This window comes from Achromobacter anxifer (assembly GCF_903652925.1).
GTDB lineage: Bacteria > Pseudomonadota > Gammaproteobacteria > Burkholderiales > Burkholderiaceae_B > Achromobacter > Achromobacter anxifer.
The window spans coordinates 55,838-110,735 of the sequence record NZ_CAHLAR010000011.1 but is presented as its reverse complement, the minus strand read 5'-3'; the positions used below and the strand labels follow the sequence as shown (position 1 = coordinate 110,735).

Below are 54,898 nucleotides of genomic sequence, written 5' to 3'. Positions count from 1 at the left end.
GGTCGAACACGAAGCGTTCGAAGTTCGAAGCGCGCGAGATGTCCATGGACGGGCTGGAGGTTGCGTAGGTCTGCTCGGCGGGACGCGGACGATAGACACCGGTGCGAAAGAACTCTTCCAGCACGTTGTTCTCGTTCGTGGCCAGCACCAGGCGGCGGATGGGCAGGCCCATGCTGCGCGCGATGTGTCCGGACAGGATGTTGCCGAAATTGCCCGAGGGCACGGCAAACGAGACCTGCTCGCCGGCCTTGCCGGTGGCGCGCAGCCAGCCGTGGAAGTAGTACACCACCTGGGCGGCGATGCGCGCCCAGTTGATGGAGTTGACCGCTCCCAGGCGATATTTGGTCTTGAACTCCAGGTCGCCGGCCAGGGCCTTGACGATGTCCTGGGCCTCGTCGAACACGCCGCGCACGGCGATGTTGTGGATGTTCTCGTCCTGCAGCGAATACATTTGCGCGCGCTGGAAGGCGCTCATGCGGCCATGGGGTGACAGCATGAACACCGCGACGCCCTGCTTGCCGCGCAGCGCGTATTCCGCCGCCGAACCCGTGTCGCCGGACGTGGCGCCCACGATGTTCAGGGTGGTGCCGCGCTTGGCCAGCACGTATTCAAAGACCTGGCCCAGGAATTGCATGGCCATGTCCTTGAAGGCCAGCGTCGGCCCTTCGGACAGGCCCAGCAGCGACAGGCCGCCGTCCAGCGGACGCAGCGGGACGATGTCCTCGCTGTTGAAGGTCTGCTGCGTATAGGCCGCGCGCGTCAGGCGGCGCAGGTCATCCTTCGGGATGTCGGTGGCGAACAGGGACAGCACTTCGAACGCCAGGTCCGCATACGGCAGGCCGCGCCAGGACTCCAGCGTTTCAGCCGAGACCTGGGGCAGCTGCTCCGGCACGGCCAGGCCGCCGTCCGGCGCCAGGCCTTCCAGCAGGATGTCCGAGAATTCCATCGCGGCCATGCCGCCGCGGGTAGATATGTATTTCATGTCGATGGTTCCGCTATGCGCTACGCCGTTGCTCCCGTATCCCGGCCGCCGCGGAGCCGGCTTTGCCAGTCCGTCAGCGGCGCCCCCTTTGAGGGGGAAGCGCCGCAGGCGCTTCGGGGGTGAGCCTTGCTCACGTGAGATTTTCCACTCGGAGGCGCGTCACCTTCGAACGCACGAACGGCAATGCCTCGATGCGCTCGATCGCCTGATTGACGTTGCCTTCGACCGCCTCGTGCGTCAGGAAGATGATGTCGGCGCCACCGATGTGCGACGGCTGCTGGATCATCGAACCGATGGAGATGGAGCGGTCGGCCAGGATGCGGGCGATGTCGGCCAGCACGCCCGGCTGGTCGTCCACGCGCAGGCGCAGGTAGTACGAGGTGCTGACCTGTTCGATCGGCAGGATCGGCGTGTCGGACATCGCGTCCGGCTGGAAGGCCAGGTGCGGCACGCGGTTGCCCGGGTCCGCGGTATGCAGGCGGGTCACGTCGACCAGGTCGGCCACCACGGCGGAGGCGGTGGGCTCTTCGCCCGCGCCCTGGCCGTAATACAGCGTCGGGCCGACAGCGTCGCCCTTGACCAGCACGGCGTTCATCGCGCCTTCGACATTGGCCAGCAGACGCTCCGCCGGCACCAGCGCGGGATGCACGCGCAGCTCGATGCCGTCGGGACGGCGCTTGGTCACACCCAGCAGTTTGATGCGGTAGCCCAGGCGCTCGGCATGCTCGATGTCCTCGGCGGCCAGCTGCGAAATGCCTTCGATGTAGGCGCGATCGAACTGGACCGGCACGCCGAAAGCCAGCGAAGCCAGCAGGGTCAGTTTGTGAGCGGCGTCCACGCCTTCCACGTCGAACGTGGGGTCGGCTTCGGCGTAGCCCAGGCGCTGCGCCTCGGCCAGCACGTCGGCGAACGGCAGGCCGCGCGAACGCATTTCCGACAGGATGAAGTTGGTGGTGCCGTTGATGATGCCGGCCACCCACTGGATGCGGTTGGCGGTCAGGCCTTCGCGGATCGCCTTGATGATGGGGATGCCGCCGGCGACGGCGGCCTCGAAGGTGACCATCACGCCGCGCTCGTGGGCCGCCGCGAAGATCTCGTTGCCGTGCTTGGCCAGCAGCGCCTTGTTGGCGGTCACGACGTGCTTGCCATTGGCAATGGCTTCCAGCACCAGCTCGCGCGCCAGCGTGTCGCCGCCGATCAGCTCGACGACGATGTCGATTTCCGGATCGCGCACCAGCGCGTGCACGTCAGTATCGACCTTGATCGCATCGCCAACGCGCGCGCGCGCCTTGGCCACGTCACGCACGGCGGCGCGGGTCACTTCAATGCGGCGGCCGGCGCGGCGCGCAATCTCTTCCGCGTTGCGCGACAGCACCGCCCAGGTGCCTCCGCCAACCACGCCCAGGCCGAGCAGGCCGACTTTCATGGGATTCATCGCGGCGCCTTCTGCGGGCGGGCGTTGAGGGGAATTCATTTTTGGTTCTCCATAACTGCTGAGCGAGAAACTCCACACTTGGCTGCACCACGCGGGGCCGCGCGGAGCCGGCTTCGCCGGTCCGCTGCGGCGCCCCCTTGAGGGGGAAGCGCGCAGCGCTGCGGGGGTGGTCCTACTTCAGCAATCCGTCCTTGCGGAACATGTCTTTGATGCCTCGCACCGCTTGCCGGGTGCGCTGCTCGTTTTCGATAAGAGCGAAGCGTACGTACTCGTCGCCATACTCGCCGAAGCCGATCCCGGGGGACACGGCCACCTTCGCATCCGACAGGACGCGCTTGGCAAATTCCAAAGAGCCCATCGCCCTGTAGGGTTCGGGGATCTGCGCCCAGATGTACATGGACGCCTTGGGAATTTCCACATTCCAACCTGCTTCATGCAAGCCGCGCACGAGCACGTCGCGACGGCTTTGGTACTGCGCCACGATCTCGTTCACGCAGTCCTGCGGGCCGTCCAGGGCGGCGATGGACGCCACCTGGATCGGCGTGAACGTGCCGTAGTCGTGATAGCTCTTGATGCGCGCGAGCGCGTTGACCAGCTCGCGGTTGCCGACCATGTAGCCGATGCGCCAGCCCGCCATGTTGTAGCTCTTGCTCATCGTGAAGAACTCGACGGCGACATCGCGCGCGCCGGGCACCTGCATGATGGACGGCGCCACGTAGCCGTCGAAGGTGATGTCGGCATAGGCCAGGTCGTGCACCACCAGGATGTCGTGTTCCTTCGCCAGCGCCACCACGCGTTCGAAGAACGACAGGTCCACGCACTGCGCGGTCGGGTTGCTGGGAAAGCCCAGCACCATCATCTTGGGCTTCGGGATGGACTCGCGCACGGCGCGCTCCAGTTCCTCGAAGAAGTCCACGCCCGGAGTCATGCGCACGGAACGGATGTTGGCGCCGGCGATGACGGCGCCATAGATGTGGATCGGATAGCTGGGGTTCGGCACCAGCACGGTGTCGCCGCGGTCCAGCGTGGCCAGCATCAAGTGGGCCAGGCCTTCCTTCGAGCCGATGGTGACGATGGCTTCGGAATCCGGATCGAACTCGACTGCGTAGCGGCGCTGGTACCAGTCACAGATCGCCTTGCGCAGACGCGGGATTCCCTTGGACACGGAATAGCCGTGCGTGGTCGGGCGCGTCGTGGCTTCCACCATCTTGTCGACGATGTGCTTGGGGGTCGCGCCGTCCGGGTTGCCCATGGACATGTCGATGATGTCTTCGCCACGCCTACGCGCCGCCATCTTGAGCTCGCCGGTAATGTTGAAAACGTACGGGGGCAAACGCTCAATGCGGGAGAACTTCCTCATGATGGGAATCCTTAGGGGCGAAAAAAGGGCAAAAAAAACCAGGGCGCGTATGCGCGAAGGGGAAATGGGTCTGAAACGCCGCGCCAGCATCAGATTGCAGCGCAGCAAAACCCTGTAATCTAGCGCAAGGAGGCCCAGGCGGCAAATGGGAAAAAAACGGGGCCGTTTTTGACTCTCGCGCCAGGAAAATCGCGCGGCTCGGGCCCCTGTTTCACGTCCGGACCGCCCCCAGGCAAAACATGCCTCCTCGCAGGGCAGAAAACGGGCGCGGCGGGTCCGGCGCGCAGGCCCTTCCCCTCTCGTGGATACCCTGCAACATGGCGTCATCCTGATGCGCTATTATCGGGCCATATAGCCGGAGTTTTTATTGAAGCTGCATACCGATCCTGCGACGGCCGCTCTGAATACCGTCACCGCCTATGGCGATGGCTATATCGAGGTCAACCAGGTACGTTTTTCCTCCTCGGTCGCATTCGGCCCCGAAGGCGAAGTTACCCACTGGCCCGTTGAGTCGCCGGCCGACATCACCCCCTCCCTCTTGCGCCAGGCTGCCGGATTATCCGAGCCCGTCCGCGACCCCTTGGCTTTTCTGGACGAACCCGAAGCCTCCCCCAGCCGCCCCGGGAACGCGCCGGAAGTGCTGCTGGTGGGCACGGGCGCGCGGCAGCAGTTCCTGCGACCCGACGTGCTGCGCCCCCTGCTGGCGGTCGGCATCGGCGTGGAAATCATGGATACCCATGCCGCCTCGCGCACCTACAACATCCTGATGGCGGAGGGCCGGCGCGTGGTCGTGGCCCTCATCCCCCCCAACGGAGAATCCAAGAAATGACGCCGACCATAGGCAAGCCCGCCCCGCTGTTCACCGCCGAAAGCACCATAGGTCCGATCAGCCTGGAGCAGTGCCAGGGCCGCGCCGTGATCCTGTATTTCTACCCCAAGGACAACACGCCTGGCTGCACCACCGAAAGCCAGGATTTCCGCGATCTGAACGCCGAATTCCTGGCGGCCAGCGCCGTGGTCATCGGCATCTCGCGCGATTCACTGAAGTCGCACGAGAACTTCAAGGCCAAGTACGAACTTCCGTTCCCTCTAATCTCCGACGCCGACGAAACCGTGTGCAATCTGTACGGCGTCATCAAGCAAAAGAACATGTACGGCAAGCAGGTGCGCGGCATCGAACGCAGCACCTTCCTGATCGATGCGTATGGCGTGCTGGTGCAGGAGTGGCGCGGGGTGAAGGTCCCGGGCCACGCCAAGGAAGTCCTGCAGGCAGCAAAAAGCATCGGTTAGCCGTAGGCACAGGTTTACCCGTCAGGCGCTATAGCCGGCCCACACTGGAGAGTGACAAATATGCCGCTTCCGAAGTTGCCCACCCGTCCCGCAGCCATCCTGACCTTCCCCTCGGGCGAATCCGCCCGGGCGCAGGCCCGTAGCACCAAGACCGCCGCTGCGCGGTCCAGCACCCAGGCAGTCCTCGCCGAGGACGACGACAACGAGTTGCTCGTCCAGCCCGAACTCGACGGCTTGGCCGCCCCGGCCCGCAAGGCGCAGATCCCGGCTCCTGCCCGCCAGGTGCCGCCGCCGCCCCCCGCAGCCCCTGCCCCGCGCGCCGAGACGCGCCGCGCCAAGGCCGCCCCGGCTCCAAGCAAACGCGCCAAGGCGCGCGCCCAGAACGAGCCGCGCAAGCTGTTCGTGCTGGACACCAATGTGCTGCTGCACGACCCCAGCTCGCTGTTCCGCTTCGAAGAGCACGACATCTTCCTGCCGATGATGACGCTCGAAGAGCTGGACCACCAGAAGAAAGGCATGTCTGAAGTGGCGCGCAACGCGCGCCAGGTCAGCCGCTCGCTGGATGCCCTGGTGCAGGACGCGACCCAGCTCGACGAAGGGCTGGAGCTGACCAAGCTGGGCAACAAGGACGCCACCGGCCGCCTGATGTTCCAGACGACCGCGATCCACAGCACCCTGCCCTCGGACCTGCCCATGGGCAAGGCCGACAACCAGATCCTGGGCGTGGTGCGCGCCCTGCAGGAAAAATACCCGCAACGCGAAGTCGTGCTGGTGTCCAAGGACATCAACATGCGCCTGAAGGCGCGCGCGCTGGGCATGGCCGCTGAAGACTACTTCAACGACCATGTCATGGAAGACTCGGACCTGATGTATTCGGGCGTGATGCAGCTGCCCGAGGACTTCTGGAACAAGCACGGCAAGGACGTCGAATCCTGGCAACAGGGCGGCACCACCTTCTACCGCATCCATGGCCCGCTATGCTCGCAGTTCGTGGTCAACCAGTTCGTCTACTTCGAAGGCCAGATGCCCCTGTACGCGCAGGTGCGCGAGGTCAGCGGCAAGATGGCGGTGCTGGCGACGCTGCGCGACTACACCCACGGCAAGAACAATGTCTGGGGCATCACGGCGCGCAACCGCGAGCAGAACTTCGCCATGAACCTGCTGATGAACCCGGAATGCGACTTCGTGTCGCTGCTGGGCCAGGCGGGCACCGGCAAGACGCTGCTGGCGCTGGCCGCGGGCATCACGCAGGTGTTGGAAACCAAGCGCTATACCGAGATCATCATGACCCGCGTCACGGTGCCCGTCGGCGAAGACATCGGTTTCCTGCCGGGCACGGAAGAAGAGAAGATGCTGCCCTGGATGGGCGCCCTGGAAGACAACCTGGACGTCCTCAACATGGGCGAAGGCGAAGGCAACGGGGACTGGGGGCGCGCCGCCACCATGGACCTGATCCGCTCGCGCATCAAGGTCAAATCCCTGAACTTCATGCGCGGCCGCACCTTCCTGAACAAGTACCTCATCATCGACGAAGCGCAGAACCTGACGCCCAAGCAGATGAAGACCCTGGTCACGCGCGCCGGTCCCGGCACCAAGGTGATCTGCCTGGGCAACATCGCCCAGATCGATACGCCCTACCTGACCGAAGGCAGTTCCGGCCTGACGTTCGTGGTCGACCGCTTCAAGGGCTGGCCGCACTCGGGACACGTGACGCTGCAGCGCGGCGAACGTTCGCGCCTGGCGGACTACGCCGGGGACGTGCTGTAACTCCTTGTCCCGTAATGAAAAAAGCCCCTTGATTGCTCAAGGGGCTTTTTTTTACCGCCGCGCCGACTGCGATTACTTGTCGGCGGCGTTGGTGATGGCGTTGCCAGCCTTGGACATGTCCTTGCCCATGCCCGCGACGGTATTGCAACCGGCGAGGACGAAGCCGAACACGACAAAGGCGGTCAGCACGATCTTGCTGCGCATGCTGGCGCTCCTGAAGTGGTGGGATGAAACCGGTGCGTACTTTAAACGATCTGGACGCGCAGTTCGCCCAGGCCTTCGACGCCGCCGGTGATCACGTCGCCTTGCAGCACGGCGCCCACGCCCTCAGGCGTGCCGGTGAAGATGATGTCGCCGGGTTGCAGCTCGAACAGGCCGGACAGGTAGGAGATGCTTTCCGGCACGTTCCACAGCATCTGCGAGATGTCGCTGGACTGCTTGCGCTGGCCGTTAACGTCCAGCCAGATGGCGCCCTTTTCCAGGGTGCCGACGACGCTGCGCGGGTGGATCGGACCCAGCGGCGCGGACAGGTCGAAGGCCTTGCCGATTTCCCAGGGACGGCCCTGCTTCTTCATTTCGCCTTGCAGGTCGCGGCGGGTCATGTCCAGGCCCAGCGCGTAACCCCACACGCAATCGTTGGCCTGTTCGACCGGAATGTCGCGGCCGCCCTTGCCCAGCACCACCACCAGTTCCATTTCATAGTGCAGATTGGAGGTCTTGGGCGGATACGGCATCTTGCCGGTTTCGCCGTCGGCCACGCTCAGCACCGCATCGGCGGGCTTGCAGAAGAAGAACGGATCCTCGCGGCCGGTGAAGCCCATTTCCTTGGCGTGTTCGGCGTAGTTGCGGCCGACGCAATACACGCGGCGCACCGGGAACAGCGCGGCGCTGCCGGCAACGGGAACCGCCACGGGCGGCTGAGGAGGCAATACGTAGTCCATGTTCAATCGACCTATGAAGAATGCGTGGCCGGAATCCGGCACAAGAAAACAGCCAGCCCTGCGAGGCTCCCGCCACCCGGAAAGGCAGCGAGGCCGCCTCTCCTGGAGGCGGGCCGGACGATGAAAAGTCATCCGCGAGTTTATCCCTTTCCGGAGAGCGCGGCGCGACCCCGAGCATTCAGCTGAAAGTAGGAATTTCCCCGTCGTACACCACCAGGCGCTCGATGAAGCCTGCCATGTAGGCCTTCATTTCCTGGTGCGCGGCAGAGACCTGGTAGCGGTCATGCGCCGGGCCGTCCGCGAACGCCGCCACCACGGCATGGGTCAGGCCATCCGAACGGCTGGCCACGTTGGGCCGGAAGGCATAGCCCGCCACCCCTTCGCATTCGGCCAGGATCCGCTGGCAATAGCCCTGGACGCGATCATGGAACCGCGCGTCGGCGGCGTCGGACAGTTGCAGCATTACGACATGCAAGAACATCAGGATTCCTTTTTCGAGCGGGTGAGCGCCAGCCAGGCCCGCGAGACCAGCCCCATGATGCCGTCACGGAACAGAAGCACGCAAAGCACGAAGATCGCGCCCTGGACGATGAGCACCCACGACCCCAGCGGCGCCAGGTAGTTCTGCAGCGACACGAAGGTGAAGGCGCCCGCCAGCGGACCGAACACGGTGCCGATGCCGCCCAGCAGCGCCATCAGCACCACTTCGCCGTTGGCGTGCCAGTGCACGTCCGTCAGCGAGGCCACGCCGAACACCAGCACCTTCAGGCCGCCGGCCAGCCCCGCCACCGAGGCCGACAGCGTGAAGGCCATCAGCTTGTAGCGCGAGGTGGAATACCCCAGCGAGCGAGCCCGCTGCTCGTTGTCGCGCACCGAGCGAATCACTTCGCCGAAGGGCGAATTCAGCACGCGCAGCACGAAGGCATAGCCCAGCGCGAACACCAGCAGCGTGAAGTAGTACATCGGCATCACGCCCTCCAGGTCGAAGACGCCGAACAGCTTGCCGCGCGGCACGCTCTGCAGGCCGTCCTCGCCGCCGGTGAAGCCAGCCTGGACCGCGATGAAGTAGACCAGCTGCGACAGCGCCAGCGTGATCATCGCGAAGTAGATTCCCTGGCGCCGGATGGCGATGGCGCCGAAGGCCAGGCCCAGCAAGCCGCCGGTCAGCACCCCGGCCAAGAGGCCGAGCTCGGGCGTGGCGCTCAACAGTTTCATCACGATGCCGGTCGCATAGGCGGCCGCGCCGAAGAACGCGGCGTGGCCGAAGGACAGCAGGCCCACGTAGCCGACCAGCAGGTTGAACGCCGCCGCGAACAGCGCGAAGCACAGCACCTTCATCAGGAAGGTCGGGTAGATGAACCAGGGCGCGACCAGCGCCGCCACGGCCAGCGCCGCCATCGCGATGCGCATGCCGCCGCGGCTCAGCTGCACCGGCTCGCGGGTCGCCTCGGCCGCCAGCACGTTCTGCACCTGCAGGGGCTTGCCGAACAGGCCGGCCGGCTTGCAAAGCAGCACCAGCACCATGATGATGAAGATCGCCAGGTTGGCGGCCTCGGGATAGAACACCTTGGTCAGGCCTTCGATGATGCCCAGCCCGAAGCCGCTGACGATGGCGCCCATGATCGAGCCCATGCCGCCGATAACCACCACCGCGAACACGATCACCACCAGGTTGGAACCCATCATCGGGCTGACCTGGTAGATGGGCGCTGCGATCACGCCCGCCACCGACGCCAATGCCACGCCCAGCGCATAGGTCAGCGTGATCAGCAGCGGCACGTTGATGCCGAAGGAGCGCACCACCGTGGGATTCTCGGTGGCGGCGCGCAACATCGCGCCCACGCGGGTCTTCTCGATCAGCACCCAGACCGCCAGGCACAGCACCAGAGACACCGCCACGGCCCAGCCGCGGTACCAGGGCAGGAACATGAAGCCCAGGTTGATGCCGCCGGTCAGCGCCTTGGGTATCGTGTAGGGCAGCCCCGACACGCCGTAGGCCTGCCGCAGCCCGCCTTCGATCAGCAGCGCGATGCCGAAGGTCAGCAGCAGGCCGTACAGGTGATCCATGCGGTAGGTGCGCGAGATCAGCAGGCGCTCGACCACGATGGCGAACACGGCCATGATGAGCGGCACCAGCACCAGCGCGGCCCAGTAGTTCACGCCCAGGTAGTTCAGCAGCATCCAGGCCAGGAACGCGCCCGCCGTGTACTGCGCGCCATGGGCGAAGTTGATGATGTTCAACAGGCCGAAGATCACCGCCAGGCCGATCGACAGCAAGGCGTAGAACGAGCCGTTGATCAGGCCGAGCAGGAGCTGACCGAATAGTGCCGTGGACGGCACGCCGAAAATTTCGAACACGTGGATTCTCCCCTCAGACGCCCAGGCGGCGCTTGATCCGCTCCGGATCGTTGCGCGCTTCTTCCGCCGACAGCTGGTCGACCACGCAGCCGTGCTCCATGACGTAGTGGCGGTCCGCCACCTTGGTCGCGAAACGGAAGTTCTGCTCGACCAGCACGATGGTGAAGCCCCGCTCCTTCAAGGTGCGGATGGCCTGCCCGATCTGCTGCACGATGACCGGCGCGAGGCCTTCGGTGGGCTCGTCCAGCAGGATAAGCTGGGCGCCGGTGCGCAGGATGCGCGCGATCGCCAGCATCTGCTGTTCGCCGCCCGACAGGTTCCCGCCGGAGCTGTCGCTGCGTTCGCGCAGGTTGGGAAACAGCGTGTAGATCTCTTCCAGCGACATGCCGCCATCGGCCAGGCGCGGCGGCAGCAGCAGGTTCTCGGTCACGTTCAGACTGCGGAACACGGCCCGCTCTTCCGGGCAATACACCACGCCCAGCCGGGGAATGCGGTGCGGCGCCATGCCCACCGTCTCCTGGCCGTTGAGGCGGATGGAGCCGCGGCGCTTGTCCAGGATGCCCATGATGGCGCGCAGCGTCGTGGTCTTGCCGGCGCCGTTGCGGCCCAGGATGGTGACGAGCTCGCCACGCTGCACTTCCAGGTCCACGCCGTGCAGCACGTGGGATTCGCCATACCAGGCGTTGAGGTCCTTGATAGCCAGCATCTCAGTGCGCCTCCTCGTCCGAGCCCATGTATGCCGTGATCACGCGCTCGTCGCTCGACACGGTGGCATAGTCGCCCTGGGCCAGCACCGCGCCGCGCGCCAGCACCGTGATGGTGTCGGACAGGTCCGCCACCACCGACAGGTTGTGCTCGACCATCAGGATGCTGCGGTTGGCCGACGCGCGCCGGATCAGCGCGGCGATGCGGGTCACGTCTTCCTGTCCCAGTCCGGCCATGGGTTCGTCCAGCAGCATGATTTCCGGCTCCAGCGCCAGGGTCATCGCGATTTCCAGCGCGCGCTTGCGGCCGTAGGGCAGCAGCGCGGCCGTGGTATCCGCCAGTCCGGTCAGGCCGACCGCGTCCAGCAGCTCCATGGCGCGCCCGTTCAGGCGGTCGACGCTGCTGCGGCTGCGCCAGAAGCGCCAGCCGTCGCCGTGCTGGCGCATCAGCGCCACGCGCATGTTCTGCAGCACCGTCAGGCCCAGGAACACGGCGGATATCTGGAACGAGCGGACGATGCCCAGCCGCGCGATCTGCTCGGGCGCCAGTGAAGTGATGTCGCGGCCGCGATAGTGGATGACGCCCGCATCGGGCGTGAGGAACTTGGTCAGCAGGTTGAAGCAGGTCGTTTTGCCTGCGCCGTTGGGGCCGATCAAGGCGTGGATGGAGCCTTCGCGCAAGGACAGGGACACGCCGTCGACGGCGTTGAAGCCGCCGAACCGCTTGATCAACCCCTGCGCGGACAGGACCGCTTGGGTGCTCATGGCAGCGCTCTCCTACATGCGGGCCAGCAGGCCGCCGTCGATCGCCAGGACGTTTCCGTTGACGAAGGAGGCGGCCGCCGAAGCCAGGTAGACCACCGCCGGAGCGATGTCTTCCGGCGCGGCCCAGCGGCCCGCCGGCACCGCCGAGGCCAGGAAGGACTGGAATTGCGGATTGTCCTGCAGCCCCTGCGTGAAATCGGTGCGCACGAAGCCGGGCGCAAGCGCGTTGCAGGTGATGCCGCTGGCGCCGTATTCCACCGCCAGCGCGCGGGCGAAGGCGGCGATCGCGCCCTTGGCGGTGGCATAGGCGGCGATGTTGGGCATGGTCGCCTGCCCCGCCACGGACGACATCAGCACGATGCGGCCGAAGCCGCGCTTGCCCATGCCGGGCAATACGGCGCGCGCGCAATGGAAGGCGCCATTGACGTGCACGTTCTGCAAGGCCTGCCATTCGGCGGAACTCATCTCCACCACCGGCTTGCGGTTCTGGTTGCCGGCATTGCTGACCAGCACGTCGATCGCCAAGCCGGCGCTTTCCAGCTGTGCCACGGCAGCGGCCACCGCCTGCTCATCCGCGACGTCGAAAGGCGCGCCGTGGGCCTTGATGCCCTCCGCCGCCAGCTTTTCGCAGGCGGCGCTGCAGGCCTCGCCGGACAGGTCATTGATTACCACCTGGGCGCCCGCCTGGCCCAATGCCCGCGCGATGGCATAGCCCAACCCCCTTGCGGCGCCAGTCACCAGCGCGACGCGCCCCGCCAGACCGAACGTGCGGTCCAGATAGTCGTGTTTCAAGCTTGTCTCCTTGGTTTTATATGCGCCGGATTTCTTGGTCCGGCCTGCGTCGCTGCATGCTTCCGTCCGGCGAAAACATGATTGACATAAATCTCAATATACGCGACTATTTTTAAACACTCAATAACAAGATTTTTTCTTTATCTCTCATAAAGAGTTCTGGTAGGAGACATCATGGCCCTGGAAACTCCCGGCTGCCCCGCAGCCAACGCCTTGCCGCCCCTGGCTTCGCGCTTCCTCAAGGTTGCCGAACTGCCCTGGAAGCCCACGCAAGTGGAAGGCATAGACATGAAGGTACTGATGCAGGACAAGGACACCGGGCTGCTCACCGCCCTGTTCCGCTGGCAGCCCGGCACCGAGCTGCCCTTGCATGAACACGTGGAGGTCGAGCAGACCTTCGTGCTGGAGGGCTCGATCGTCGATGCCGAGGGCGAGGTCTGCGCCGGCGACTACGTGTGGCGTCCGCGCGGCAACCGGCACGTGGCGCGCGCACCCAACGGCGCCCTGGTGCTCAGCTTTTTCCTGAAACCCAATATGTTCATCGACGCCTACGCCGGCCAGACGCTGGAATAAGCCGAATCCGCGCGACCGCCCGGCACAGGACGGCGCGCAAGCAATCTGCCCCCGAGGAGACATACCCATGAAGACCCGTTTGAAGAACAGCCTGGCCGCCTGCGTGCTCGGCGCCCTGTCCGTGTCCGCGCAGGCGCAAGTGTCGGACGACGTCGTGAAGATCGGCGTGCTGGGCGACCAGTCCGGCATGATGGCCGACCTGTCCGGCAAGTTCGGCGTGGAAGCCGTGAAGATGGCTGTCGAGGATTTCGGCGGCACCGTGCTCGGCAAGCCCATCGAGGTGATCTCGGCCGACCACCAGAACAAGGTCGACATCGGCGTGGCGACCGCGCGCCGCTGGTACGAGAACGACAAGGTGGACCTGATCCTGGACGTGCCCAACTCCGCCATCGCGCTGGCGGTGCAGGACCTGACCCGCCAGATGAAGCGCGTGGTGATCTTCACCAGCGCCGGCTCGGCCGACCTGACCGGCAAGGCCTGCTCGCCCAACGGCATGCACTGGACCTACGACACCTACGCCTACGCCACCGGCGTGGCCAGCGGCGTCACGGAAGACGGCGGCAAGAGCTGGTACTTCATCACCTCCGACTACGCCTTCGGCCATTCGCTCGAACGCGACGCCATGGCGGTCGTCAAGGCCAAGGGCGGACAGGTGGTCGGCAGCGTGCGCCATCCCATCGCCAGCGCCGACTTCTCCTCGTACCTGCTGCAGGCGCAGGCCTCCAAGGCCCAGGTGATCGGTTTGGCCAACGGCAGCGGCGACACCATCAACAGCATCAAGCAGGCCTTCGAATTCGGCATCATGGGCAGCAAGCAACGCGTGGCCGCCCTGTTCATGAGCATCGTGGACGTGCGCAGCGTGGGGCTGGAATACGCGCAGGGCCTGAACCTGGTGGAACCCTTCTACTGGGACCAGGACGACAAGGCGCGGCAATGGTCCGAACGCTACTTCAAGCGCACCGGCCGCATGCCGTCCATGGTCCAGGCCAGCAACTACAGCGCCACCATGCACTACCTGAACGCCGTCAAGGCGGCTGGCACCGACGCTTCCGAGCCGGTGCTGAAGAAGATGCATGAAACGCCCATCAATGACTTCATGACCGAGAACGGCCGCATCCGCGAAGATGGCCGCGTCATGCGCGACCTCTATCTGTTCCAGGTCAAGAAGCCCTCGGAATCCAAACGCGACTGGGACTACTACAACCTGGTCCGCAAGATTCCCGCCGAACAGGCCTTCCGTCCGCTGAAGGATGGCGGCTGCCCGCTGGTGAAGTCGTGATGGGCGGCGCGCTTGGACTGCTGGCCGGCAAGCGCGCCATTGTCACGGGGGGCGCCAACCCCCGCGGCATAGGCGCCGCCATCGTCGACCTCTTCATCGCGCAAGGCGCCACGGTGGCCGTGCTGGACCAGGCTTATCCAGAGGGGGCCGGCGCGGCGCTGGCCGCGGGCCGGGTCGACCTGCATTGCGACGTGTCGCGCGCCGCCTCCTGCGAGGCGGCAGTGGCGCGGGCGAAGGAAGCGCTCGGCGGCATCGACGTGCTGGTCAACAACGCCGGCATCGTCGCGGCCACCCGCATCTGGGACCTGCCCGAGGACGAGTTCCGGCGCATGGTCGAAGTGAACCTGACCGGCACCTACAACGTCACGCACGCGGCGTTGCCCGAATTGCTGCAAAGCCCGAAGCGCCCCGCCATCGTCAACCTGGGCTCCACCGCGGCCCTGCGCGGCGGCGGCCTGCTGGGCGGTTCGCACTACGCGGCCTCCAAGGGCGGCGTCGTCAGTTTCACCAAGGCGCTGGCCCGGGAACTGGGGCCTCGCGGGGTGCGCGCCAATTGCGTCGCCCCGGGCATCATCGAAACGGACATGACGCTGGGGAAATTCGGCGAAAATTGGGAACAAGAACTCAAACAGGGCATTCCGCTTCAGCGCTTCGGCTCGCCCGCCGAAGTCGCCCAGGCCATACTCTTCCTGGCCTCGGACCTGTCCTCCTATTCAACCGGCATCGTGGTCGACGTCAACGGCGGCTTCCACATTCACTAGGCGCGCCCTCCCGCAATGAGCACTCCAGACCGCATGCTGTCCATCCTCGACCTCTTTCGCGACGACACCACCGCCGCGTTCCAGGAAGACGTCATGGCGCATCTGGATTGCTCGCGCGCCACGGCCTACCGCTACCTGAAGTCGCTGACCGAGAGCGGGCTGCTGGCGCCCACCTCGGGCGGCGCGTATGTACTGGGCTCGCGCATCATCGAGCTGGACCGCCACTTGCGGCGCCACGATCCCTTGATGCGCGCGGCGCGCGACGTCATGCGCGCCACCGGCGACGAGCTCCATGCCAACCTGATGCTGTGCAACTACTACGGCGACAAGGTCATGTGCGTGGACCGCTACTGGACCGACGACTCCGTCGAATCCAGTTACGCGCGCGGCCGTCCGTACACCATGTTCCACGGCGCCACGGCCAAGCCCATCCTGGCGAACCTGCCGCCGTACCAGCTGCGCAACCTGATGCTGTGGCATGCGGCGGAAATCCGCGAGGCCGGGCTGGGTGAAGACTGGGACGAGTTCCGCGCCAACCTGAAGCGGCTGCGCGCGGCGGGCGTGTACGTGTCGCACGGCGAGGTCGATCCCGGGCTGATAGGCATAGGCTCGGCCATATTCAGTCCGGAACAGAAGGTGGTCGGCAGCCTGGTGTTCATCGCCGCCGCTGCCCGTACCTCGCCCGAGCGGCTGGAGATACTGCAGGCCCGCATCCAGGTCGCAGCCGCGCAGGTGTCGCACAACCTGCAGGCCCCGCAAAGCAACGGCGCGGCGGCGATCGGCATCATGCCGTCGCGGCCGCGCCGCATCAAAACACTTGCTAAATCGAAGGCCTGATCAAGCCTTGCTGTAGCGCTCGGCGCTGCGGACGATTTCCTCGTGCGCGGCGTCCAGGCCCTTCCAGCCCTTGACCTTGACCCACTTGCCCTTTTCCAGGTCCTTGTAGTGCTCGAAGAAGTGCTGGATGCGGGCGATGTCTTCCGCCGGCAGATCTTCGTAGGACTTGATGTTGCGGTACGGGGGGTACAGCTTTTCGATCGGCACGGCCAGCAGCTTGGCGTCGCCGCCCGACTCGTCGTCCATTTCCAGCACGCCGATGGCGCGGCAGCGCACGACCGCGCCGATCTGGATCGGGAACGGGGTCAGCACCAGCACGTCGGCGGGGTCGCCGTCTTCGGACAGGGTTTGCGGGATGTAGCCGTAGTTGCACGGGTAGTGCATGGCGGTCAGCATGAAGCGGTCAACGAAAATCGCGCCCGTGTCCTTGTCGACCTCGTACTTCACCGGGTCGGCGTTCATGGGGATTTCGATGATGACGTTGAAGTCTTCCGGCAGCTTCTTGCCAGGGGAGACGCGATCAAGACTCATGATTCAACCTTGTTGTGTGTCTGAAGGATTGTTCAAATCGAGCCGTCGTCCTTGAACGGCGGCTTGGTTGCCGGCACGGGCGCGGCGGCCGGCGCAGGCTTGGAGCCTGTCGCGGGCGTTGCCGGCGCATACGTGGGCACGGGGTCATCGAAAGCCGCCGCCGGAATCGGGGCGCTGTCGAAGTACTCGTCGATGTCGGAGGTGCCGCCGCCAGCCAGCGGCGCATCCTCGGGGGCCAGCGCGCGGTCGCGCTGCTCTTTGTTGATGCGCGCGTCCGGATCCAGCACGTAATCGGAGACCGAAGCCGCCACGGCCGGCGGCAGCGCTGGATAGTCGCCGCCGAGTTCGGCGTCGCTGTCGGTATCGGACAGGCCCACGGCATAGCCGCCTTCGGCGTCCACGCGGTAGGGATCCGAACCGGTGTCGGCGGCCGGCAAGGCGGCGTCCGCCGCCAGCACCGGCAGCGCCATGCTGGCCGCCGTCGCCAGGCGCCAGTGGCGCACCGCGTCGGCGGGACGGTCCAGGCGGTCGTACAGGCTGCCCAGCAAGGCATGCGTCTGCGCATCGCTGCGGCGGCTGAGGCTGCGCAGCAGATAGCGTTCGGCCTGCCCCCAGAGCTGGCCGTTCAGGCACAGCATGCCCAGCGCGGTGAGCAGGTCCGGATCGGTGGGCCGCTGCTGCAGCCAGGTTTCGGCGCGGGCCAGCCGGCGCGAGACCTGTTCGGATTCGCAACGGGCGTAGGCCGCCACCAGGGCAGGGTTGAACTTCACGCCGATCGCGGCTTCCAGCACGCGGGCGGCTTCGCTGGCTTCGCCGGCAGCCTCGAAGGCAGCCGCGCCCGCCAGCGCAATTTCCGGCAACAGCCGTTCCTCGGCCTTCAGGTCCTTCCAGATCGCGCGCCAGGCATCGCCGCCGCCGGCGGCGGCCGCGCGCAGGCGCGCCGAACCGGAAGCGTCGATCAGTTGGTCGGCTTCGGAACGGGCCAGGGCATTGCGTCGCACCAGGCCGCGGGCCAGAGTGAAGACCTGCTCGTCGTGATGCAGCGCGGCGTGCGCGCGCAGCAGCAGGCGCATGGTGTGCAGATGGCGCGCGCCGCCGTCGGCCAAAGGCTCCAGCACCGCCAGCGCGCGCTCGGCGCGGCCCTGGTCCAGCAGCATGTCGGCCGATACCGTGGCGGTGGCTTCGATCAGGCCGGCGTCGGCGCCGGCGTGCTCCTGCGCGGTCGCCAGCAGGCGGTCACGGCGGTCGAATTCACCCAGGCCATGCGCGGCGCGGGCCGCCGACAAGGCCGCCAGCACGCGGCGCGTCTGGACCTTGGTCTGGTCCAGCAGCTTGGTCAGGTCCTTTTCGGCGGTGGTGTAACGGCCTTCCAGCAGCCCGATCCAACCGCGCTCCAGCAGTTCGTGGTCGCGCGCCTGGGCGCGCTTGCCGCGCCAGGCCCGCACGCGGTCGGGGATGGCCAGCAGCCATGCCAGCAGGCGCAGGCCCACGTACAACACGACGAAGGCCGCCACGATCAGCAGGACCGCCAGCGTCAGCGACATGCTGATGCGCCAGGGCCAGACCAGCAACAGCACGTTGCCGGAGTGTGAGCGCAGCACCACCGCCAGGGCGACGGCGACTACGGCAAGCAGCAGTGTCCAGAACCAGGTACGCATAAGCCTCAGTCCTGCCCGCTAGTCTTGAAGCCCGCGGCGCGCAGCGCAGCCACGGCGTTCAGGCTGTCGGCCACTTCCGGCATGCGCACGGCGATGTCGGTCTGCGCCAGTTCGCGCGCCAGCGTCTGGGCGGCGACGGTGTCGGGGGAACGGTTGTCGAAGTACTTGGCGAGCGTCACGCCGACGTTGTCGAGTTCGCTCTTCCAGACGGCGGGCTGGCGCATCAGCATGGCCAGCTGCGCCGTCAGCAGGCGCTGGCGCAGCGTGCCGCGCACCTGGTCGGCCTGGTCGGGCGACAGCAGCAGGGCTGCGGGTTCGTCCACGCGCTGGATCGTGATCAGGCCGCCCAGCTCATGCGCCAGGGCCGAGCCCGCGCGGCCGGGCCAGGAGGCCATCTCGGCGCGCCAGCGCTGCCACCAGGGCGCATCAGCAGGCAGACCGGCCAAGGGGTCGACCGTCGGCGCCGGCGCGGCGGCGGGAGCGCTTTCGCCGGCGGGAGCCACGCCCGGGGCGGCGGCGTCCGGCACCAGCAGGGGCGCCTTGCCGATCAGCGCCACCAGGCGGTCGATGCGGGCCGACTGTGCAGGGATGTCCACGGTGGACACCGCGCGCAGGCGGTCCAGGTCGCCGTTGATGGCTTGCTGCAGGCTGGAGAAGCGCGGCCGGTCGGCGCGGGCCAGGCGCGATTGCGCCGTTTCCAGCGCGACGATGGCGTTGGAAACGTTGCCGGCCAGACGCAGCTGCTGGTTCGCGATGGTCAGCAGACGTTCGACGTCGTTGGCGAGCAGTTCGTCGCTGGCGCTGTCGTTGAAGTTCTGCCAGGCCAGTTGCAGGGCGTTGTACTGGCTTTGCGTTTCACGCACGGTGTCTTCGAGTTCGCCGAGGCGACCGGCCTGGGCTTGCGCCAGGGCCAGGGCTTCGCGCGAGTCCTTGCGCGCTTGCGCGACTTCGGCGTTCAGCGCGTCCAGACGCGTGGCGACCTCGCGACCAGCGGACACGAACTGGGTACGCTGCATCCAGAGGGCGTAGCCCAGGCCGGCTGCAAGCAGGATGACGATGATGAGCGCGGGGACCAGGGGGCCACTGCCGCGCTTGGCCGGGCGGGCCTTGACGGAATCGGCCGGGGCCGATGCGGGCGCGCTTGCGCCCGGGGCGGTCGAAGGAACGACCGGATCGGTAGCGGGAGTCTTGTCTGTCATGACGCGATTGTATTCGGTGTCGGTCCGAAGCAACGAATCAAGCAGCAACAAAAGCCTGGAAAATCGACTCGTCGTTGGGCAAGCAGATTTTTACCATCGGCCGCGCCCCACCTTCATGACAGGCCTGTGGCACGCGCCGCTCCAGGGAGGGATGCGTGAGCACGAAGCCACAGCGGCGCCACCAGTCCGCCAGGCCGATTGCGTCCAGACCGGCACGCACCGCATCCGCGCCTTCGCCGCTGGTAATCAGCCAGGTGGCCGGCACGCCCGCGGCGGCCCAGCGCCGCAGGCTGGCCACCTGGTCCGCGTCCCAGCTTGCGGGACGGCGCAGGTAGGCGGCGTAACGCGTCACGGCCACGCCGTGCGCCTCGAGCTTGTCGCCCAGCCAGTCCCTGCCCTGCGTGCCGCGCACCAGCAGCACGCGGGCAGGCAGGCCGGGCAAGTCCTGCAACACGTCCCAGAGGGCCTCTGAATCGTGGCTGGGAGCGCTTTCGGGCGGATGCAGAACTGTTGTATTCGCGCCAAAACAGGCGCTTGCACGCAGCGCCTGGGCGCTGGCGGGTCCGACGGTGGCGGCGATGACGCCAGCCGGCCAGGAGCCCGGCCCGTCGGCCTGGGCCCATTGGTCCAGGTACAGCCTGGCCGCGTTGCCGCTGACGAACACGACCATGTCGTAGTCGTAGGGGCGCGGCGGCCCGCCAGCCGAAGCCGGCAAGGCCTGGATTTCCAGCGCGGGAAGAATGCAAGGGGTCCAGCCGGCGCCGGCCAGAAGGCTAGCCAGCGCCTCGTTGCGGCCCTCGGGCCGCGTCAGGATGGCGACCCGCGGCTTCCCGGCGGCAGCGGACGCCATGGCCATCAGTCCGGCCTGGGTTCGTCTTGCAGCAGTTCGCGCAGGATGTCCTGCGCGCCATCGTGCAGCAGCGCCTGCGCCGCGGCTTCGCCGATGGCCTGGGCCTCGGCCACGGGGCCGCTACGGGCCGTGCGGACCATGCGCACGCCGTCCGGCGAGGCCACCAGCGCGCGCAGCGACAGGGTGCCGTCCGCGATCTCGGCGTAAGCCGCCAGGGGCACCTGACAGGATCCGCCCAATTTGCGGGAAACGGCACGCTCGGCCACCACACAGGAGGTAGTGTCGGCGCTGATCAGCGGCGCCAGCCAGGCGCGCATGTCGTCGCGGTCGTCGCGGATCTCGATGCCCAGGGCGCCCTGCCCGGCTGCGGGCAGGCTGTCGGCGGGCTCGAGCAGGCTGCGGATGCGCGAACCCAGGCCCAGGCGCTCCAGGCCGGCGGCGGCCAGCACGATGGCGTCGTATTCGCCCTTGTCCAGCTTGCCCAGGCGCGTGTCGAGATTGCCGCGCAGCGGCTTCACCACCAGCGCGGGGTAACGCGCGCGGATCTGGGATTCGCGGCGCAGGCTGGAGGTGCCGACGACGGCGCCCGCCGGCAGGTCGGCCAGCGTGTCATGGCTATTGGAGACGAAGGCATCGCGCGGATCCGCGCGATCGAGGACGGCGCAAAGCTCGAACGGGGCCTGCAGATCCACCGGCACGTCCTTCAAGGAGTGCACGGCCAGATCGGCCCGCCCGTCGAGCAGCGCGTTTTCGAGTTCCTTGACGAAGAGACCCTTGCCGCCCACCTTGGAGAGCGTGCGGTCGAGGATCTGATCGCCTCGGGTCGTCAGGGTGAGAAGCTCAACCGCGCACGCCGGGTACAGCGTGCGCAGCCGGTCGCGCACATGCTCGGCTTGCCACAGGGCAAGCCGGCTGGCGCGGGTCGCGATGACCAGGCGTTGCGGTAGAGACACGAGACGGCATCAAACAAAATTGGAGACGATGACCGTCGCGACCACCCCGAGGATGGCCAGCACGAACAGGCCCTGAAGGAGGCTCATGCCCGATTCGGATTGCTGGGGATCGGTGGATCTACGCAGACTCATGTGCTGATTCCTTGGAAGCGGTTTTGCGGCTTGCCAGCCACCGTCCAAGGACAACAACCAGCAAGGCGCCAATGATTTCTGCGCCAATTTTAACCGCAGCGGGCTGAACGCCGAATTGACGTTCGACAACCACGTCAGTGATCAGCATGCCGCCAGCGATCCAGCCGAGCAAAGCCGCGCCAAAGGTAACCACCAGCGGATAGCGGTCGATGAGCTTGAGCACCAGGGTGCTGCCCCAGATGATGATGGGCACGCTGACGATCAGGCCGAAGGCGACCAGGCCGATCTGATGGTCGGCGTGGGCGTTCTGGGCCGCGCCGGCAATGGCGATCACGTTGTCCAGGCTCATCACGAAGTCCGCGATGATGATGGTCTTGATCGCGGCGGCGATGGATGTGCCGCCCTTCACGTTGCCGTGGGCATCGTCTTCGGGAACCAGGAGCTTGACGCCGATCCAGACCAGCAGCAGACCGCCTACGACCTTGAGGAAGGGGATGGACAGCAGGGTCAGGGCGAAGGCAATCAGGACCACACGCAGGATGATCGCGCCCGCGGTACCCCACAGGATGCCTTGCATGCGCTGCTTGGGCGCCAGATTGCGGCAGGCCAGCGCGATCACGACCGCGTTGTCGCCGCCAAGCAGGATGTCGATGAGGATGATCTGGAATACCGCTGCCCAACTCAGCGTCTGGAAAAACTCAAGCACTATGAACCCCCGAAGGCATTATGAGAAGAATGGCCGGTCCCGGTCCGGCCGACCCGCCGCGCAGAGCGCGGCGGGCTTATTCAGTACAACTTATTAGTATAATTCAGCTTTCAGTCAGCTTTCTGCCGCATCAGCAAAACTTTGCCGATAGCCAGCACCAGCACCGCGCCCAGCACGCCCGTCATCAGCGCAAAGCTATGCTGCGTGATTCCCAGGGCCGCATCGATGCGTGCCACGGGTTCTTCCAAAGCCGGATCGCCCACGAGCAGTTCGCCCGCGATGAAACCCAGCAGCGCCGCGCCCACCCAGACGATGATCGGGAAGCGCTCGATGACCTTCAGGAGCAGCGTGCTGCCGAAGATGACCAGCGGAATGCTGATGGCCAGGCCCAATACCAGCAAGGTCGTATCGCCCATCGCCGCGGCGGCGACCGCCACTACGTTGTCCAGGCTCATGACCAGGTCGGCAATCATGATAGTGCGGATCGCGGTCAACAGATTGCCCTGCGTCTTGCCCGCGCCATCTTCTTCGCCCTCGGGCAACAGCAGCGTCACGCCAATGTAGACCAGGAGCAACGCGCCGATCAGCTTGAGCCACGGCAGCAACAGCAGCTTGGCGGCAACCAGCGTCAGCACGATACGCATGATGATCGCTGCGGCGGAACCGATGACGATCGCTTTCTTTTGTTGGGCCGGGGGCAACGAGCGCGCCGCCAGCGCAATAACCACGGCGTTGTCGCCCGATAGCAGGATGTTGACCCAAATGATCTGGAGCAACGCTATCCAGAATGCCGCTGAACTAAGTTCCATGCCTCTCTTTCCTAGGTGTGATCCCCCTAGGACGAACCAAATGAATGGGTGAAATAAGATGAAAAAAACGTACTGACCGTCTTGGTGCGAGCCCGACGGCATTCTTGCTTGGTACGCCTGGAATTTCTTTCATTATAGTTTCGTTCAGCTTTCCGTAGGATTGCCAGGCCGCGGCATGGACACGGGATTTCCCTAGGACCACGCAAAAAAAGAACGAAAAAAAGCCCGCCGTAGCGGGCTTGGGGCGGCGGATGCCGGTCGCTGGAAATCAGGGGTTTGACGCCAGGACAGGAGCTTCCGCCAGCGGGCCGCGGGCGCCGGACGCGAAACGCATCCGAACGCCTGGCCTGTAGTTGTTTACAGCACCGACTTGAGCAGCTTGCCCATTTCGGAGGGGTTGCGCGTGGTGCGGATGCCGCAAGCTTCCATGACTTCCAGCTTGGCGTCGGCAGTGTCGGCGCCGCCGGAGATCAGCGCGCCGGCGTGGCCCATGCGCTTTCCGGGAGGAGCGGTGACACCGGCGATGAAGCCGACCACCGGCTTCTTCATGTTGTCCTTGGCCCACTGCGCCGCGTTGACTTCGTCCGGACCGCCGATTTCGCCGATCATGATGACGGCGTCGGTGTCGGGATCGTCGTTGAACATCTTCAGCACGTCGACGTGCTTCAGGCCGTTGATGGGGTCGCCGCCGATGCCGACGGCGCTGGATTGACCCAGGCCCAGCTCGGTGACTTGCGCCACGGCTTCGTACGTCAGGGTGCCCGAACGGCTGACGATGCCGATGCGGCCCTTGCGGTGGATGTGGCCCGGCATGATGCCGATCTTGATTTCGTCGGGGGTGATCAGACCCGGGCAGTTCGGGCCCAGCAGCAGGGTCTTGCTGCCCTTGGCCTTCATGCGGTTCTTGACTTCCAGCATGTCGCGGACGGGGATGCCTTCGGTAATGCAGATCACCAGATCCAGTTCGGCCTCGACGGCTTCCCAGATGGCGGCGGCGGCGCCCGCGGGCGGCACGTAAATGACGGACACGGTCGCGCCGGTATCAGCCTTGGCGTCCTTCACCGAAGCGAAAATCGGCACGCCTTCGAAGTCTTCACCCGCCTTCTTGGGGTTAACGCCGGCCACGAAGGCGGCTTTGCCATTGGCGTACTCACGGCACATGCGGGTGTGGAACTGACCCGTCTTGCCCGTGATGCCCTGGGTGATGACCTTGGTGTCCTTGTTGATCAGAATCGACATTTGTGAATCCTTGGATTTTTCTTTACTTGACGGCGGCTACGACGCGGGTGGCGGCTTCAGCCATCGTGTCGGCGCTGATGATGGGCAGGCCCGATTCAGCCAGCATCTTCTTGCCGAGTTCTTCGTTGGTGCCCTTCATGCGGACGACCAGCGGCACGTTCAGGTTGACGGCCTTGCAAGCGGCGATCACGCCTTCGGCGATGACGTCGCAGCGCATGATGCCGCCGAAGATGTTGACCAGAATGGCCTTCACGCTCTTGTTCTTGAGCATGATCTTGAAGGCTTCGGTGACCTTCTCGGCCGTGGCGCCGCCGCCGACGTCCAGGAAGTTGGCCGGCTCGCCGCCGAACAGCTTGATGGTGTCCATGGTGGCCATGGCCAGACCGGCGCCGTTCACCAGGCAGCCGATGTTGCCGTCGAGCTGGATGTAGGCCAGGTCGAACTTGCTGGCTTCGATTTCAGCCGGATCTTCTTCGTCCAGGTCGCGGTAGGCGACGATTTCCGGATGACGGAACAGGGCGTTGGAGTCGAAGTTGAACTTGGCGTCCAGGGCGATGATGTTGCCCTTGCTGTCGCGGTTCAGCGGGTTGATTTCGACCAGGGAGGCGTCGGTGTCCATGTAGCACTTGTAGAGCTTCTGGAACACGTCCACGGCCTGGGCGGTCGAGTCGGCGGGCAGGCCGATCGCGTTGGCGATCTTGGTGGCTTGCTCAGCGGACAGGCCGGTCAGCGGGTCGATGTATTCGGTGATGATCTTCTCGGGAGTGGAGTGGGCCACTTCCTCGATGTCCATGCCGCCTTCGCTGGAGGCGATGAAGGCGACCTTCTGGGTGGCGCGGTCGGTGACCAGCGACACGTAGTATTCCTTCTGGATGTCAGCGCCGTCTTCGATGTACAGGCGGCGGACCTTCTGGCCTTCCGGGCCGGTCTGGTGCGTGATCAGCTGCATGCCCAGGATTTCCGAGGCCAGCTTGCGGACGTCGTCCAGCGAGCGCGCCAGCTTCACGCCGCCGCCCTTGCCGCGGCCACCCGCGTGGATTTGCGCCTTGACGACCCACACCGGTCCACCCAGCTTTTCAGCGGCAGCCACGGCCTCGTCGACGGAAAGAGCGGGAATCCCGCGCGGCACGGGGACGCCAAATTGCTTCAGCAGTTCCTTGCCTTGATACTCGTGGATTTTCATGTGTTACCTGTCAGGACGTATGAGAAAAAGAAGGTGAATCGGAGGACGAATCGGCCGATGCCTCAGCGCTACCCCCGGTGTACCACTTGGGATAGTGCTCAGCCACCACCGGGCCGCGAGTGCTGAGCGCGTGGCAGCCGTCCAGTTGGAATGGACGCCGGTTCGGGTTGTTTTCCTGCCGCCGGCGGTTGGCCATGGTCTGCACCGCCGCGGTGGGTAGCACCTGCGACAGCTCGGTCATGTGCGTGCAGCCCGCCACGTGCCCGAACCGCTCCTTTACCTGGCGGCGGAACCCCTTGAGCAGGTTCATTCCGATCAGATCAGTGTAAGCCGGTTCGATGGCCATGCAATGCTCGCCATAGGGAGCGGCGTCATAGACGGCCTGCGCCGCCACGATCGAGAAATTCTCGTCGATGGTGATGCGCAGGTGCATGTGGTGGATGGGTTGTCCGGCCGGGAACATCTCGCCGTCGCGCTTGGGGAAATCGTACGCCTTGACGTCGATCAGCTCGGCTTCCAGGTCCCAGAGCCCGTCATCGCGCGCATACGATTGCACGCGTATGGAACGCGTATGCAAAGGCTGACGAGGACAATCCGGCGGTGGCAAGGGCATGCTTGGGGCCTGCGGGGCGAAGATGCCTGCGCATGGTGCGCGGCAACAAAACCTTCAAAGTATAGCGCAGGCAGCCTGCGATCAAGCAGCCTGACCGGCGCCTGACGCGCCGCCGCAGAGCGCGGCCGCCGCCCACAGGCCGTCGTGCCGGATCTGGCATGTGACGCGGGCGGCGGACAGGTGCCGTTCGCGTTGCGGGGAATATTCCTCCAGCCCCCGGCGGCAGGCTTTCAGGCGCGCTTCGAGCGCGCTCCAGGCGCGGGCAAACGCGTCCGCCCGGGCAGCGGGCGGGCTGGCGGCCAGCTCGGCAGCCGCCTCCGGACCGCAATAGAGCGCGGCCACGTCCGCATCGCCCGGCCAGGCCTGCGCGCCGGTCAGGTCCACGCCCGGCATGCCCTGCCGGGACAGGCCGCACAAAATATAGGGGCCACAGTAGGAGAAGGAGCTATGCCAGCAGGCACCCTCAGGCATCCGCGGCCCCTTGGGCGTTTCCGTCCAACCCGGGCCGGCTTGCGGATCGCGCCGCGCCAGTTCCGCGGCCAGCCAGTCGCGGGCCGCCTGCCGCTGCCTCTGTCGGGGGGCCGGCAGGCGCAGCAGCCACAACTCGACCGGGGCGCCCTCCCCGGTCAGCCGAAGCGGCAGACTCACCGCTGCGTCCACGGGGTCGCCGGGCTGCCGATCCAGGCCTGGCCCGCGGGGATGGATTCACCCTTGAGCACCAGCGTCAGCGGACCAAGGCGGGCGCCTGCCTCCACCCGCGTGTCGTACAGGATGGTGCTGCGCGGCCCGACGTTGACGGCGTCGCCGATGCGGACCATGCCGATCTTCATCACCCGGTCTTCGAACAGATGGGTCTGCGGCCCGGACCAGGCGTGCAGCACCGCGTCGTCGCCGATGGACACGCAGTCGTACTCGGTGATGTCGGTGGTGTCCATGAACACGCGCTTGCCGATGCGGGCGCCCATGCAACGCAGGGCCAGCGGCAGCCAGGGCGTGGCCCGCAGGAAATTGAAGAAGTTCGGCACGGCGATGGATTCGTACAGGCTGGTGACCGCCTCGCTCTTCCAGACGAAGGGCGTCCACATGGGCTCGGCGCGCGGCTTGTAGCGTCCGATCAGCGCCCATTTCAACGCCACCAGGAACAGGAAGGCGCCGACGCCATACAGCACGCCGGCCAGCATCAATTCGTCGAACGCGGCCACGAAGCCTTCCCGCGCGGCGATGGGGATGACCTTCATCACGGTCAGATAGCCCACCGCGATCACCACGGCCAGCGGCAGGATCATGCGCATGCCTTCGACGCCGCCCCGCAGGATCTTGCGGCCCAGGCTGGGCTTGAAGGTCAGGTGCGCCGGGAAGCCCGCGGTCTGTTCGCGCGCCGGCAGCGCCAGCGGTGGATTGCCCAGCCAGGTCTGGCCGCTGGCCATGCGGGCGTTGGCCGGCGCGCGGCTCTGCACGCCGATCAGCACATCGTCCGGCAGCACGGAACCGTCCGGCACGTAGGCGCCGTTGCCGACGAAGCTGCGGTTGCCGATGACGGTGGGCCGCATGGTCATCCAGCCGCCGTCGATTTCCTCGTCGCCCAGCATGACGCCGTCGGCGATGAAGCTGTCGCGGCCCAGGGTCAGCATGTCGGGCACCACGCCCATGGCGGTGGAAATTTCCGTGCCGCGCCCGACTTTCGCGCCGAGCAGGCGGTACCAGGTGCCGGCATAGATCGACGCGTACAGGCCGTGCAGCACGCTCAGGCTGGATTCCTGGATCTGGTTGGTCAACCAGCGCCGCAGGTAGATCTGCCCGTAGACGGGCCAGCGGCCGCCGGTCAGCCGGGGCAGCAGCGCCCACCGCAGCAGCGCCGACACCAGTACGGTCAGGAGCAGCAGCAAGGCGCTGGCGGGCAAGGCCAGCAGCAGATAGCTCAGGAAGGCCTGGGGCCAGGGCACGCGGGAACCCATCAGATCCAGCCAGCGCGCATCGATCCAGTCGATCAGCACGAAGCTGGGGAACACCGGCATGAAGAACAGGGCCGCGATCAGCGTGCCGCCCACCGCATAGGCCACGCCGTCGAGCCGGCTCCAGATGCCGTGGCGTTGGGGCCGCGGCGGCAGCTCGGGCGCGCGCGCATGCGGATCGTGCCTGGCCGGCGCGCCGGTCCAGATCTGGCTCGCCGGAATGCGCGCGCCGGATGCCAGCGAGGACAGGCCGTCGAGCCGGGCGCCCTCGCCCATCGCCACGTCGCCCTGCAGCACGGAATACGAGCCGATGTAGGCATGGTCCGCCAGCGTGATCGGCGCCACGGTCCAGACGCCGCCGCGCACCGAGAAATTCTCCAGGTTGACCGCCGCGCCGATGCTGACGCCGTCCCCCACCGACAGCAAGTCGGGCGCGCGCACGGAAATGCGGCTGATGGCGGCGTCGCGGCCGATGCGCGCGCCCAGCGCCCGCAGATACCAGACTTGCAGCGGAGATCCGGCCAGCAGGTGCGCGGGCGGAATGTCCATCACTCGGTCCACCAGCCACCAGCGATAGAACAGGCCGCCGTACATCGGATAGCTGCCGGGCTTGAGCCGGCCCAGGATGCCCCATTTACAAGCCACGGCCACGCCGAAGCTCAACAGGTTGCACGCCAGATAGCTGGCGATGGACAAGGCCACCGCGCGCCAGACGGAATCGCCTTCGTCGCCCGTGAAGTAGTGGTAGGTGAAGAACGGCGTCAGCCAGATCAGCATGCGCACGCCGATCAATAGCGGCAGCGCCGCCAACTGCGCCAGGCCGCAAGCCCAGCGGCGCCACTCGGGCGCGGCCTCGGGGTCGCTCCCGGCGCCGGCAACGCCCGCGGGTTCGGCGGCCGCGGCCAGCGCATCCAGCCGTGCCGCCAGCGCGCCCAGTCCGGGATGCTGATAGAGCTCGTGCATGGTCAGCGCGGACAGATGCGGATGCTTGCGCAACGACGACACCAGGCGCGCGGCCAGCAGCGAATGGCCGCCCAGATCGCGGAAGAAATCGCTGACCAGCCGCAGCGGCTGGCCGGGAAACAATGGACGCAAGGCTTCGAACAGCGCGACTTCGCCCGGCGTGACGGGCTCGTCGTCCTCGCCGCTGGGCTCGGACACGGTATCCAGTTCGCGCGCCTTGAGCGCCTTGCGGTCGATCTTGCCCGAGGTCAGCCGCGGCACTTCGGCCACCAGCTCGAAGCGCGCCGGAATCATGTAGGCGGGCAAGTCCGCGCCCAGCGCGGCGCGCATCGCATGCGGATCCAGCCGCGCCTCGCCCTCCGGCTTCAGGAAGGCCACCAATTGCTCGATGCCCGCCAGGTCGCGCAGCACCACGGCCGCCGCGCCCACGCCCGGCTGGCGATAGAGCGCGGCTTCTATTTCGCCGAGCTCGACGCGAAAGCCCCGCACCTTCACCTGGTCGTCGCTGCGGCCCAGGCAATGGATCTGCCCATGCTCGTCGATGCGCGCCAGGTCGCCGCTGCGGTACATGCGGGTATCGTGATCGCCCGTGGGCCGCGGATTGGCCAGGAATTTTTCGGCCGTCAATTCCGGCCTGCCGAGATAGCCGCCCGCCACGCCGGGACCGGTGATGCACAGCTCGCCCACCTGCCCTTGCGGCAGCACCGCGCCGTCCTCGCCGCGCACCAGCATGCCGTAATTGGGCAGAGGCTTGCCTATGGTCACCGGCTCGCCGGGCAGCAGTTCGGCCAGGCTCGCCGACACCGTCGTCTCGGTCGGCCCGTAGGTGTTGAACAGGCGGCGGCCGGGCGTGGCCCAGCGCGGCACCAGGAAGTCCGGACAGACCTCGCCGCCCAGGTTCACGATGCGTAGCCCGGGCACGTCGTGCGCGAACAGCGCCAGCAGGGTCGGCACCGCGTGCAGCACGGTGACGCCTTCGCGCACCAGCGCGTCCGGCAGGCCTTCCGGGTCCGTGGTCAGCATCTTGGGCGCCACCCACAAGGACGCGCCGACCAGATAGCTGATCCAGATTTCCTCGAACGACATGTCGAAGGCTACCGAAAAGCCCTGATAGACCTTGTCTTCGTGGCACACGCCCAGCACTTCGTTTTCGCTGCGCAGAAAGTGGCAGATGCTGGCCTGGCTGATGGGCACGCCCTTGGGCTTGCCGGTCGAGCCCGAGGTATAGATGACGTAGGCGGGATGCTCGGGCAGCAGTCCTTCGCGCCTGCGCAGCGGGCCTTCGACCGGCTCCGACAGCGCCCAGTTGGTCCAGGTGACCATGCCGTCCAGGCGCACTTCGGCGCCGGCGATCAGGCCATTGGCGCCCGCGTCCTGCAGGCAGACCAGCATGCGGTCCGGCGGCGTGTCGGATTCGAACGGCAGCCACGCCGCGCCGGCCTTGGCAATGGCCGCCTGCATCACCAGCAGATCGGCGCCGCGCGGCAGGCACAGGCCGACGATATCGCCGGGCCGCACGCCGGCGGCGATCAGGTGATGCGCGGCCAGATCGGCGCGCTGGCCGAGCATATCGTAGGTAAGGGTCTGATCCAGCCAATGAATGGCGACGGCGGCGGGGTGCCGGCGGATCGTGGCTTCCAGAATATCGGGCAGCGTTTCTGCTAGCAGCAGGTCCGGCCGATAAGGGCCTTGGAGAATCATAGATACGGCAGAGATCCGGCAAATGGGATTTTTGCTTATTGACCCATGCCGCCGGTTTTCGTTCAAGCGCCGCAGACAAAAATATTGCAAGCGGTTCCGATTCTGTGGCTTGCAGCCACCATACAGGTTTGCGACAGCTAAAAGAAAACCCAGGTTTGCGAGCGTGTTGCGCAAACCTGGGGTGATCAGCCCTGCAGGACCGGCCGCTTTGCTACATCAGCCCGGTTCAGGCCGACTGGCGCAGCGCCCGGGCGGCCTGCACCATGCCGATCAGCGCGGCCTCGGTTTCGGGCCAGGCGCGCGTCTTCAGGCCGCAGTCAGGATTGACCCACAGGCGCTCCTTGGGCAGACGGGCCGCAGCCTTCTGCATCAGACCGACCATCCAGTCCACTTCGGGCACGTTCGGCGAGTGGATGTCGTACACGCCCGGACCGATGTCGTTCGGATAGCGGAAGTCCTCGAAGGCCTTGAGCAGCTCCATGTTGGAGCGCGACGTTTCTATCGTGATCACGTCCGCGTCCATGGCGGCGATGGATTCGATGATGTCGTTGAACTCCGAATAGCACATGTGGGTGTGGATCTGCGTCTCTTCGCGCACGCCGGAGGTCGACAGGCGGAAGCAGTCCACGGCCCAGTCCAGGTACGCCTGCCAGTCGGCCCGGCGCAGCGGCAAGCCTTCGCGGATGGCGGGCTCGTCGATCTGGATCACGCTGATGCCGGCCGTTTCCAGGTCCACCACTTCATCGCGCAGCGCCAGCGCCAGCTGGCGGCAGGTCTGTTCGCGCGGCTGGTCGTCGCGCACGAATGACCACTGCAGGATGGTGACCGGACCCGTCAGCATGCCCTTGACCGGCTTGTCGGTCAGCGACTGCGCGTAGGACGACCAGCCCACCGTCATCGGCGCGGGACGGGCAACGTCGCCGAAAATGATCGGCGGCTTGACGCAGCGCGAGCCGTAGCTCTGGACCCAGCCGTTCTTGGTGAAGGCGAAGCCGGCCAGCAGTTCACCGAAGTACTCCACCATGTCGTTGCGCTCGGGTTCACCGTGCACCAGCACGTCCAGGCCCACCTTTTCCTGGAAGCGGATGACTTCCTCGATTTCCTTGCGGATGGCGGTCTCGTAGGCCGAGTCCGTCAGCGCGCCCGCCTTCCAGTCGCGGCGCAGGGCGCGGATTTCAGCGGTTTGCGGGAAGGAGCCGATCGTCGTGGTCGGATAGGCGGGCAAGCCCAGCTGTTCCTGCTGGCGGGCGATGCGGCCGGCGAACGGCGCGCGATCGCGCGACACGGCGGCGGCGGCGGCCATGCGCTGGCCCACGGCCGGATTGTGGATGCGGATCGACGAACGGCGGGCGGCCAGCGCGGCGCGCTGCTTCGCCAGGCCATCCTGCGCGGCGGCTTGCGTCGCGCCATCCAGCGCGCGGCCCAGCAGGCTCAGTTCTTCCAGCTTTTGCGCTGCGAACGACAGCCAGCTCTTGAGTTCGGCATCCAGCTCGGTTTCGTAGACCAGGTCGACCGGCACGTGCAGCAGCGAGCACGACGGCGCCAGCCACAGGCGGTCTCCCAGCTGTTGCTTGATCGGAGTCAGCGTGGCGATGGCGGCGTCCAGATCGGTGCGCCAGATGTTGCGGCCGTTGATGACGCCCGCGGACAGCACTTGGTCGGCACCCAAGCCGGACACCACTTGCGCCAATTGTTCGGGAGCACGGACCAGGTCCACGTGCAAGCCGGCCACCGGCAGGCTCTGCGCAGTGGGCAGGTTGTCCTTCAAGCCGTCGAAGTACGTTGCCACCAGCAGCTTGACCGGGCTGGCGGACAACTGGTCATAGGTCTGCTTGAACGCTACACGCCAAGCTTGGGGCAGGTCCAGCGCCAGGATCGGCTCGTCGATCTGCACCCACTGCACGCCCAGCCTGGCAAAACGTGCCAGCACCTCTGCATAGACCGGCAGCAGCGCAGCCAGCAGTTGCAGCTTGCCCGCGTCGGCGGCGCCGGCGGCAAAGGCGTCGCCCTTGCCCTGGTACAGCCAAGTCAGCGGACCGGGGATCACCGGTTTCACGGCGTAGCCCTGGACCTGCGCTTCCTGGATCTGCTCGAACAGCGATTCGCGGGCGATGCGGAAGGTCTGGCCGGGAACCAGCTCCGGCACGATGTAGTGGTAGTTGGTGTCGAACCACTTGGTCATTTCGCAGGCGGCAGCCGGCTTGCCCGACGGCGCGCGACCCCGGCCCATGCGGAACAGTGTGTCCAGCGTGACGGGCTCGTTGTCGTTCTGGCCGAAGCGGGCGGGCACCGCGCCCAGCAGCGTGGTCCATTCCAGGATCTGGTCGTACCAGGCAAAATCGCCGACGGGCACGAACTTCAGGCCCGAAGCGGCCTGCAGCTTCCAGTGCCTGGCGCGCAATTCGCGGCCAGTCTGTTCCAGTTCCTCGGCGGTCTGCTTGCCAGCCCAGTAGGCTTCGACCGCGCGTTTCAGTTCACGTTGGGCACCAATCCGGGGGAACCCCAAATTATGAATAATAGTCATGATTTCGCCGCCGTTCGATAAAATTTGTTCAAGTGGAAGTTATTGTGCGGCCAAACAAAAATGAATCAAAATCAATGTCTACATTTATAAGATGAGAAAATCTCATAAAATATGAGCTTATTTCCACACCCGGCAGTCCCCCATGCTTGAAATCCGCCACCTTGAAACGCTCACCGCCATCCGTGAGGGCGGCAGCCTGCAGGAGGCCGCCGAACGCCTGCACCTGACACAGTCAGCCCTGTCGCATCAGTTGCGCGACCTGGAAACCCGGCTGGGCACCCCGCTGCTGAACCGCCGCACGCGGCCGGCGCGGCTGACCACGGCGGGCCTGCGCGTGCTGGCGCTGGCGGACGAAGTGCTGCCGCGCATCCGCGCAACGGAACGGGACTTGCAGCGGCTGGCGGCGGGCCGCACGGGCCGGCTGCACCTGGCCATCGACTGCCACTCCTGCTTCCAGTGGCTGATGCCGGCCCTGGACGCCTTCCGTGCCCAATGGCCGGACGTGGCGCTGGACCTGTCCGCGGCGTTCTCTTTCGCCCCCCTGCCCGCCCTGGTGCGCGGGGACCTGGACCTGGTGATCACCTCGGATCCCCAGCCGCTGGACGCCGTGGAGTACCTGCCGCTCTTCAAGTACGAGCTGGTGCTGGCCGTGTCCGAATCCAATCCGCTGGCCGGCAGCAAATTCATCATGCCCGACCAGTTGGCCGACCAGACGCTCATCACCTACCCCGTGGACAAGCAGCGTCTGGATGTCTTCACCGCCTTCCTGGACCCTGCGGATGTCGAGCCCGCAGCCATCCGCAAGGCGGAACTCACGCCCATCATTGCGCAGCTGGTGGCCAGCAACCGCGGCGTGGCGGCGCTGCCCAACTGGGCGCTGACGGAATACATGAATCAGGGATGGCTGCGCCTGTGCCGGCTGGGACCGCAAGGCGTATGGCGCACGCTATACGCCACGGTGCGCAGCGAAGACACGGACGCGTCGTACATCGACGAGTTCCTGACCATCACCCGGGATGTGTGCTTCAAGACGCTGTCGGGGATCAAGTCGGTCAAGTAATGCTGGGGCCCGCTCAGTCCTCGTCGCCCGCACCGAGAATACGGCGGATCACGTCATGCGCGAAGCCGCGGCTGGCCAGAAAGCGGGCCTGCTTGGCATAGGCGGCGCGGTCTTCCGGCCTGGCGCTGAAGCGTTTCTTCCAGACTTCCAACGCGCGGTCGTATTCGGTGGCGCGCAGTTGTTCGCGCAATTCGGCGACCTGGTTGTCGTCCACGCCATGCTGGCGCAATTCCTGCACGATGCGCGCCGCGCCCTGGCGCGATGCGCGGCGGTGTACCAGGCTTTGCGCAAAGCGCTCGGTGGACAGCCAGCCTTCTTTTTCCAGTGCGTCGAGCACGGCCTCGACTTCGGCCGGGTCTTCCGCGTAGGCGGCCAGCTTGCGCGCCAATTCCTCGCGGGCATGTTCGCGCCGCGACAGATAGCCCACGGCCCGCATCTTCAGCGATGGGCCCTTGCGCGCAGGCTTGTCGCCGGCGTCCTGCCCTTCCTGGTCCGTGGCTGCGCGGCGGCCACGGCGCGCGCCGCCCTCTTCCGAACTGCGCCGCCACTGATCCGGCGCATCGCCGGCTTCAGCCTCCTGCTCGCGGCGCGCATCCGAAGTGCGGCGCAAGCCCTGGGGCTTGGCCACGGTTTCGAACTCATCGTCCAGCTTGGCACGTAGGTGGTCGGCTGACGCGGGCGGCGATTTCCAGCTCATGCGTTTCCTGCTTGCTATGCAAACGGCAGGCCCGTCCTGGCGCCTGCCGCAAGTGTTCGGGCCAGCCCCGACGCGAAATGCGGACCGTTTGCGGCAGTCTGAATCCGCCGCGCCAGGCCCGCCACCGATCCGATTACTCTTCGGCGGTATCTTCCGCGGTGGGCACGAATTCGGCCGCGCGGCTGACGATGCCTTGGTTCTCGCGGACGCGGTTCTCGATTTCGATGGCCAGTTCCTTGTGCTCTTTCAGGTACTCGCGGACATTGTCCTTGCCCTGGCCGATGCGGTTGCCGTTGTAGCTGTACCAGGCGCCGGACTTGTCCACGACGTTGGCGGCCACGCCCAGGTCGATGATTTCGCCTTCGCGCGAGATGCCGGCGCCGTACATGATGTCGAATTCAGCCTGCTTGAACGGCGGCGCGACCTTGTTCTTCACGACCTTGACGCGGGTTTCGTTGCCGACGACCTCGTCGCCCTTCTTGATGGAGCCGATGCGGCGGATGTCCAGGCGCACGGAGGCGTAGAACTTGAGCGCGTTGCCGCCGGTGGTGGTTTCGGGGTTGCCGAACATCACGCCGATCTTCATGCGGATCTGGTTGATGAAGATGACCATGCAGTTGGTCTTCTTGATGGTGGCGGTGAGCTTGCGCAGCGCCTGGCTCATCAGGCGGGCTTGCAGGCCGGGCAGGGAATCGCCCATTTCGCCTTCGATTTCGGCCTTGGGCACCAGCGCGGCCACCGAGTCGACGACGATCAGGTCGACCGAACCGGAGCGCACCAGCGCGTCGGTGATTTCCAGGGCCTGTTCGCCCGTGTCCGGCTGCGAGATCAGCAGGTCGGCCAGGTTCACGCCCAGCTTGGAGGCGTACTGCACGTCCAGCGCGTGTTCGGCGTCGACGAAGGCGCAGGTGCCGCCCAGCTTTTGCATTTCAGCGACCACTTGCAGCGTCAGCGTGGTCTTGCCCGAGGATTCCGGACCGTAGATTTCGACCACGCGGCCTCGCGGCAGGCCGCCGACGCCCAGCGCGATGTCCAGACCCAGGGAACCCGTGGAAACCACCTGGATGTCGTGCGAGACCTCGTTGTCGCCGTAGCGCATGATCGAGCCCTTGCCGAACTGCTTTTCGATCTGCGAAAGCGCGGCGGCAAGCGCCTTGGCCTTTTCCGAAGCGGCGGCCTTGGTGGTTTTGTCGTCCATGTAGAGTCCTGTCTGTAACGTATCTGGTGTCTAGGGGAGTGCCGCAGGGTTAGGCGGGTGCTTTGAGCAACGGGTCAGATTATGGCATCGGATTATACTGTACAAAAAAACAGTGTGCCAGTGTTTTGCACGTATACCCTGAGTGGCAAGGACGGCGCCATATGACAGAATGCCAGACGAAGTCGGCGTTTCGCCCCCCTTTTCGCCGCGGGTTTTTTTCTCACTGTAGCCCATGCGTATCCTGATCGCCGAAGACGACAGCATCCTGGCCGACGGCCTGTCCCGTTCGTTGCGCCACAACGGTTATGCCGTGGATGCGGTGCGCGACGGGCTGGCGGCCGATTCGGCGCTGGCGGCCCAGGCATTCGACCTGCTCATCCTGGATCTGGGCCTGCCGCAACTGGCCGGGCTGGAAGTGCTGCGCCGCCTGCGCGCCCGCAATTCCGCCCTGCCGGTGCTGATCCTGACGGCGGCCGACAGCATCGAGCAACGCGTCAAGGGCCTGGACCTGGGCGCGGACGACTACATGGCCAAGCCCTTTGCCCTGTCCGAGCTTGAAGCCCGCGTGCGGGCGCTGACCCGGCGCGGCGCGGGCGGCGGCGCCACCATGATCAAGCACGGCCGGCTGCTGTTCGACCAGACCGGCCGCGTCGCGATCGTCGACGACCAGACCCTGGACCTGTCCGCGCGCGAAGTCAGCTTGCTCGAGATCCTCCTGACGCGCAGCGGCCGCATGGTCAGCAAGACGCAGCTGGTCGACCATCTGTGCGAATGGGGCGAGGAAGTCAGCACCAACGCCATCGAAGTCTATGTGCACCGCCTGCGCAAGAAGCTGGAGCCCAGCGGCGTGAAGATCGTTACCGTGCGCGGCCTGGGCTACTGTCTTGAGCGGGACCAGGGTGCGGCGTACCTCTCGAGCTGACGCGGCGCCGCCGGAGGCGCTGAACCAGGAAGCGCTGGATGTCATGCAGGCCGGGGCCAAGGGCCCGAGCTTTGCGCCGCCGCAGCGCTCACTTCTCGGCGAAATCCTGGACTGGATGCTGGCCCCGCTGTTCCTGCTGTGGCCCATGAGCGTGGCCATCACCTATGTGGTGGCGCAGAACATCGCCAACGTGCCCTACGACCGCGCGCTGGCCAACAATCTCCACGTATTGACCAAGCATGTCTACGCGCAGGACGGCCGCGCCGTGCTGAAGATGACCGACACCGCGCGCGAAGTGCTGCACGCCGACGAGACCGACAGCGTGTTCTGGCTGGCGTTGGGCAGCCGCGGCGAGTACCTGGGCGGCGACCGCGCCCTGCCCCTGCCTTCCACCGTGGGCCAGCCCCGGCCCGGCGAGGTGCAGTACGAAGACGCGACCCTGCGCGGCTTCGGCATCCGGCTGGCGTTCACCTGGGTGGACCTGCATCTGCCTGACACGCAGCCCGCGCTGCTGATCGCGGCCGAAACCGTCGAAAAGCGCACTCAGCTGGCCAACGACATCATCAAGGGCGTGATCATTCCGCAGTTCGTGGTGCTGCCCATCGCGGTGCTGCTGGTGTGGTTCGGGCTGTCGCGCGGGGTAGCGCCGCTGAACGCGCTGCAGCAGCGCCTGCGTGCCCGCCGGCCGGACGATCTTTCGCCCATCGACGAGCGCGCCGCGCCCACCGAGATCGCGCCCCTGGTGGCGGCGATGAACGACCTGCTGGACCGGCTTTCATCCAACGTGCAGGCGCAGCGCCGCTTCGTCGCCGACGCGGCGCACCAGCTGAAAACCCCGCTGGCCGGCTTGCGCACCCAGGCCGAGCTGGCGCTGCGCGACGCCAGCCCCGAGGAAATGCAGTCCAGCCTGCGCCAGCTGGTGACTGGATCCGAGCGCGCCACGCGCCTGGTGAACCAGCTGCTGTTGCTGGCCCGCGCCGAAAACCCCAGCGCCATCGGCCTGACGCGCACGGACCTCAATGCCATTGCCTATGAGCAAGCGATGCACTGGGTACCGCAGGCGCTCTCCCTGAACACGGACCTGGGCTTCGAAGGCTCGGACCATCCGGTCGAGATCAACGGCAACCCCCTGCTGTTGGCCGAACTGCTCAACAACCTGATCGACAACGCCTTGCGCTACACGCCGCGCGGCGGCCACATCACGGTGCGCGTGCATAGCCTGGACGGACAGGCCTTACTGGAGGTCGAGGATTCCGGGCCCGGCATTCCGCCCGAGGAGCGCGAGCGCGTATTCGACCGCTTCTACCGGGTGCTGGGCACCCTGTCCGACGGCAGCGGCCTGGGCCTGGCCATCGTCCGGGAGATCGCCCAAAAGCATCAGGCCAGCGTGGAAATCAGCGACCACCCCACGGCGCATTCAAACCTGCCCGGCATGCGCATCCGCGTGGTCTTTCCGCCATATGCCGAGTTGTCAGACCTCTCCGACGTCTCCTAGGACTATCCCTAGCTTCCCAGGGAAAAGTTACTTTTAGTTTCAATTTTAAGACTCAAGTAAGTATCCCGTCAGAACCTCGTCAGCGTAGCCCCCCAATGTTGCGTATAGCTCAATGTCGGTTTGGCCGGCGGCGGGCGCAGCACGGCGGACCACCGCCGGCCATAAAAACCGAGGAGACATCATGAGCACAACAACCATGGCAGGCCGCGGTCCATCCGCGGATCCGCGCCCGATGACCAAGGATGAACGCCGCGTCATCTTTGCGTCGTCGCTGGGCACGGTCTTCGAGTGGTACGACTTCTATCTCTATGGCTCGCTCGCGGCTATCATCGCGCAGCACTTTTTCTCGGGCGTGAACCCCACCGCCGGCTTCATCTTCGCCCTGCTGGCGTTTGCCGCCGGTTTCGCCGTGCGTCCCTTCGGCGCGCTGGTGTTCGGCCGCCTGGGCGACCTGGTCGGACGCAAGTACACCTTCCTGGTCACGATCGTGATCATGGGCCTGTCCACGTTCCTCGTGGGCGTGCTGCCCAGCTACGCCAGCATCGGCCTGGCCGCTCCCGCCATCCTGATCGTCCTGCGCCTGCTGCAAGGCCTGGCGCTGGGCGGCGAGTACGGCGGCGCCGCGACCTATGTGGCGGAACACGCGCCCCACGGCCGCCGCGGCTTCTACACGTCCTGGATCCAGACCACCGCGACCCTGGGCCTGTTCCTGTCGCTGCTGGTCATCCTCGGCATCCGCACGTTCATGGGCGAAGACGACTTCAAGGCCTGGGGCTGGCGCATTCCGTTCCTGATCTCGGTCGTGCTGCTGGGCATCTCGGTGTGGATCCGCCTGCAACTGAGCGAATCGCCCACCTTCCAGCGCATGAAGGAAGAAGGCAAGGGTTCCAAGGCGCCGATCGCTGAATCGTTCGGCCAGTGGAAGAACCTGAAGGTCGTGATCCTGGCGCTGCTGGGCCTGACCGCCGGCCAGGCCGTGGTCTGGTACACCGGCCAGTTCTACGCCCTGTTCTTCCTGACGCAGACGCTGAAGGTCGACGCCAATACCGCCAACATCATGATCGCGGTCGCGCTGCTGATCGGCACTCCATTCTTCGTGATCTTCGGCGCGCTGTCGGACAAGATCGGCCGCAAGCCCATCATCATGGCCGGCTGCCTGATCGCCGCGGTGACCTACTTCCCGATCTTCCAGGGCATCACGCACTTCGCCAACCCGGCGCTCGAAAAGGCCCAGGCCACGGCCCCGGTCACCGTGATCGCGGACCCCGCCACCTGCTCGTTCCAGTTCAACCCGGTGGGCACCTCGTCGTTCACCAGCTCCTGCGACGTGGTCAAATCGTTCATGGCCCGCAACTCCGTGAACTACAAGAACGAAGCGGCGCCGGCCGGCTCGGTCGCCAAGGTCAAGATCGGCAACGACGAGTTCGCCTCGTTCGACGGCAAGACCATGGCCCCCGCCGACTTCAAGGCCAAGGCCGCTGAACTGGACAAGGCGCTGACCACCGCCATCCGCAGCCACGGCTACCCCGCCAAGGCTGACCCGGCCCAGAGCAACAACGTCATGGTCGTGGTGCTGCTGACCATCCTGGTGATCTACGTCACCATGGTGTACGGCCCGATCGCCGCCATGCTGGTGGAAATGTTCCCGACGCGCATCCGCTACACGTCGATGAGCCTGCCCTACCACATCGGCAATGGCTGGTTCGGCGGCTTCCTGCCCCCGGTCGCCTTCGCGGTGGTTGCCGCCACCGGCAACATCTACGACGGCCTGTGGTATCCGATCATCATTGCAGTCATGACCCTGGTCATCGGCACGCTGTTCGTGCGCGAATCCAAGGACAACGACATCAACGCATAAACGGCCATCCCCCGCCGGACGGGACTGCTGCGCCCGCCCGGCCTTTCAAAAGCTCCCTAGGGAGCTTTTTTTTTGCGCCCGATCTCGGCGGGTCTTGCCTCAAGCCGCCCCTCGTGAAAAAGAGGTCCGTATTTTCAGGACCATGTCAGACCCGCGCCATTAGACTGGGCGCTCAGATTACGGCCTTGCGCCAGATCGACCGACGATTGATCCCCCTGTCGGGCGATTGCAGGGCCAGTGTTCTGACACCGATACCGCGTTCCCCGCGAGCCTTTTATGACGCGGTATTGCGTGCTCCCGTACCGGCCCGGCCTTCATTGAGCCGGGCCGCTTTTTTTTCGGCGCACGAAAAAAATGGCGGCCGCGTAGCGGTCGCCATGGGCGGGTTCTGCTGCAGGCGGTCCAGGGGCAGGAGCCCGCCCCTGCGGCAGGCAGTCTGGGCCGCCCGCTATCAGCGGCGCATGCCTACACCGATAGCCACCACGCCGACAACGATGGCCGCGATGCCAGCCCACGCCGGGATTGCCACCGACTTCTCGGTCTCGGCAGTGGCCTTCACAGAACCGATCTGCAGCACGGTTTCCTCGGACTTGTAGTTGAAGCCCTTGTAGGCCAGGGCGGCGATGCCCAGGACGATCAGAATGGCGCCGATGATCTTCATTTTTTCTCTCCTGTTCGACTTGCTGCGCGGACATTAGCGCATAGGGCCGCCGCTGTCAGTGACAGAAGGTGTCGCATCGCGCTGCGGCATTGCCGCACTTCGGCAAAGCGCCCGCGTCGTATAGAATCAACCCTTTTGGCCGACGCTCATGTGGTTCAAGAATCTCAAGATTTATCGCCTCTCCTCGCCGTGGACGCTGGTCGGCGACCAGCTTGAAGAAACGCTCGCGCGGCATGCCTACCAAAGCGGCAACAACCTGGAAATGCAGAGCCTGGGCTGGGTGCCTCCGCGTGAAAACGGCGGCCTCGCCCATGTGGTCAACGGCCAGATCCTGCTGAGCCTGCGCGCCGAGAAGAAACTCTTGCCGGGCACGGTCGTGAACCAGGTCGCCAAGGCCCGCGCCCAGGAAATCGAAGAGCAGCAAGGCTACAAGCCGGGCCGCAAGCAGATGAAGGAAATCAAGGAGCGCGTCACCGACGAGCTGCTGCCGCGCGCCTTCAGCGTGTACCGCGACACCCGCGTCTGGATCGATCCGCAGAACCATTGGCTGGTGATCGATGCGGCCGCCTCCGCCAAGGCCGACGAAGTCATCGGCCTCCTGGCCAAGTGCGTGGACCCCTTCCCGCTCGAAAACCTGTACGTGGCGCAATCGCCGGCGTCGGCCATGACCGGCTGGCTGGCCGAGGACGAAGCCCCGTCCAACTTCTCGATCGATCAGGACACCGAGCTGCGCTCCTCGGGCGAGAGCGGCGCGGCCATCCGCTACGTCAAGCATTCGATCGACGCGGACGACGTGCGCCGCCATATCCAGTCGGGCAAGCAGTGCACCCGCCTGGCCATGACCTGGGCCGACCGCATTTCCTTCGTGCTGACCGAGGGCCTGGACGTCAAGCGCGTCGCTCCCTTGGACGTGCTGAAGGAAGGCAATGAAGGCGTGGCCGCCAATGACGACGAGAAGTTCGATTCCGACATGATGCTGATGACGGGCGAACTGGCCAAGATGATGGCCGAACTGGTCGACGCACTGGGTGGCGAAAAGAAGGTGTAAGCGCCTTCCACCGCAGTGATCGGGCCGCCCTTGCCGGGCGGCCTTTTTCATGGGTGGCAGGAGCGCTTCAGGCCGGGCCACGTGCCAGGCCCTGCCGCGTCAGGCCGCGACGGCCCGGTCGCGTCCGGCTTGCTTGGCCTCGTACAGCGCCTTGTCGGCGCGGTCGATCAGATAGGCGTAGTCGGGATGGCCGTCGAAGGTCGCGACGCCGATGCTGGCCGTGATGTGCTGCGGACCGGCCTCGGGAATATTGAAGACATGGCGGCGGATCTCGGCGCCCAGCTTCTCGGCCGCGGCCAGCGCGGCCTCCCGCCCCGCATCCACCAGCACCACCAGGAACTCCTCGCCGCCGTAGCGAAACACGAAATCGCTGGAGCGGCACGATTGGTGCAGGACCTCGGCGAACTGGCGCAACACCTGGTCGCCCCCGGAATGGCCGTGCTGGTCGTTGATGGACTTGAAGTGATCGATGTCCAGCAACAGGACCGAAAACGGGGTGCGCTGGCGCCGCGCAATCGAGATCTCGCGCCCCACCACCGAAGGCAGGAAGCGCCGGTTCAGCACATTGGTCAGGGGATCGCTGCCGCTCTCGATCTCGGCCACCATGTCGAACAGGCCGTTGAGCAGATGCTTGATGCGCGCCACCTGCTCCTGCAGTTCGCGCACGTGGTCAGGCATCGCGGCCGTCTGCCCCTGCGCTTCGTCGCGCATCAACCGCGGCAGCACCACGCCGTCCAGGTGCGCGACGGCTTCCGTGATCTGCAGCAGGCCGGGCGCGCTTTCGAACATCGCGCCGCCCTTGTGCTGCAGCCACAAGCCGAACTCGGACGCTGCCAGCCGCGGCAGGCTCTGCCCCGGCGCGCGGTAATGCAGGCCGATCAGCACGGACTGGCTCCATTCCAACAGCGCGGCGCGCTGGCGCTCGCGTTCGGTGGAGATGTTCTGCCCCAGGGCGAAGAGCCGGTAGGCTTCGTCATTGCGGGCGCCGCGATTGATGTCGCGCATGAAGGCCCGGCTCATCTGCTCGACCGCCAGGTCGAACAGGTTGCATACGTACTGGGTCGCCACGGACGCGGCCATGCCGTCCAGGTCGCTGGCGCGCAGGCGCAGCGCGATCTCGTTCTTCAGGATGCGGGCGCCGGCCATCACCAGATGGATGGGGATATGGACGCGGGCATGCACCTCGCCCACCTTCTTCTGCGTGGCCATCAAGTCGGCGATGTCGCCTTGCTCGCGCACGCACAGCAATCCCCTGAGCCAGCCCCTCATGCCGGCGTGCAGGCGGGTGGAGACGATCTCGTGGGAGAGGCGCGGACCGGCCTCGGCATCGGACAGCAAGGTGGAATAGAAGGCGTCGACCAGTTCCGTCAGGCTGTCGCTGACCACGGCGGCCACTTGCCCGCGCGTATAGGCGTCGACCGACTGATAGATCGCGACCCAGGCCTGCTCGTTGGACGCGCTCAAGTAGCACTCCTGGCCGGATGCGCCAGCGTGCCGGTCGGAAAGTGACGGGACGCCAATACTGCTTGATGACATAGATAATCCGCCCTAAGGCTGCACGGGGTGTCCTGAAACGACACGCGACAGAAAAAACCAGCGCGGATTATGCTTGAAAACCCCAGGCCAGGGCCGCCAGGCGGCTCCAGCCCTAGGGGTATTCGGCCAAGAGGCAGGCCGTTTAATCCAGCCCGTGGAAAACGGAATCGTCCGGACCAACGTGGGACGGATGCTGCCAGGTCACGTCGCGCAGGGAATGCTGGACCAGGCCTTCCACGCCCAGCAGCACCGCGAAGATCGCCATGCGGATGGGGATGCCGTTGTCGGTCTGGCGGAAGATGGCCAGGCGCGGATCGTGGTTCAGGTCCACGCTCAGGTCATTGGCGCCGGGACGGCTGTCGCGCGGCAGCGGGTGCATCACGATGGTATCCGGACCGCAGTAGGCGTCGATGGTGGCGCGGCTGATCTGGAAGTCCGGCGTGTAGCCTTCGTTCTCTTCATTGGCGAAGCGTTCCTTCTGCACGCGCGTCGCGTAGATGACGTCGGCGCCGGCCAGGCCTTCGGCCAGCGAGGTCTTCTGCTCGATGATGTTGCCGTTGCGGCTGGCCTGCTCGATGATGTAGGCCGGCATTTCCAGGCCCTTGGGCGACACCAGCGAGAACTTCACGTTCTTGTACAGCGCCATCAGCTTGATGAGCGAATGCACCGTGCGGCCGTACTTCAGGTCGCCGACCATGGCGATGTGGGCGCCGTCCAGCAGCTTGCCCAGGCGCGAGAACTCCGTGAGGATCGTGTACAGGTCCAGCAGGGCCTGGCTCGGGTGCTCGCCGGGGCCGTCGCCGCCGTTGACCACCGGAATGTTGGTCGCCCGCGCGAATTCCGCGACCGAACCCTGGTCCGGATGGCGGATGACCATGGCGTCGACATAGCCGCTCATGACGCGGCTGGTGTCGTAGATCGACTCGCCCTTGGCCATGGACGAGAACGTAAAGCCGGTGGTGTCGCAGACCGAGCCGCCCAGGCGGCAGAACGCCGAACCGAAGCTGACGCGGGTTCGGGTGCTGGCCTCGAAGAACAGGTTGCCCAGCACGGCGCCCTCCAGCACGCGGGACACCTTCTGGCGGCGCGCGATGGGTTGCATCATGTCGGCCACGCGGAACAGGTCCTCGACCGATTCGCGGGTGAATTGGTCCACCGACAGCAGCTGGTACTTGCCTTCCACCGCGATGCGGTCACGCAAGGGGCCTTCTTGTACGCTTTGCGTATATTTTTCCAGCAAGACTCCGTTCTGCACGATTTCGCTGACGAAACGCTGCACCACTTCCGGCATGGCGCGGAATTCCTGCGAACCCTCGGGCAACAGCCAGGTATCCAGGGCCCGGCGCTTGACGCCGATGCGGGTGGCGAACACGTCGCGGGTGAGATTCAGGCGCCGCATGGCGTCGCGCAGGAAGGCTTGCTGAGAGATGGTCATGACGGGCCCCGAACAGGAGATTTATATACGCACTGCGCATATTATTCTCAACACAAATTCAAGTCCAACACTTTTGCGCACAAGGGTTTACCCGCAGCTACCGCCTAGCATAGGCGGTCGTCAGGGGCGTATCCGTTACCGACTGGCCGACCGCCGTCCAGCAGGCGGCGCAGAAGGCCAGCGCGCTCAACAGGTAGCAAAGCATGCCCAGGATCTGCGCCGGCCAATGGGCCCGCGTCAGGTGCCCGGTGTAGCCTTGACGCAACAGGCTCACCTGGGCCAGATAGGCGAACAGCACGCCCAGGCAGGCGGCCAGCAGGCCGCCCAGCAACAGGGCGAGAGGCAACTGCACATCGGGCGGGGCGATATCGCCGCCCACCACGCCCAGGGAAAAACCGGTCAGGATCAGCGCCGCGCCGCCGTTGAGCCAGCCCAGGAAGCGGAACGCTCCCGCCAGCAGCGCAAACGACAGGCCATAGGCGCGGATCTGCTGGGCGCGGGGATCCATGGGGATCAGCCTTCGCCGCCCTTGCGGCAGACGGGAGTGGCGCTCTGGATCGAGGCCTTGGCGGCGGCGATCTCTGCCGCATCCCAGCGACCTTCGCCCAGCACGGTGATGGTCACCTTGGAGGTCGAGGGCGTATCGCTTTCGGCGGCGATCAGTTCGAGCACCTTGGCGGGTTCGGTCACCTTGTAGAGCTGCACCTCGTCGGGCGCGCCCTTTTCACCCTTCACGTGGCGCCAGGCATAGGCCACGTTGTAGGCATGCTGGACTTGTACATGGCAGGCGCGCACGTATTCGCCCGCGCGGCGAAAGGCCGCCTCGTAGTTGGTGTTGACGGTGAAGGTCTCCTTCACCACGTTGTCGGATTCGTAGATCCCTTTGCTCGCGCAGCCGGCCAACAGGGCCGCAAACGCCATTCCCAACCACAGAGACTTGCGCATGACACTTCCTACCATCGATTCAACTCTGGAATTATGCCAGTGAGGAGTGGTTGACCCCCACGCCGCACTCGCGTGCTACCCCACCCTGACGGCAACAAAAAAGCCGCGGAGAGATGCGTGGGCATTTCTCGCGCGGCCTTGGGCCGGGATTGCGGCCGCCTACTTGGTGGCTGCGCCTTCGATTTTCTCTCCGCCTCTTTGGATGTCCTTGCCTGCACCCGCCACGGTGTTGCAACCCGCCGAAAGTGCGGCGATCGAAAGCATCATGACGAGAAAGACTTTGTTCTTCATAAACATCTCCTGTCTGGGCTGGAAAGTGAAGCCAGCATACCGCAAAGGCCCTGGTTTGGGCATCCTCCGGGCATGGTCGCGGGGGCGGATTCGGGGCCGCCCGCAATCGCTGCAACGCAGCAAAGAAGTGCCGCCAAAAGGCTTGCGTTCGCCTGTCGCGCAATTGCCGCCAATCGATTAGGATGCGCAAATGACCAAGAAACACGCATCGCAAAACGCCGGCGCCGCCCCGCAAGGCTGGGGTTGGGAACAACCCCAATGCCGCGGCCAAGCGGCATTGGCGCTCTTCATCGACGACCTCCATCGCATCCTTCAGGCGCACGCCGCCGGCAAGCTGGCTGACAGCAGCACGCTGGCCGACGCCCAACACAATGTGAACGAATTGCTGGCTCGCTACAACGAAATCAACGCCGCGCCGGATATCTTCCTCGGACAATCGGTCGAACTCAAAGAGGGAGTCGACCGTGACGGGGTGTCCCATACGGTCCCCATTTTTTCAGCACGCCTGAAGCAGTCCTTGGTATCGATGCTGGGTCAGGGCCCAGCCTGACTCGCAGGTCCAGGACCATAACCAGAACAGTTACAGCAGGAGACCCCACAATGCAGAATGCCGACAATGTCGTAGAGTTTCTCCGATTGCTGTCCCTGGACGTATCGCTGGGCGCAGCCGCCCAGCATGCCGCCAGCCAGGCGGATGCGCCCCTGGCCCTGGCCCGGCTGGCCACCGCGCATGGCTTGCCCTGCAACGCTTCGGACTGGTCTGCCTTTGCCCGCAGCTGCCTGGACAACTCCGAGCAAGATACAGCTCCCGAGGAACCCGCCATCTGGCAACTGGTCCAGGATCCGGCACACGGCACCGACATACCGGCCAGTTCCATTACCCGCGTCATCGGCATCATCACGCAACCCGAAGGCGGCGCTCCCGTGGTCGGCCAAGTCGTCGGCGACCTGGCGCCGCGCGCACCGCTGGGTCTGGCGCCCTACTCCTCGGGCTCCTGAGCCTGCCCCGCTTCAAGCCGCCGGCGGCATCCGCCCGCCGGCTCGCAGGAAATCCACCACGCCAGCCGCCGCAACCACGGCGCTGGCCATGCAAGCCGTCAGCAGGTAGCCGCCCGTAGGCGCCTCCCAATCCAGCATTTCCCCCGCGCAGAACACCCCTGGAACCTGACGTAGCATCAGGCCGGGATCGAGCGCGTCGAACGCCACCCCGCCCGCAGTGCTGATCGCCTCGTCGATGGGGCGCGCCCGCAGCAAACGCAGGGGCAGCGCCTTGATGCGCAAGCCCAGCCGCTCGGGATCGCGGAAGTCCTCGGCCGTGGCGCATTCGCGCAGCAGGCCCGCCTTTACCCCGATCAGGCCCAAGCGGCTTTGCAGATGGCTGGACATCGAACGCGAACCGCGCGGATGCGTCACCGCGGCCAAAACTTTTTCCTGGGGCCAATCGGGGGCCAGATCCAGCATGGCGGTAGCGTACCCTTGCGCGTCGATCTGGTCGCGCAGCGGCGCCGACAAGGCGTAGACCAGGCTGCCTTCGATGCCGGTTTCCGAAATGACGAACTCCCCCTGCCTGGCCAACTTGCCGCCTGCCCCGGTCTCGCAAGACATGGCCACGGATTTGACCGGCTGCCCCGCATTGCGCTCGCGGAAATGATCCGACCACGCCACGTCGAAGCCGCAATTGGCCGGGCGCAACGGCGCAACTCCGATGCCGTGCGCCTGGAGTCCCTGCACCCAGGTGCCGTCCGACCCGAGCTTGGCCCAGCTGCCCCCGCCCAGCGCCAGCACCACGGCGTCGGCCGCATGCTCCCGCAAGCCCTCGGGCGTCTGAAAACGCAACGTCGCCGCGCCCGGCTGCGAACCCGGGGACCAGCCCAGCCAGCGATGCCGCATGTGCAGGCGCACGCCGCTGGCGCGCAACCTGGCCAGCCAGGCCCGCAATAAGGGAGCGGCCTTCATCTCCTGGGGAAACACGCGGCCGGACGAACCCACGAAGGTCTGGATGCCCAGGCCGTGCGTCCATTCGCGCAGCGCAGCGGCATCCAGCGCCCGCAGCCAGGGCGCCACTTGCGGCGCGCGCTCTCCGTAACGCGCCAGGAACGGCGCGGCCGGTTCGCTATGAGTCAGATTCAATCCGCCGCGCCCCGCCATCAGGAACTTGCGCCCCACCGAGGGCATGGCGTCAAACACGTCCACCTCCACGCCCTGCGCGCTCAAGCGTTCGGCGGCCATCAGGCCTGCCGGACCGCCGCCGATGACCGCGACGCGCGCGGCTGCCGGACTCATGGCGCAGGCGCCTTCAAGCCGAGGGAATGGATACGCAAAACACAGAACATGGGAGACAAACCGGGAGGGAAAGGCCGAGGAGACGCGGCCGCGCCGCAGGGGGAAAAGATTGTCGCACAGCCCCGCTGCGCGGGCGGGACAGACGCAATAAACGCCCCCTTTGGGGCGTTTATTGACCGCAGGCGCCAAGCCTTTGTTATTACAGGGAAAACCCGAAATACGCAGAGGCTATCCCAAGGCTTGTCCACAATGGCTGTGGGTAATTCGGCCTGCAAACCGGGCAAGTTCCCGGCTCTTGCCGCGCTTGCGCCTCAGGCGTGGGCGGCGGATAGCATGGGTCCGGACCAGGGTTCGGAGTCCAGTTCGAAACGCAGTTCCTGGAATTCACCATCCACCGAGACCGAGGGCAGCAGCCCGGCGCCCAACGCCTGGCCGAGCGCGCGGCGGCACAGGGTTTCGGGATCGTCGGGCAAGGACTGGAACACCCCGTCCGGTATGCGCAGACGCAGCAGCGCCTGGGGATCGCCGCGCTCCGCGGGGCGGCCGATATGAATATGGGCAGGATAGCCGTGCGGGCACCATATGCCCACGTGGAATTTGCCGTCAGCGCCGGTATCGGCGACATAGCCGGGATGATCGTATTTTGCTGTTCCCATGGACCCTCCTCGAGTGCGGCAAACTAGCGCGCGTGGCCCATGGTAGCGCAGGGCCGCAACGCTGTGCGGCCACGAACACCAGGGAAAGTCCGGACTGGAACAAAGGTTTGACGCAGAGCAAGCGGCGAAAAAAAAGCCGCGATGAATTCGCGGCTTTTTTCTGCTGGTGGCTGTTCGACGCGCATCTTTCGACGTGCTGCCGGAACATCCGGGTCCTGCTTGAAACTGGTTGCGGGGGCAGGATTTGAACCTACGACCTTCGGGTTATGAGCCCGACGAGCTGCCAGACTGCTCCACCCCGCGTCTGATGTGTGAATCATACATCATTTTGAAATCTTGTGCAGCGCACCCAGCGCATTTTTTCCAGTTTCGGTCGAATTCACCTGAAAAAAAGTGGTCGCGGCGCGCAAAAACCGGCCAAGCGGGCCTGGTTTGTCCAGGCAGATCACTTCCGCGGCCCCGATGGCCGTGACCCGCGCCACGCCGCCGTATGCCAGTCCATGCCCTTCCCCGGCATTGATGCGCACCGAAACCGCGCCAGGCAATCCTCCCGCGGCTTCCGGGCCGGTCGCGGGCTCTTCGACGCGCACGCTGCCGCTGACGCAGACCAGGGTGGCGCCTGCGCCCAACACGAGTTTGCGGCTGGCGCCGGCGGCGAGTTCGAGGCGGCGGGCCAGCGCATCGGGGGCGGAATTCATGGTCATGATCATCTCCAGTAGGACAATCACAGGCTACGCGCCCCCTGCTATGCGCAACAGTCACACTCTCTGGGTTTCTGTACCGGTGCAGAACCTCGATTTTCCACCTGTTATGGTGTACTTTGCATGAATCTGTGCCTACCCTCATTCCAACCTCGGGGAGCATGATCGGCGCATGGACCCGCAACCGCTATACCTACGCTTGGCGAACCATTACCGGCGCGCCATCCAGACAGGCGTGCTGGCTCCCGCCCAGCGCATGCCCTCGGTCCGCACCCTCGTGCGCACCCATCACGTCAGCCTGTCCACGGCGCTGCAAGCCTGCCGCCAGTTGGAAGACGATGGCTTGATCGAAGCCCGGCCCCGTTCGGGATACTTCGTGCTCAAGCCCCGGCGCAACAGCATCCCGCCCGTGGGCGAACCTGACATCCGCCAGACGCTGGGCGCCGCGCAATACGTGGGCATCCACGACCGGGTCTCGGATTTCGTGGCCAAGTGCGAGGCGCATCCCGTCAGCGCCAACTTCGCCCTGGCCGCGGCGGTGCCCGAGGCCTACCCGCTGGAAGAACTGAAGCAGGCCATGATCCGCGCGCTGCGCCTGTCGCCCCAGGTGCTGGTCAGCCCGGTACCGCCACAAGGGCATCCGGAACTGCGCACCGTGCTGGCCCGGCGCGCCCTGGCCAACGGCATCAACGCCACGCCCGATGACGTCATCGTCACGCACGGCTGCATCGAGGCGCTGAACCTGGCGCTGCGCGCGGTGGCCCGGCCCGGTGACACCATCGCGGTCGAGTCGCCCGCCTATTTCGGCCTGCTGCAGATCCTGGAAAGCCTGGGCATGCGGGCGCTGGAGATTCCCACCAGCCCCCAGCACGGCCTGTCGATCGAAGCGCTGGACCTGGCCTTCCAGACGCATGGCAACATCCGCGCGGTGGTGGTGGTGCCCAATTTCCAGAATCCGCTGGGCTGCGTCATGCCCGAAGCGGAAAAGGCGCGGCTGGTCGCCCTGTGCGAACGCCAGCAGGTGCCGCTGATCGAAGACGACACCTACGGCGCGCTGACCGACGACGACACGCCGCTGGCCGCCGCCAAGTCCTGGGACGCGACCGGCAACGTCATCTATTGCTCGTCCATGCACAAGACGCTGGCGCCGGGAATGCGGCTGGGCTGGCTGCTGGGCGGCCGCTGGAAGGCCCGCATCGCCATGCTGAAGTTCGCGCAGAGCCGCCCCAACGAACCGCTGGCGCAGATGGCCGTGGCGGAGTTCATGGGATCGCGCGCCTATGACCGGCATCTGTCGCGCCTGCGCCGGCAACTGAAGATGCAGCGCGACCAGACCGCCGAAACCATCGCCGCGCACTTCCCGGCCGGCACGCGGCTGAGCGTGCCGCAAGGCGGCATGCTGCTGTGGGTGGAAATGCCCGACGGCCGCTCCGGCATGGACGTGTTCGAAGCCGCCCTGCGCCAGGGCATACGGGTCGCGCCCGGCGCCATGTTTTCCAATGGCACGCGCTACAACCACTTCCTGCGCATCAGCTGCGGGCAGCGCACCACGCCCGAGATCACCCACGCGCTGCAGACGCTCGCACGCATCGTGGGCGAGCGGCCCCGATGAACCCGGCCCTGCACCAGTTCATCGTCGACTACGGCCTTTGGGCAGTATTCGGCGGCACGCTGCTCGAAGGCGAAAGCGTGGTCGTGTTCGCCGGATTTCTCGCGCACCAGCGTCTCCTGCACCTGCCTTATGTGATGCTGTGCGCGTTCGCCGGCTCATTTCTCGCGGACCAGGCGCTGTTCTACCTGGGCCGCCGCTACCGCGACCATCGCTACGTCCAGCGCATCCGCGAAAAACCCGCGTTCGCAAAGGCGCTGGAGGCGGTGGACCGCTATCCGCACGGCTTCATACTGAGCCTGCGCTTTCTCTATGGCTTGCGCACCGTGGGGCCGGTGGCGCTGGGCGTGTCGCGCGTGTCGCCGCTGCGCTTCCTGGTGCTGAATGGCATCGCCGCCGCGATCTGGGCGGTGTGCTTCAGCACGCTGGGCTATGCGTTCGGGCAGACGATCGAATCCCTGCTGGGACGCCTGCATGGCGTGGAAACCAAGTTGGCGGTGGCCGTCGCGATCGGAGTGGTGATCTGGCTGGCGTATCACCTGTTCGGCAGGCGCCGCAAGTAAGCGCGGCCTCAGACCACCAGCTTGCCGCTGGCGCGCAGCACGTAGCGGCGCCGCGCATTGCGGTACCAGGTGCCGACGAAGGGCAGGCGCGACAGGCGGCGCAATATGGGATGACGCTGGTCGAAGTCGTGCCAGGCCTTGAAGCCATGCCCCATGCGCTCCCAGCTCTGGCGCGCCTCGGGCGAGAGTTTGCCGGGGTCGAACGCCGCCAGCTTTGCTGCTTCCGAGACGCGCACCGCCACCGATCCGCCCCGGCATTCCAATGAAAACTGATTCCGCATGGGGCCGAATATTACCCGGCTTGCAGCCCCTACGCGCGGCCGCCTGAACCGCCTTCCGCATGGGCAATCGGAGCCACCTTTGACCGCCCCGCGCAAGCCTTTGTAATTAAAGAAAATTGGATATCTATGCCCGTACTATCCCAAGGCTTGTCCACAGAAGTTGTGGGTAACTTCCGCCTGGGCCTGCGCAGGCCGGGGGGTTACTTCAGCGCACCGACGATCATGTCGCGCACGCTCTCGAAACCCGCCACGTATTGCGGATTCTCGGAGCGGGCCAGCAGGCTGGAATAGTTCTGCTCCAGCTGGGCCTCGATGGCCTCGCGCAGGCCGGGCGAAGCCTTGACCAGATGCAGCATCGACAGCAGCGTCGAGTTCAGCGCGTCGATGCGTCCGCCCTGGTGCGAGATGGTGTGCACGATGACGGCGATTTGTTCCTGAATGTCCATGTGAAAGCCTCCTGGCATTGAAGTCGGCGCAAATCCTAGCACGGCGCTCTCGCAACCCTCGCGCTAGGCAAGGCCCGCGCGCCGCGCTAGCATGAACCGAGGCCGCGCGGCGCCGCGGCGCACGCCACCGGTTCCGCGCCCCGGAATATCCGGTGCAATGGGAGGCCGCTCATGAAGACGATCCAGAACTACGTTCCGCCGGATGCCCAAGCCATGCGGCGCCTGCAGGACCGCCTCGGATACAGCAATGCCCGCATGGCGGAACTGGCGGGACTGGACGCGGCCATTCCCTGGCCCAGCTATGTCGGCGGCCCCGAGCCGCGCTCGCTCGGCCGCCAACGCTTATTTTACGTGGCGGCCCGGCTGACGCTGGAGGAAGCGGAATGGCAACGGGTGCTGGCCGCCATGCGCGAGCTGGGCGCCCATTTCGATTACCGGGAGCCGCAGTTCCCGGACGCCGCGCCCGCGCCCGAACCCATAGCCGACGAAGAGCGCAAGTTCGGCATGCTGCTGGTCAGCCGCAACGGCTCCTTCCACGAAATGGAGCAGCTGCGCGAGTTCGCGCATTTCGCCCACGAAGCCGACGTCAGCCGCTACGTGCACTCGGCCTTCTACGACAGCGACATCGACCTGTGCCGCTTCAGCTTCGCGGATCACGACGGCCTGGACGACGCCAGCCGCGACCGCATCTTCGACGCCGCGCGCAAGACCATCACGCGCTTCGAGTTCGACGGCCGCATCTACCAGGGCGGCATTCCGCCGGAGTCGGACGGCTAGCGCGCCTACGCTGGGCCGCGCCAGCAAACAGCCGCGCATTGACGCGGACAAGCCCGGGCCTGTACCGTCGGCACTCGCGCCCTTGCGCTTCTTGCCGACCCTCACCGTATGAACGAACGACTCGACGCCATCGACCGGCAACTGCTCAGCCTGCTGCAAGCCAATGCGCGCGAACCCGCGGCCATCCTGGCGCGCAAGCTCGGCCTGGCCCGCACCACCGTGGTGGCGCGCATCGCGCGGCTTGAACGCGAACACATCGTGGCGGGCTACGGCGTGCGCCTCGGGCGGCTGCTGGAAGAAGCGGCGGTGCGCGCCTACTGCTTCATCAGCGTGTTGCCCAAGACGCCGGCGGCGGTGATCCGCGAACTGGAGAAGATGCCCGAGGTCGAGGAAGTCTCGTCGGTCAGCGGCCCCTATGACTATCTGATCTTCCTGCGCTGCGAAACCCATGAACAGCTGGACGAACTGCTGGACCGCATCGGCCTGATCGACGGCGTCAAGCAAACCCAGACTTCCATCGTCCTCAGCCGCAAGCTCGACCGCCGCAGCGCCGTGGGCGCGCCTTGAAATGATGGTGTAATGGCAGCTATCGTGATTCCAGGACCCCTCATGCTTGCACGCCTTGCCCCCGCCGCCGCCCTGCTCACCCTGCTGGCCGCCTGTTCCAGCATGAGCGAGGTCACGTCCGTCGACAAGGACACCTACAGCGTCAGCTACAGCTCCGGCACCCAGATGATGACCTGGGTGGAAATCAAGACCCAGGCCCTGCAACGCGCCGAGGAGTACTGCCAGTCCTCCGGCCGCAAGCTGCTCAAGCCCAAGATCACGTCCAACCATGCGACCGGCCTGGGCTCCAAGCGCGCCACGGTCACCTTCCAGTGCGGCGTCATCGAAACCGCGAAGAAACCTGCCGAGTAGGGCGGCGCGGGCCGGGCCAGGTCCGCGATCGGGTGTAGCATTTATCGCAACGCAACCCCAATTCCAAGAAGCATCGTGAAGACCTCCCTGCCCGTGGGTATCACCATGGGCGATGCCGCCGGCATCGGCCCCGAAATCGTCGTCAAGGCCTGCGCGCAAGGCTTGAATGCGCCTTGCGTGGTGTATGGCGACGCAGGCGCGCTGCGCCGTGCCGCCGCCCAGCTGGGCGCGCGGCTTCAGATCGTCGAAATCGCGGACGTGGGCCAGGCCACGGCCGGGGCGGACCACATCAACGTGATAGCCTGCAGCCCCACCCTGCCCGCCGACCTGCCGCTGGGGCAGATCAGCGCGCTTGCCGGACGCGGCGCCTACGACTACGTCTGCGCGGCCATCGACGACGCGCAGGCCGGCCGCATCCGCGCGATCGTCACGGCGCCGCTGAACAAGAAATCCATGCACGCGGCCGGCATCGACTACCCCGGCCACACCGAGATCCTGGCTGAACGCTCGGACACCCGCGACTTCGCGATGATGCTGGCCAACGACGAGCTGCGCGTGCTGCTGGTGACCATACACGTGGCGCTGGCCGATGTGATCGCGCGCATCACGCCGCAATCGGAGCTGACCGCCATGCGGCTGGCGGACCAGGCCTGCCGGCAGA

The 54,898-nt window shown here is 65.9% G+C and carries 57 protein-coding genes and 1 tRNA gene (2 of these 58 cut by a window edge); 20 read left to right on the top strand and 38 right to left on the bottom strand.

What is annotated here, in order from left to right:
* The 3 genes from thrC to alaC form a co-directional block, all read right to left on the bottom strand.
* Window positions 1-982, bottom strand: the 5' portion of a protein-coding gene (gene thrC, locus HWY37_RS27860) for a threonine synthase (protein WP_176090300.1). Its footprint begins 428 nt before the window's first position; the window shows 982 of its 1,410 coding nt (coding positions 1-982); its start codon is at window positions 980-982; its stop codon lies beyond the left edge, outside the window.
* 130 nt (window positions 983-1,112) lie between these two features.
* Complete coding sequence (locus HWY37_RS27855) at window positions 1,113-2,417, bottom strand: homoserine dehydrogenase (protein ID WP_175208323.1); 1,305 nt, start codon at window positions 2,415-2,417, stop codon at window positions 1,113-1,115.
* A 172-nt stretch (window positions 2,418-2,589) separates the two neighbouring features.
* The gene (alaC, locus tag HWY37_RS27850) at window positions 2,590-3,777 is read right to left on the bottom strand and encodes an alanine transaminase (protein ID WP_008164319.1); all 1,188 of its coding nucleotides are present in this window, start codon (window positions 3,775-3,777) and stop codon (window positions 2,590-2,592) included.
* Between the two features lie 367 nt (window positions 3,778-4,144).
* On the opposite strand from alaC, the gene HWY37_RS27845 reads away from it, so the two are divergent.
* From HWY37_RS27845 to HWY37_RS27835, 3 genes are read left to right on the top strand one after another with little or no spacing between them, the layout of a single operon-like run.
* Window positions 4,145-4,606, top strand: coding sequence for an Mth938-like domain-containing protein (locus HWY37_RS27845; protein WP_175208296.1), 462 nt, complete (start codon window positions 4,145-4,147; stop codon window positions 4,604-4,606).
* On the top strand, window positions 4,603-5,067 hold the full coding sequence (locus HWY37_RS27840; RefSeq protein WP_175208297.1) for a peroxiredoxin: 465 nt from the start codon (window positions 4,603-4,605) through the stop codon (window positions 5,065-5,067). Before HWY37_RS27845 ends, HWY37_RS27840 begins: the two co-directional genes overlap by 4 nt.
* Window positions 5,068-5,127: 60 nt before the next feature.
* Window positions 5,128-6,834 carry a PhoH family protein gene (locus HWY37_RS27835; RefSeq protein ID WP_175208298.1) on the top strand — a complete coding sequence of 569 codons (1,707 nt, stop codon included), beginning with the start codon at window positions 5,128-5,130 and terminating at the stop codon, window positions 6,832-6,834.
* A gap of 72 nt (window positions 6,835-6,906) precedes the next feature.
* Here HWY37_RS27835 and HWY37_RS27830 read toward each other — a convergent pair whose 3' ends face one another.
* The 7 genes from HWY37_RS27830 to HWY37_RS27800 all read right to left on the bottom strand — a co-directional run bounded on the left by HWY37_RS27830 (window position 6,907) and on the right by HWY37_RS27800 (window position 12,394).
* Entirely contained in the window at window positions 6,907-7,038 is a 132-nt protein-coding gene (locus HWY37_RS27830) for an entericidin A/B family lipoprotein (RefSeq protein ID WP_042792660.1), read from the bottom strand.
* Window positions 7,039-7,079: 41 nt separating this feature from the next.
* Complete coding sequence (locus HWY37_RS27825; protein WP_175208299.1) at window positions 7,080-7,775, bottom strand: fumarylacetoacetate hydrolase family protein; 696 nt, start codon at window positions 7,773-7,775, stop codon at window positions 7,080-7,082.
* 178 nt (window positions 7,776-7,953) lie between these two features.
* Window positions 7,954-8,256 (bottom strand): Dabb family protein, encoded by a 303-nt coding sequence (locus HWY37_RS27820; protein ID WP_175208300.1) that lies wholly within the window; start codon window positions 8,254-8,256, stop codon window positions 7,954-7,956.
* The gene (locus HWY37_RS27815; RefSeq protein ID WP_175208301.1) at window positions 8,256-10,133 is read right to left on the bottom strand and encodes an ABC transporter permease; all 1,878 of its coding nucleotides are present in this window, start codon (window positions 10,131-10,133) and stop codon (window positions 8,256-8,258) included. Before HWY37_RS27815 ends, HWY37_RS27820 begins: the two co-directional genes overlap by 1 nt.
* A gap of 13 nt (window positions 10,134-10,146) precedes the next feature.
* The gene (locus tag HWY37_RS27810) at window positions 10,147-10,839 is read right to left on the bottom strand and encodes an ABC transporter ATP-binding protein (RefSeq protein ID WP_175208302.1); all 693 of its coding nucleotides are present in this window, start codon (window positions 10,837-10,839) and stop codon (window positions 10,147-10,149) included.
* A gap of 1 nt (window position 10,840) precedes the next feature.
* The gene (locus HWY37_RS27805; protein WP_175208303.1) at window positions 10,841-11,602 is read right to left on the bottom strand and encodes an ABC transporter ATP-binding protein; all 762 of its coding nucleotides are present in this window, start codon (window positions 11,600-11,602) and stop codon (window positions 10,841-10,843) included.
* A 12-nt stretch (window positions 11,603-11,614) separates the two neighbouring features.
* Window positions 11,615-12,394: an SDR family NAD(P)-dependent oxidoreductase gene (locus HWY37_RS27800; RefSeq protein ID WP_176090299.1), complete on the bottom strand. Its 780-nt coding sequence runs from the start codon at window positions 12,392-12,394 to the stop codon at window positions 11,615-11,617.
* Window positions 12,395-12,568: 174 nt separating this feature from the next.
* Here HWY37_RS27800 and HWY37_RS27795 point away from each other — a divergent pair, with 174 nt between their 5' ends.
* The 4 genes from HWY37_RS27795 to HWY37_RS27780 all read left to right on the top strand — a co-directional run bounded on the left by HWY37_RS27795 (window position 12,569) and on the right by HWY37_RS27780 (window position 15,844).
* Window positions 12,569-12,967: a cupin domain-containing protein gene (locus tag HWY37_RS27795; RefSeq protein ID WP_175208305.1), complete on the top strand. Its 399-nt coding sequence runs from the start codon at window positions 12,569-12,571 to the stop codon at window positions 12,965-12,967.
* Between the two features lie 67 nt (window positions 12,968-13,034).
* Complete coding sequence (locus HWY37_RS27790; protein ID WP_176090298.1) at window positions 13,035-14,246, top strand: ABC transporter substrate-binding protein; 1,212 nt, start codon at window positions 13,035-13,037, stop codon at window positions 14,244-14,246.
* Complete coding sequence (locus HWY37_RS27785; RefSeq protein WP_176090297.1) at window positions 14,246-15,007, top strand: SDR family oxidoreductase; 762 nt, start codon at window positions 14,246-14,248, stop codon at window positions 15,005-15,007. The genes HWY37_RS27790 and HWY37_RS27785 overlap by 1 nt, the downstream gene beginning before the upstream one ends.
* Window positions 15,008-15,022: 15 nt before the next feature.
* Window positions 15,023-15,844, top strand: coding sequence for an IclR family transcriptional regulator (locus HWY37_RS27780; RefSeq protein ID WP_176090296.1), 822 nt, complete (start codon window positions 15,023-15,025; stop codon window positions 15,842-15,844).
* On the opposite strand, the gene ppa is transcribed toward HWY37_RS27780, so the two are convergent.
* The 14 genes from ppa to metE all read right to left on the bottom strand — a co-directional run bounded on the left by ppa (window position 15,845) and on the right by metE (window position 32,857).
* Window positions 15,845-16,375 (bottom strand): inorganic diphosphatase, encoded by a 531-nt coding sequence (ppa, locus tag HWY37_RS27775; protein WP_175208309.1) that lies wholly within the window; start codon window positions 16,373-16,375, stop codon window positions 15,845-15,847.
* A 32-nt stretch (window positions 16,376-16,407) separates the two neighbouring features.
* Window positions 16,408-18,033, bottom strand: a complete 1,626-nt coding sequence (locus HWY37_RS27770; RefSeq protein WP_176090295.1) for a heme biosynthesis HemY N-terminal domain-containing protein — start codon at window positions 18,031-18,033, stop codon at window positions 16,408-16,410.
* Between the two features lie 5 nt (window positions 18,034-18,038).
* Window positions 18,039-19,232: a uroporphyrinogen-III C-methyltransferase gene (locus HWY37_RS27765; RefSeq protein WP_175208311.1), complete on the bottom strand. Its 1,194-nt coding sequence runs from the start codon at window positions 19,230-19,232 to the stop codon at window positions 18,039-18,041.
* Window positions 19,233-19,269: 37 nt separating this feature from the next.
* On the bottom strand, window positions 19,270-20,088 hold the full coding sequence (locus HWY37_RS27760; protein WP_175208312.1) for a uroporphyrinogen-III synthase: 819 nt from the start codon (window positions 20,086-20,088) through the stop codon (window positions 19,270-19,272).
* Window positions 20,088-21,035: a hydroxymethylbilane synthase gene (gene hemC, locus HWY37_RS27755; protein WP_175208313.1), complete on the bottom strand. Its 948-nt coding sequence runs from the start codon at window positions 21,033-21,035 to the stop codon at window positions 20,088-20,090. The genes HWY37_RS27760 and hemC overlap by 1 nt, the downstream gene beginning before the upstream one ends.
* 9 nt (window positions 21,036-21,044) lie before the next feature.
* The gene (locus HWY37_RS27750; RefSeq protein ID WP_176090294.1) at window positions 21,045-21,167 is read right to left on the bottom strand and encodes a type II secretion system protein; all 123 of its coding nucleotides are present in this window, start codon (window positions 21,165-21,167) and stop codon (window positions 21,045-21,047) included.
* On the bottom strand, window positions 21,154-21,873 hold the full coding sequence (locus tag HWY37_RS27745) for a TerC family protein (protein ID WP_175208314.1): 720 nt from the start codon (window positions 21,871-21,873) through the stop codon (window positions 21,154-21,156). Before HWY37_RS27745 ends, HWY37_RS27750 begins: the two co-directional genes overlap by 14 nt.
* Before the next feature lie 110 nt (window positions 21,874-21,983).
* The gene (locus HWY37_RS27740) at window positions 21,984-22,682 is read right to left on the bottom strand and encodes a TerC family protein (RefSeq protein WP_175208315.1); all 699 of its coding nucleotides are present in this window, start codon (window positions 22,680-22,682) and stop codon (window positions 21,984-21,986) included.
* A gap of 357 nt (window positions 22,683-23,039) precedes the next feature.
* Window positions 23,040-23,921 (bottom strand): succinate--CoA ligase subunit alpha, encoded by an 882-nt coding sequence (sucD, locus tag HWY37_RS27735; RefSeq protein WP_006388410.1) that lies wholly within the window; start codon window positions 23,919-23,921, stop codon window positions 23,040-23,042.
* A 22-nt stretch (window positions 23,922-23,943) separates the two neighbouring features.
* Window positions 23,944-25,104, bottom strand: coding sequence for an ADP-forming succinate--CoA ligase subunit beta (gene sucC / locus HWY37_RS27730; RefSeq protein ID WP_175208316.1), 1,161 nt, complete (start codon window positions 25,102-25,104; stop codon window positions 23,944-23,946).
* A 10-nt stretch (window positions 25,105-25,114) separates the two neighbouring features.
* Window positions 25,115-25,717 (bottom strand): DUF2889 domain-containing protein, encoded by a 603-nt coding sequence (locus HWY37_RS27725; RefSeq protein ID WP_175208317.1) that lies wholly within the window; start codon window positions 25,715-25,717, stop codon window positions 25,115-25,117.
* A gap of 81 nt (window positions 25,718-25,798) precedes the next feature.
* On the bottom strand, window positions 25,799-26,365 hold the full coding sequence (locus HWY37_RS27720) for a 4'-phosphopantetheinyl transferase superfamily protein (RefSeq protein ID WP_175208324.1): 567 nt from the start codon (window positions 26,363-26,365) through the stop codon (window positions 25,799-25,801).
* Window positions 26,362-30,333 carry a Pls/PosA family non-ribosomal peptide synthetase gene (locus HWY37_RS27715; RefSeq protein WP_176090293.1) on the bottom strand — a complete coding sequence of 1,324 codons (3,972 nt, stop codon included), beginning with the start codon at window positions 30,331-30,333 and terminating at the stop codon, window positions 26,362-26,364. Before HWY37_RS27715 ends, HWY37_RS27720 begins: the two co-directional genes overlap by 4 nt.
* 226 nt (window positions 30,334-30,559) lie before the next feature.
* Window positions 30,560-32,857: a 5-methyltetrahydropteroyltriglutamate--homocysteine S-methyltransferase gene (metE, locus tag HWY37_RS27710; RefSeq protein WP_175208644.1), complete on the bottom strand. Its 2,298-nt coding sequence runs from the start codon at window positions 32,855-32,857 to the stop codon at window positions 30,560-30,562.
* A gap of 142 nt (window positions 32,858-32,999) precedes the next feature.
* Between metE and HWY37_RS27705 the strand changes: the two genes are divergently transcribed.
* Window positions 33,000-33,917, top strand: a complete 918-nt coding sequence (locus tag HWY37_RS27705; RefSeq protein WP_175208645.1) for a LysR family transcriptional regulator — start codon at window positions 33,000-33,002, stop codon at window positions 33,915-33,917.
* A gap of 13 nt (window positions 33,918-33,930) precedes the next feature.
* Here the strand turns inward: HWY37_RS27705 and recX are convergent, their stop codons facing one another.
* Window positions 33,931-34,614: a recombination regulator RecX gene (gene recX, locus HWY37_RS27700; RefSeq protein WP_175208646.1), complete on the bottom strand. Its 684-nt coding sequence runs from the start codon at window positions 34,612-34,614 to the stop codon at window positions 33,931-33,933.
* Between the two features lie 133 nt (window positions 34,615-34,747).
* Window positions 34,748-35,812, bottom strand: a complete 1,065-nt coding sequence (gene recA, locus HWY37_RS27695) for a recombinase RecA (RefSeq protein ID WP_175208647.1) — start codon at window positions 35,810-35,812, stop codon at window positions 34,748-34,750.
* A 232-nt stretch (window positions 35,813-36,044) separates the two neighbouring features.
* Between recA and HWY37_RS27690 the strand changes: the two genes are divergently transcribed.
* The 3 genes from HWY37_RS27690 to HWY37_RS27680 all read left to right on the top strand — a co-directional run bounded on the left by HWY37_RS27690 (window position 36,045) and on the right by HWY37_RS27680 (window position 40,087).
* A complete protein-coding gene (locus HWY37_RS27690) occupies window positions 36,045-36,734 on the top strand; it encodes a response regulator transcription factor (protein WP_008164287.1) in 690 nt (229 codons plus the stop codon).
* 115 nt (window positions 36,735-36,849) lie between these two features.
* Window positions 36,850-38,229 (top strand): sensor histidine kinase, encoded by a 1,380-nt coding sequence (locus HWY37_RS27685; protein WP_176090335.1) that lies wholly within the window; start codon window positions 36,850-36,852, stop codon window positions 38,227-38,229.
* Window positions 38,230-38,425: 196 nt separating this feature from the next.
* Window positions 38,426-40,087: an MFS transporter gene (locus tag HWY37_RS27680; RefSeq protein ID WP_373418147.1), complete on the top strand. Its 1,662-nt coding sequence runs from the start codon at window positions 38,426-38,428 to the stop codon at window positions 40,085-40,087.
* Window positions 40,088-40,538: 451 nt separating this feature from the next.
* Here HWY37_RS27680 and HWY37_RS27675 read toward each other — a convergent pair whose 3' ends face one another.
* On the bottom strand, window positions 40,539-40,748 hold the full coding sequence (locus HWY37_RS27675; protein WP_175208650.1) for a hypothetical protein: 210 nt from the start codon (window positions 40,746-40,748) through the stop codon (window positions 40,539-40,541).
* Window positions 40,749-40,896: 148 nt separating this feature from the next.
* On the opposite strand from HWY37_RS27675, the gene HWY37_RS27670 reads away from it, so the two are divergent.
* The gene (locus tag HWY37_RS27670; protein ID WP_175208651.1) at window positions 40,897-41,796 is read left to right on the top strand and encodes a recombination-associated protein RdgC; all 900 of its coding nucleotides are present in this window, start codon (window positions 40,897-40,899) and stop codon (window positions 41,794-41,796) included.
* 99 nt (window positions 41,797-41,895) lie between these two features.
* Here the strand turns inward: HWY37_RS27670 and HWY37_RS27665 are convergent, their stop codons facing one another.
* The 5 genes from HWY37_RS27665 to HWY37_RS27645 form a co-directional block, all read right to left on the bottom strand.
* Window positions 41,896-43,260: a diguanylate cyclase gene (locus tag HWY37_RS27665; protein WP_246302421.1), complete on the bottom strand. Its 1,365-nt coding sequence runs from the start codon at window positions 43,258-43,260 to the stop codon at window positions 41,896-41,898.
* Between the two features lie 214 nt (window positions 43,261-43,474).
* The gene (locus HWY37_RS27660; protein WP_175208653.1) at window positions 43,475-44,767 is read right to left on the bottom strand and encodes an aspartate carbamoyltransferase; all 1,293 of its coding nucleotides are present in this window, start codon (window positions 44,765-44,767) and stop codon (window positions 43,475-43,477) included.
* A gap of 97 nt (window positions 44,768-44,864) precedes the next feature.
* On the bottom strand, window positions 44,865-45,275 hold the full coding sequence (locus HWY37_RS27655) for a hypothetical protein (RefSeq protein WP_175208654.1): 411 nt from the start codon (window positions 45,273-45,275) through the stop codon (window positions 44,865-44,867).
* Between the two features lie 5 nt (window positions 45,276-45,280).
* Window positions 45,281-45,712 carry a BPTD_2524 family lipoprotein gene (locus tag HWY37_RS27650; RefSeq protein WP_175208655.1) on the bottom strand — a complete coding sequence of 144 codons (432 nt, stop codon included), beginning with the start codon at window positions 45,710-45,712 and terminating at the stop codon, window positions 45,281-45,283.
* Between the two features lie 159 nt (window positions 45,713-45,871).
* Window positions 45,872-46,003 (bottom strand): entericidin A/B family lipoprotein, encoded by a 132-nt coding sequence (locus HWY37_RS27645; protein ID WP_175208656.1) that lies wholly within the window; start codon window positions 46,001-46,003, stop codon window positions 45,872-45,874.
* Between the two features lie 190 nt (window positions 46,004-46,193).
* Between HWY37_RS27645 and HWY37_RS27640 the strand changes: the two genes are divergently transcribed.
* Together HWY37_RS27640 and HWY37_RS27635 are read left to right on the top strand one after the other, a co-directional pair.
* A complete protein-coding gene (locus HWY37_RS27640) occupies window positions 46,194-46,553 on the top strand; it encodes a hypothetical protein (RefSeq protein ID WP_175208657.1) in 360 nt (119 codons plus the stop codon).
* Between the two features lie 50 nt (window positions 46,554-46,603).
* Window positions 46,604-47,002 (top strand): hypothetical protein, encoded by a 399-nt coding sequence (locus HWY37_RS27635; protein WP_175208658.1) that lies wholly within the window; start codon window positions 46,604-46,606, stop codon window positions 47,000-47,002.
* A gap of 12 nt (window positions 47,003-47,014) precedes the next feature.
* On the opposite strand, the gene HWY37_RS27630 is transcribed toward HWY37_RS27635, so the two are convergent.
* The 4 genes from HWY37_RS27630 to HWY37_RS27615 form a co-directional block, all read right to left on the bottom strand.
* Entirely contained in the window at window positions 47,015-48,286 is a 1,272-nt protein-coding gene (locus HWY37_RS27630; protein WP_175208659.1) for a TIGR03862 family flavoprotein, read from the bottom strand.
* A gap of 311 nt (window positions 48,287-48,597) precedes the next feature.
* Window positions 48,598-48,942, bottom strand: a complete 345-nt coding sequence (locus HWY37_RS27625) for a hypothetical protein (protein WP_175208660.1) — start codon at window positions 48,940-48,942, stop codon at window positions 48,598-48,600.
* 226 nt (window positions 48,943-49,168) lie between these two features.
* Window positions 49,169-49,245, bottom strand: a tRNA-Met gene (locus HWY37_RS27620).
* Window positions 49,246-49,265: 20 nt separating this feature from the next.
* Entirely contained in the window at window positions 49,266-49,646 is a 381-nt protein-coding gene (locus tag HWY37_RS27615) for a hypothetical protein (RefSeq protein ID WP_176090292.1), read from the bottom strand.
* Window positions 49,647-49,815: 169 nt separating this feature from the next.
* Between HWY37_RS27615 and HWY37_RS27610 the strand changes: the two genes are divergently transcribed.
* Together HWY37_RS27610 and HWY37_RS27605 are read left to right on the top strand one after the other, a co-directional pair.
* Window positions 49,816-51,255, top strand: a complete 1,440-nt coding sequence (locus tag HWY37_RS27610) for an aminotransferase-like domain-containing protein (protein ID WP_175208662.1) — start codon at window positions 49,816-49,818, stop codon at window positions 51,253-51,255.
* Window positions 51,252-51,815, top strand: coding sequence for a DedA family protein (locus HWY37_RS27605; RefSeq protein ID WP_175208663.1), 564 nt, complete (start codon window positions 51,252-51,254; stop codon window positions 51,813-51,815). Before HWY37_RS27610 ends, HWY37_RS27605 begins: the two co-directional genes overlap by 4 nt.
* A gap of 8 nt (window positions 51,816-51,823) precedes the next feature.
* Here HWY37_RS27605 and HWY37_RS27600 read toward each other — a convergent pair whose 3' ends face one another.
* Together HWY37_RS27600 and HWY37_RS27595 are read right to left on the bottom strand one after the other, a co-directional pair.
* Entirely contained in the window at window positions 51,824-52,051 is a 228-nt protein-coding gene (locus HWY37_RS27600) for a hypothetical protein (protein ID WP_246302420.1), read from the bottom strand.
* A 245-nt stretch (window positions 52,052-52,296) separates the two neighbouring features.
* Window positions 52,297-52,542, bottom strand: a complete 246-nt coding sequence (locus HWY37_RS27595; protein WP_175208665.1) for a hypothetical protein — start codon at window positions 52,540-52,542, stop codon at window positions 52,297-52,299.
* Window positions 52,543-52,713: 171 nt separating this feature from the next.
* Here HWY37_RS27595 and HWY37_RS27590 point away from each other — a divergent pair, with 171 nt between their 5' ends.
* From HWY37_RS27590 to pdxA, 4 genes are all read left to right on the top strand, one after another.
* Window positions 52,714-53,319, top strand: a complete 606-nt coding sequence (locus HWY37_RS27590) for a hypothetical protein (RefSeq protein ID WP_175208666.1) — start codon at window positions 52,714-52,716, stop codon at window positions 53,317-53,319.
* Between the two features lie 108 nt (window positions 53,320-53,427).
* Window positions 53,428-53,886 (top strand): Lrp/AsnC family transcriptional regulator, encoded by a 459-nt coding sequence (locus HWY37_RS27585; protein ID WP_042792624.1) that lies wholly within the window; start codon window positions 53,428-53,430, stop codon window positions 53,884-53,886.
* Window positions 53,887-53,928: 42 nt separating this feature from the next.
* Window positions 53,929-54,237 (top strand): hypothetical protein, encoded by a 309-nt coding sequence (locus HWY37_RS27580; RefSeq protein ID WP_175208667.1) that lies wholly within the window; start codon window positions 53,929-53,931, stop codon window positions 54,235-54,237.
* Window positions 54,238-54,312: 75 nt separating this feature from the next.
* Window positions 54,313-54,898 carry the 5' portion of a 4-hydroxythreonine-4-phosphate dehydrogenase PdxA gene (pdxA, locus tag HWY37_RS27575; protein ID WP_175208668.1) on the top strand. The gene runs 395 nt beyond the window's last position, so 586 of the gene's 981 nt are visible here — the first part of the coding sequence; it begins with the start codon at window positions 54,313-54,315; its stop codon lies beyond the right edge, outside the window.

What these genes read in the sequence shown, in the direction of transcription:
- HWY37_RS27595 (WP_175208665.1), bottom strand. Translation starts at nt 52,542, where the DNA reads ATGGACATTCAGGAACAAATCGCCGTCATCGTGCACACCATCTCGCAC.
- HWY37_RS27750 (WP_176090294.1), bottom strand. Translation starts at nt 21,167, where the DNA reads ATGAGTCTGCGTAGATCCACCGATCCCCAGCAATCCGAATCGGGCATG.
- HWY37_RS27780 (WP_176090296.1), top strand. Translation starts at nt 15,023, where the DNA reads ATGAGCACTCCAGACCGCATGCTGTCCATCCTCGACCTCTTTCGCGAC.
- HWY37_RS27790 (WP_176090298.1), top strand. Translation starts at nt 13,035, where the DNA reads ATGAAGACCCGTTTGAAGAACAGCCTGGCCGCCTGCGTGCTCGGCGCC.
- HWY37_RS27580 (WP_175208667.1), top strand. Translation starts at nt 53,929, where the DNA reads ATGCTTGCACGCCTTGCCCCCGCCGCCGCCCTGCTCACCCTGCTGGCC.
- HWY37_RS27770 (WP_176090295.1), bottom strand. Translation starts at nt 18,033, where the DNA reads ATGCGTACCTGGTTCTGGACACTGCTGCTTGCCGTAGTCGCCGTCGCC.
- HWY37_RS27685 (WP_176090335.1), top strand. Translation starts at nt 36,850, where the DNA reads ATGCTGGCCCCGCTGTTCCTGCTGTGGCCCATGAGCGTGGCCATCACC.
- HWY37_RS27645 (WP_175208656.1), bottom strand. Translation starts at nt 46,003, where the DNA reads ATGAAGAACAAAGTCTTTCTCGTCATGATGCTTTCGATCGCCGCACTT.
- HWY37_RS27715 (WP_176090293.1), bottom strand. Translation starts at nt 30,333, where the DNA reads ATGATTCTCCAAGGCCCTTATCGGCCGGACCTGCTGCTAGCAGAAACG.
- HWY37_RS27705 (WP_175208645.1), top strand. Translation starts at nt 33,000, where the DNA reads ATGCTTGAAATCCGCCACCTTGAAACGCTCACCGCCATCCGTGAGGGC.
- HWY37_RS27740 (WP_175208315.1), bottom strand. Translation starts at nt 22,682, where the DNA reads ATGGAACTTAGTTCAGCGGCATTCTGGATAGCGTTGCTCCAGATCATT.
- alaC (WP_008164319.1), bottom strand. Translation starts at nt 3,777, where the DNA reads ATGAGGAAGTTCTCCCGCATTGAGCGTTTGCCCCCGTACGTTTTCAAC.
- recX (WP_175208646.1), bottom strand. Translation starts at nt 34,614, where the DNA reads ATGAGCTGGAAATCGCCGCCCGCGTCAGCCGACCACCTACGTGCCAAG.
- HWY37_RS27820 (WP_175208300.1), bottom strand. Translation starts at nt 8,256, where the DNA reads ATGTTCTTGCATGTCGTAATGCTGCAACTGTCCGACGCCGCCGACGCG.
- HWY37_RS27765 (WP_175208311.1), bottom strand. Translation starts at nt 19,232, where the DNA reads ATGACAGACAAGACTCCCGCTACCGATCCGGTCGTTCCTTCGACCGCC.
- HWY37_RS27795 (WP_175208305.1), top strand. Translation starts at nt 12,569, where the DNA reads ATGGCCCTGGAAACTCCCGGCTGCCCCGCAGCCAACGCCTTGCCGCCC.
- HWY37_RS27655 (WP_175208654.1), bottom strand. Translation starts at nt 45,275, where the DNA reads ATGGATCCCCGCGCCCAGCAGATCCGCGCCTATGGCCTGTCGTTTGCG.
- HWY37_RS27615 (WP_176090292.1), bottom strand. Translation starts at nt 49,646, where the DNA reads ATGACCATGAATTCCGCCCCCGATGCGCTGGCCCGCCGCCTCGAACTC.
- sucC (WP_175208316.1), bottom strand. Translation starts at nt 25,104, where the DNA reads ATGAAAATCCACGAGTATCAAGGCAAGGAACTGCTGAAGCAATTTGGC.
- HWY37_RS27835 (WP_175208298.1), top strand. Translation starts at nt 5,128, where the DNA reads ATGCCGCTTCCGAAGTTGCCCACCCGTCCCGCAGCCATCCTGACCTTC.
- HWY37_RS27690 (WP_008164287.1), top strand. Translation starts at nt 36,045, where the DNA reads ATGCGTATCCTGATCGCCGAAGACGACAGCATCCTGGCCGACGGCCTG.
- HWY37_RS27625 (WP_175208660.1), bottom strand. Translation starts at nt 48,942, where the DNA reads ATGGGAACAGCAAAATACGATCATCCCGGCTATGTCGCCGATACCGGC.
- HWY37_RS27605 (WP_175208663.1), top strand. Translation starts at nt 51,252, where the DNA reads ATGAACCCGGCCCTGCACCAGTTCATCGTCGACTACGGCCTTTGGGCA.
- HWY37_RS27785 (WP_176090297.1), top strand. Translation starts at nt 14,246, where the DNA reads ATGGGCGGCGCGCTTGGACTGCTGGCCGGCAAGCGCGCCATTGTCACG.
- HWY37_RS27585 (WP_042792624.1), top strand. Translation starts at nt 53,428, where the DNA reads ATGAACGAACGACTCGACGCCATCGACCGGCAACTGCTCAGCCTGCTG.
- HWY37_RS27760 (WP_175208312.1), bottom strand. Translation starts at nt 20,088, where the DNA reads ATGGCCATGGCGTCCGCTGCCGCCGGGAAGCCGCGGGTCGCCATCCTG.
- HWY37_RS27670 (WP_175208651.1), top strand. Translation starts at nt 40,897, where the DNA reads ATGTGGTTCAAGAATCTCAAGATTTATCGCCTCTCCTCGCCGTGGACG.
- HWY37_RS27640 (WP_175208657.1), top strand. Translation starts at nt 46,194, where the DNA reads ATGACCAAGAAACACGCATCGCAAAACGCCGGCGCCGCCCCGCAAGGC.
- HWY37_RS27825 (WP_175208299.1), bottom strand. Translation starts at nt 7,775, where the DNA reads ATGGACTACGTATTGCCTCCTCAGCCGCCCGTGGCGGTTCCCGTTGCC.
- HWY37_RS27650 (WP_175208655.1), bottom strand. Translation starts at nt 45,712, where the DNA reads ATGCGCAAGTCTCTGTGGTTGGGAATGGCGTTTGCGGCCCTGTTGGCC.
- HWY37_RS27840 (WP_175208297.1), top strand. Translation starts at nt 4,603, where the DNA reads ATGACGCCGACCATAGGCAAGCCCGCCCCGCTGTTCACCGCCGAAAGC.
- HWY37_RS27725 (WP_175208317.1), bottom strand. Translation starts at nt 25,717, where the DNA reads ATGCCCTTGCCACCGCCGGATTGTCCTCGTCAGCCTTTGCATACGCGT.
- HWY37_RS27610 (WP_175208662.1), top strand. Translation starts at nt 49,816, where the DNA reads ATGGACCCGCAACCGCTATACCTACGCTTGGCGAACCATTACCGGCGC.
- HWY37_RS27855 (WP_175208323.1), bottom strand. Translation starts at nt 2,417, where the DNA reads ATGAATCCCATGAAAGTCGGCCTGCTCGGCCTGGGCGTGGTTGGCGGA.
- HWY37_RS27660 (WP_175208653.1), bottom strand. Translation starts at nt 44,767, where the DNA reads ATGACCATCTCTCAGCAAGCCTTCCTGCGCGACGCCATGCGGCGCCTG.
- HWY37_RS27635 (WP_175208658.1), top strand. Translation starts at nt 46,604, where the DNA reads ATGCAGAATGCCGACAATGTCGTAGAGTTTCTCCGATTGCTGTCCCTG.
- recA (WP_175208647.1), bottom strand. Translation starts at nt 35,812, where the DNA reads ATGGACGACAAAACCACCAAGGCCGCCGCTTCGGAAAAGGCCAAGGCG.
- HWY37_RS27630 (WP_175208659.1), bottom strand. Translation starts at nt 48,286, where the DNA reads ATGAGTCCGGCAGCCGCGCGCGTCGCGGTCATCGGCGGCGGTCCGGCA.
- metE (WP_175208644.1), bottom strand. Translation starts at nt 32,857, where the DNA reads ATGACTATTATTCATAATTTGGGGTTCCCCCGGATTGGTGCCCAACGT.
- HWY37_RS27810 (WP_175208302.1), bottom strand. Translation starts at nt 10,839, where the DNA reads ATGCTGGCTATCAAGGACCTCAACGCCTGGTATGGCGAATCCCACGTG.
- ppa (WP_175208309.1), bottom strand. Translation starts at nt 16,375, where the DNA reads ATGAGTCTTGATCGCGTCTCCCCTGGCAAGAAGCTGCCGGAAGACTTC.
- sucD (WP_006388410.1), bottom strand. Translation starts at nt 23,921, where the DNA reads ATGTCGATTCTGATCAACAAGGACACCAAGGTCATCACCCAGGGCATC.
- HWY37_RS27590 (WP_175208666.1), top strand. Translation starts at nt 52,714, where the DNA reads ATGAAGACGATCCAGAACTACGTTCCGCCGGATGCCCAAGCCATGCGG.
- HWY37_RS27680 (WP_373418147.1), top strand. Translation starts at nt 38,426, where the DNA reads ATGGCAGGCCGCGGTCCATCCGCGGATCCGCGCCCGATGACCAAGGAT.
- HWY37_RS27675 (WP_175208650.1), bottom strand. Translation starts at nt 40,748, where the DNA reads ATGAAGATCATCGGCGCCATTCTGATCGTCCTGGGCATCGCCGCCCTG.
- HWY37_RS27805 (WP_175208303.1), bottom strand. Translation starts at nt 11,602, where the DNA reads ATGAGCACCCAAGCGGTCCTGTCCGCGCAGGGGTTGATCAAGCGGTTC.
- HWY37_RS27830 (WP_042792660.1), bottom strand. Translation starts at nt 7,038, where the DNA reads ATGCGCAGCAAGATCGTGCTGACCGCCTTTGTCGTGTTCGGCTTCGTC.